The organism is Cellulosimicrobium sp. MI9406, assembly GCF_040595865.1.
Lineage (GTDB): Bacteria > Actinomycetota > Actinomycetes > Actinomycetales > Cellulomonadaceae > Cellulosimicrobium > Cellulosimicrobium funkei.
In genome coordinates, this window is sequence record NZ_JALIZI010000005.1 from 113,874 (window position 1) to 169,531 (window position 55,658).

The following is a 55,658-nucleotide window of genomic DNA, read 5'->3' on the forward strand; positions in this document are numbered from 1 at the left end:
TCGTCAGGTGCTCGCGCAGCGACGTGAACCGGCCCTGGAGGTACAGGCCGAGCGCGACGACGTGGCCGTGCGGCTCGATCTGGGACGCCGCGAACCGGTCGCGCGCCTGGTCCAGCAGCCGACGCGACCGCTCGACGGCCGCCTCCACTTCGCCCGAGCAGAGGAGCGCGAGGGACCGCCACGAGGGCGCGTCCTGACGGTCCGCCGACTGCGGCACGACGACACGGTCGAGCTCGACGCCCGCGTCGTCGACCCGCCCCCGGGCGAGCAGGACCTCGCCGCGGACCAGCCGCACCACGTTGTCGGGCCCGACGAGCAGCGCCTCTCCGGGCGGGACCGTCACGTCCGCACGCGCCGGAGGGCGGTCGAGGGGCGGCGGGAGCTCCGCGGACGGTCCCGTGCCCTCGACGTCGCCCACGGCGAGCAGGACGTGCTGGGCGACGGCCTCCCGGACGGCGTCCTCGACGTCGTCGTGCGCGGTCGTCGTCGGCTCGAGCAGGGCGAGGGCCGCGTCGCGCTCGTGGAGCACGACCGCGCGGTAGACGGCCTCCCACGCGGCGAGAAAGCTCCCGCGACCGGTCTCCGCGGGCGCGAGGTCGTGCGCCCGCGCGAGGACCTGCTCGATCGCGTCCGGCGGAGCCTCGTCGTTGGCGAGGTCGTCGAGGTAGCGCACGGTGTTCCGCGTCGTCGGGGTGCGCTCCCAGGCGTCGCGGCGCGCGAGGAGCTGGGCGGCGGTGTGCCGGCGCAGGGCGCGGCCGAGGATCGCCGCGGACTCGCGCGACGCGGCCCAGCCGGTCGGGACGGCGGTGTCGACGGTGCGCGCGAGGGGGTCCCACTCGTCCGCCCGGCCGCTGCCGAGCGCGTCGGCGACCTGCTCCGCCGCGCGCAGCGCCCGCGCGCCCCCGGTCTGGCGCAGGAGCTCCCCGACGAGCGGCGGGTAGAGCGTCACCGTCGTGCGACCTTCGGCCTCGACGAAGCGGACCAGGCCGTGGTCGTCGAGCGCGACGAGCACGGGCCAGGGCAGGAACCGGTGCACCGTCCCGAGCTCCGCGGCGCCGGTCGCCGCGAGCGCCCAGACGCCGTCCACCTCCTCGGGCGACAGCCCGCTGACCAGGCGGCCGACGTCGCCGGCGAGCGCCGAGGTCACGAGGTCCCGGCGCGCGACCCAGGTCCCGGACTCCTCGACGAGGCGGCCGGCGCGCCGGGCCTCGGTGGCGACGGACCGGACCAGGCCGGGCAGGCCGCCGGACAGGCCGTACAGGCGACCGGCGACACCGGCGTCGAGGTCGCCGCCGAGCAGCGCGCTCGCGGTGGCGTGCATCTCCTCGAAGGCGAGGGGCGGCATCGGCAGCGCGGTCGCGGGTCGGCCGCCGAGCACGGTCTCGACCGGGGCCGCGGGGTAGGGCGGGCGCTGGCTCAGCACGACGGTGGCGTCCTGGCGGGCGGAGACCGCCCCGAGGACCGCGGCGGAGGTGTCGTCGAGCGCGTCGGCGTCGTCCGCGAGGAGGACCGCCGGCCCGGTGCCGAGCGCCCGCTCGACGGCGTCGACCGCGCGCCCGAGCGACACGGGCTGGCCGGGGGCGGCGTCGAGCACCCCGGCGAGGACGAGCGACTCGAGCGGACGCGGGGCGCCGGGGCCGACGCCCACGAGGGACAGGACGTGCCGGTCGTCGTCGAGGACGGCGGCCCGGACGCGCGCGAGGAGCGTGGACCGGCCGGAGCCCGGGAGCCCGGAGACCACGACCGACGTGCCCTCGCGCACCGCGCCGAGCACGGTGTCGACGAGGGACGCGCGTGGCCCCGGGGCGCTCATGGGGCGGTCAGGCGCGTGTCCGCTGCCGTTGTGCGCGGGCCTGCGCGTCGCGGTAGACCCGCAGCCGCTCGACCTGGAGCTCGCCGAGCGTGGGGGCGTCCACCTCGTCGGCGAACGCCTCGGAGAGCTGGCGGAGGATGTCGGTCTCGAGGGCGTCGAGCTCCTCGAGCCGACGGCGGTCTCCCGGGCTCAGCAGGGGCCACGTCTCGGTGTAGGTCGGTGCGTGCTCGCTCACCTGCCCATGGTCGGCTCTCCGGCGCGGTCTCGCAGGTCGACGGCGGCCGTCAGACGGCGGGGCGGGTCACCGCGGCGAGCGCGTCGAGCGCACTCAACGGGTCGTCGGGCCGGGCCGGGTCGGCGCTGGTGGCGACGAGGACGACGCTCGACACCCCGCCCGCGCCGAGCTCGGCGAGCCGCGCGCGGAAGGCCTCGGGCGACCCGACGACGGCGAGCGCGTCGACCCACGCGTCGGGCATCGCGGCGGCGAAGTCGTCGGGGGTGGCGCTCGCGTCGCGCAGGGCGCGGAACGCGTCGGCGAAGGGCAACGGGTCGATCTGGGCGGACCAGTCGGCCTCGCCGAGGACGGCGAGGTAGGGGCGGACGATCTCGCGGGCCGTCGCGACGTCGTCGTGCACGGCGCCGACGGAGAACGCGACGACGCGGTGCGCGGGCGGGGCCGCGTCCCCGGCGCTCGCGCGCCCGGCGTCGATCGCGGCGCGCGCGACGGCGAGGTACTCGGGGGTCACGGGCATGTCGAGGATGGTCCCGTCCGCGACGCGGCCCGAGACCTCGAGCGACCGCGGGCCGCGCACCCCGGCGAGCACGGGCGGCGGCGAGGCGGGCGGGGCGTGGAGGGCGACGTCGTCGACGGACACGTAGCGGCCCGCGCCGCTGACGCGCTCGCCGTGCAGCAGGGCGCGCACGGTCGCGGTGGTCTCCTCGAGCATCGCGAGCGGGCTCGCGGGCCACACGCCGATCTGCCGCATCCACGCCGGCATGCCGTGCCCGAGGCCGAGGTGCAGGCGGCCGGGGTGCAGGGCGGCGAGCGTGCCGGCCTCCATCGCGGCGGTCGACGGCGCACGCGTGGCGGCGGGCAGGATCCCGATGCCGACGGTGAGGCGCTGGGTCGCGGCGAGGACCGTCGCGGCCTGCGCGATCCCGCCGTGGAAGGTGAGGTCCTCGACGACCCACAGCTCGTCGAGGCCGACCTCCTCCGCGCGGCGCGCGAACGGCACGATGAGGTCGGCGGGGAGCTCGCGCGGGAGGATCACGCCGAGCGCGGGGGTCGTCGTCGAGGTCGCCATGCGGCGACCGTACCGTGATAGCGCTCCCACCCGTGACGACGTGCGGCTCTCCGGGACAAAAGTCCTGGCCGGGAGCGCCCCGGCCCGCCTACGGTCGGGCCATGACCGCGCTCGACGACGCCGCTCTCGCCGCCCTCGACACGCACCTGCGCTCCGCCGCGGACGCCGACGACTTCTCCGGCGTCGTGCGGGTCGAACGCCACGGCGAGGTGCTGCTCGAACGCGCCTACGGCGTCGCGTCGCGCCGCTGGGGCGTCCCGGTCCGCACGAGCACGCGGTTCGACGTCGCGTCCGTCACCAAGCTCTTCACCGCCGTCGCGGTGCTCCAGCTCGTGGGCGACGGCCGGCTCGGGCTCGACGACCGCGTCCACGACCACGTGGACCTTGCGGGCACGACCATCCCGCGCGAGGTGACGATCCGGCACCTGCTGACCCACACGTCGGGCATCGCGGACGACGCCGACGAGGAGGCGGGGGAGTCGTACGAGGAGCTGTGGGTCGACCGGCCGAGCTACTCCGTGACGCGCACGGCAGACTTCCTGCCCGGGTTCGTCCACAAGGAGCCGAACTTCGCGCCCGGCGAGGGGTGTCGCTACTGCAACGTCGGCTACGTCCTCGCCGGCCTCGCGCTGGAGTCCGTCACCGGGACGACGTACCGCGACCACGTCCGCGAGCACGTGTTCGCGCGCGCGGGCATGGACCGCTCCGGGTTCTTCCGCATGGACGAGGCCGAGCCGGACGTCGCGGAGGGCTGGGAGCCCGTGCACGAGGGCCCGGACGACGACGGCCCCGTCACCGGGTGGCGGCAGAACGTCTACTCCTACCCGCCCGTCGGCTCGCCCGACGGCGGCGCGCACGTCACGGCGCGCGACCTCGCCCGGTTCTGGGCGGCGGTGCGCGACGGCGAGCTCCTGCCGCCCGACCTCACGCGCGCGTTCCTCACCCCGCAGGTGCTGCACCACGAGGGCGGGACGGGCGCGACGGACGGGGCCGAGCCCGCACCGAGCGTGCACTACGGCTTCGGGCTCGAGCTCGAGCTGCTCGCGGACGGGTCGGTGCGCTCGGCGTACAAGGACGGCATCAACACGGGCGCGAGCGCGATCCTGCGCCACTACCCGGACCCGGTGGGCCCTGCGGACGGCCCGGACGCGCTCCCGCCGGCCGGGGCGCCGGGCGTGACGGTCGTCGTGCTGTCGAACAGCGAGGCGGGCGCCTGGGACCCGATCCGCCGCCTCGACGAGCTCGTCCGCGGCTGAGCGGGCCGGTCCCCTGCACGTCCCGCGCCTCCGCACGAGACCTCCACACCCTTCCGGCCGCATCGGCGCTCGCGCCACCGACCGCTCGCCTAGGCTCGTGTCCCATGCCCTCCGGACTCTCCGCCGCCCTGACGGCCGCCGTGCCCGCCGCCACGACGGCGGAGCCCGCTCTCGACGGCGTCGCCGGCTGGGCGGTCAACCTCATGGAGACGCTGGGCCCGGTCGGGGCCGCGATCGCCATCGCCCTCGAGAACCTGTTCCCGCCGCTGCCGAGCGAGATCATCCTGCCGCTCGCGGGCTTCACGGCGAGCCAGGGGAGCTTCGGGCTCGTCGAGGCGATCCTGTGGACGACGGCGGGGTCCGTCGTCGGCGCCCTCGCGCTCTACACGGTCGGGGCGATCATCGGGCGCGAGCGCACGCGGTGGATCGCGGAGCGCCTGCCGCTCGTCAAGGTCGAGGACGTCGACCGCACCGAGCAGTTCTTCCTCCGGCACGGCAGCGCGACGGTCTTCTTCGGCCGCTTCATCCCCATCTTCCGCAGCCTCATCTCGATCCCCGCCGGGGTCGAGCGCATGCCCCTGTGGAAGTTCACCGCGCTCACCACCGCCGGCAGCGCCGTGTGGAACACGATCTTCGTCTACGCCGGGTACGCGCTCGGCGAGCAGTGGCACGTCGTCGAGGAGTACGCGGGCGTCCTGCAGAAGGTCGTCATCGCGGTCGTCGCGGCGGCGGTCGTGTGGTTCGTCGTGACGCGCGTCTGGCGCTGGGTGCACGACGACGAGCGGCCCGCCCACGCGCGCGGCCGTCGGGACGCGGCGCCCGCGCGCGACGAGGCCTGACCACCGCGACCACGCGCGACGGCGCCTGACCGCCTCGCCCGGACGTCCGGAGCCGTAGGCCCGCCCGCGCGGTGCGCGCCGCGGTGGCGGATGATCGGAACGTGCCCGCCCCGACCGAACGGCCCAGCGTGCCCGTGCGCGCGGCCCGCGTCGCGCCCGCCGCGGGCGACGGCCTCGGGGTCGCGTCGTGATCCTCTCGCTGCTCGCCGCCGTGGCCGCGAGCCTCCTGTACGCGGTGAGCACGATCATGCAGGCCGTCGCGACGCGCCGGGCCCACGGCCTCGCGGCCGTGGCCCAGCCGCTCGTCGTCGGCGGGCTCGTGGTCGACGGCGTCGGCTGGCTCCTCTCCCTCCTCGCCCTGGACCACCTGCCGCTCTTCGTGGTGCAGGCGGTCGTCGCGGCGTCGCTCGTCGCCGTCGTGCTGCTCGCCCGCCTCGTGCTCGGCGCGACGCTGCGTCGCACGGACGTCGTGTCGATCGGCGTCGTCGTCGCGGGGCTCGTGGTGCTGGCGCTCGCGGCGGGGGAGCAGCCCGCGACGCACCCGCCGGCCGGGTTCACGACCTGGGTCAACGTCGCCGGGGTGGCCGTGGCGGTCGGCACCGCCGCCGCGTACCGGCGCGGGCACCCCGTGCTGCTCGCCGTCCTGGGCGGCCTCGGCTACTCGGTCGCCGCCGTCGCGGCGCGCGGCGCGCACGCGTCCGGGGACCTGCTCGACACCGTGCTCCAGCCGCTCGCCCTCGCGATCGTGCTCGGCGGCGTCGCGGGCGCGCTCGCCTACCTGCGCGCCCTGGAGCGGGGCGCCGTGGGGACGGTCGCCGCGACGGTCTCCGTGATCGAGGTGCTCGCCCCGGGGATCGTCGGCCTCGCCGTGCTCGGCGACGTCGTGCGGTCGGGCTGGGCGGTGCCCGCCGTCGTGGCGACGCTGGCCGCCGTCGGGGGGTGCGTCGTGCTCGCGACGAGCCCGGCGAACGCCGCGGCCGAGGAGGGCGCGCCCGCGGCGACGGAGCCCGAGCCCGCCTAGGGTGGGCCGGGTCGGCCGACCGGGGCAGGCCCGGCGACCGGTGCCGGGCAGACGCTCGGCCCGCACCGAGGAGGGGCACGATGCGCACACCGTTGGACGTCCTCACGCTCGACGAGCTGCGCCGTCGGACGTCGGTGAAGTGGCGCACCTTCGCCCCCGACGTGCTGCCGCTGTTCGTCGCCGAGATGGACGTCGCGCCGTGCGACGCGGTCGTCGACGCCGTGACGGCCGCCCTGCGCTCGGGCGACACCGGGTACGACGTCGGCACCGCGTACGGCGAGGCGTACGCGCGCTTCGCCCGGCGCCGCTGGGGCTGGACGCTCGACGCGGCGACGTCGCGCACGCTGCCCGACGTCATGGTCGCGATCGTCGAGGTGCTGCGCGTCCTCACGTCCCCGGGCGACGCGGTCGTCGTCAACCCGCCCGTGTACCCGCCGTTCTACGGCTTCACCGCGAACGAGGGGCGCCGCGTCGTCGACGCGCCGCTGGGCACCGACGGGCGACTCGACATCGACAGCCTGGAGCGGGCGTTCGCCGACGCGACCGGTGCCGCCGCGAACGGTGACGGCCCGGGGAGCGGGCGCCGCGCGGTCTGGCTGGTGTGCAACCCGCAGAACCCGACGGGGACCGCGCACACGCGCGCGGAGCTGGCGGACGGCCTGGCGCTCGCCGCGCGGTACGGGGTGCGCGTCGTGGCGGACGAGATCCACGCGCCCCTCACGCGGCCCGGGCTCGGCGGGCGCCCCGCGACGACCCACACGCCGCTCCTCACCGTCCCCGGGGCGGACTCCGCCGTCGCGATCGTCTCCGCGTCGAAGGCGTGGAACCTGCCGGGCCTCAAGGCGGCGGCGGCCGTCGCCGGCCCGGACGCCGCCGACGACCTGCGGCGCATCCCCGAGGAGGCGAGCCACGGCGTCCAGCACGTGTCCGTGCTCGCGCACGTCGCGGCCCTCGACCACGGCGAGGGGTGGCTCGACGACGTCCTCGCGGGCGTCGAGCGCAACGCGTGGCTCCTCGCCGACCTGCTCGCGGAGCACCTGCCCGCGGTGCGCTACCGGCCCGGCGAGGCGACGTACCTCGCGTGGCTCGACGCGCGCGGGCTGCCCGGCCCGGCGGGCGCGGACCCCCGGTCGTGGTTCCTCGACCGCGCGCGCGTCGCGCTGGAGGACGGGCGCCGGTTCGGCCCCGGCGGGCACGGGCACGTGCGCCTCAACCTCGCGACGGGCGTCGACGTGCTCACCGAGGCGGTCGAGCGCATGGGCGCGTCGGTGCGGGACGCCTGAACGTCGCTCGACCACGACCGACGAGTTCTCGGTCCTCGGCCGGTCAGACCCCCCGACCACGACCGCACGACCCACCGGAGCACCCGATGCCGTTCGAGCCCGTCCTCCTCGACCACACGTTCACCGCGCCCGTCGGCGTCGACGTCAAGGGCGACACGTGGCCCTGCGTGGAAGTGCCCGGGGCGCGCGAGCTCTTCGGGTCGCTGCGCGCGGTCCGCGTGGACGCGACCGTCGACGACGTCGCGCTGCGCAACGTGGGGCTCATGCCGACCGGGTCGGGCGGGCTGATGCTGTCGCTCAACGCGGGCGTGCGCAAGCGACTCGGCAAGGACGTCGGTGACACGGTCGTGGTGCGGCTGGAGCGCCGCCTGAGCTGAGGCGCGCCGCCGCGCCCGCCCTGTCCGGGCATGGGCAGTTGTCCCCATCGCGGCGGCCGACCCGGCCGCGTACCGTCGGCGTGCGACCGTCGAGGACGAAGGCGTCGACGCGTGCGCGTGAGGGGACGCGCAGGGGCGGGAGGGGACGGCATGAGCGGGATGTGGGGCGCCGACGTCCGTGCGCTGCGCGCGCTCGCGTCCGGCCTGCGCTCCGGCGCCGACGCGCTGCGGACCCATCGCGCGCAGGTGGCGGCCGTCGTCGAGGCCGCGACCCGGTGGGACGGGCCCGACGCCGCGCAGTTCCGCAGCGAGTGGGCCAGCACGCTCGGGCCCTCGCTCACCGGCACCGCGAGCCTCCTCGACGCCGCCGCCGACCGCCTCGCCACGGACGCCGACCAGCAGGAGTCCGCGAGCGCCGACGGCGGCGCCCTCGCGGGCCCGGGCGGCGCACCCACGTCCGGCCCGGGCGGGCCCCAGCAGACCGTCCCCACGCCGACGCCGGGCGAGTACGCCGCGATGGACGCGGGCGAGCGCGCCGCGTGGCTCGAGAACGCGACGGACGCGCAGGTCGCGGCGCTCTACGACCAGATGGTGCGCCTCGGCGTCGACCCCGACTCCCCGGGGTTCGCGGAGCTCGCCGTCACGCACTGGACGCGCGTCGCGGCGGGCGAGGCGGGGTTCGACTTCGCCGACTGGGACCCGTCCGCGGGGGCGTCGGCCAACCGGGAGATCATCGAGAGCGTCTACACGTACTACGGCGAGCTCTACCTGGACAACCCGTGGATGCAGTGGGCCGGCATGGCCGCGATGATCGGGCCGTCGTTCGCTGCCGGGTTCTTCGACCTCGACATGATGCGGCAGCTCGCGCAGGGCGTCGCGAGCGGCGCCCGGGCGCTGCCGCCCGGCGTCGACCGGGCGGCGCTCGAGGCGATCGCGACGATGTCGGACGCCGAGCTCGGCTTCTACGAGAACCAGTTCCTGTCGATGCAGCGCGAGATCTTCGTGGACCAGGCCGTCATGCACGAGGCGTACCTGAACGGCGGCATGCAGGAGATGGAGCGGCTGCTCGAGGCCGGCGTCATCGACGGCGCCGCGTACCAGGCGTGGGCGGACGTCGAGGCCGGCCGGGCGGGCGACGCGCAGGCGCTCGCGGACGGCAACACCGCGCTGCTGTGGCGCGAGCAGAACCAGATCATCGCCGACGACTGGCAGACCATGCGCGACCACCCGGTCACGGGCGAGGCGTTCACGTACCTCATGACGCTCGTCGGCGAGCCGTCGATCCCCGGCGCGGGCACGTACGCGCAGCACGACCCCTTCACGGTGAGCGTCGAGACGCCCGGCCCGGAGAACCTCGGGATCCCGTTCACGGGCGTCACGTTCGACAACCCCGTGCAGGGCACGGTGACGGTCCAGACGCCGCTGCCGGGCGGCAACATCGCCGACCAGGCGACCCGCTGGGAGTACATCGCGAACGACACGCTGCCCGCCTACCAGCAGCTCGTCACGCAGCACCCGGACCAGGCGGCGCAGATCATCGGCACCGACGTGTCCGACCGGATCGCCGACTACCGGCTCACGAACCCCGCCCGCATCGGACGCATCCTTGACAGACTGACCGAGTGGGACGTGGACGTGGACCAGTGAGCCGGGGGTTCCGTCGCGCGCACGGGACGGCGCCGAGGGCCGGCGTCGCCGCGGTCCTGCTCGCGGGGGCGCTCGCCGGGTCTCTCGTGCTGACGGGGTGCACGGTGACGTTCGGCGACCCGGACGACGCGGCCACCGGACCGGGCGGGACGACCGCCCCGGGCGGCCCGACGGCGTCGGGCGGGGCGGTCGTCGAGGGCGGCGGGGGCGCGACGGGCACGACGACGATCGACGACATCGAGAGGGGCGAGACCGTGCGCTGGGACGTGAGCAGGCCGATCACCGCGGAGTCCGTCGGGCTGGGCGAGTCGATGGCCGTCGTGCAGGTGCCGGACGGCGCGGCCGAGGTCGAGCTGACGCTCCCCGACGGCACGTGGACCACGGCGGCCGAGGAGCTGACGATCCAGCCCCGGCGCGGGTACGTGAGCGCGATCAACGTGTTCCGCACGCTCTCCGGCGGGCAGGCCGTGCACGACCAGCTCGTGGCCGACGCGCAGGTGCTGGGTTTTCCGCGGTCGCAGGTCGACCGGTGGCTCGACGAGCTGCCCGCGTCGCTCGACGCGTCGCGCGCGGGCGGGACGCGCGCCCGCACGGGCATCAACGGGTCGAACGGCGACGTCGAGACGTCCGTGCAGATCAGCCACGAGCCCGGGCCGGGGGGCGACGCGTCGGTGCGCCTCTGGTACGTGATCAGCCCGGTCACGCCGGACTGACGCGCGCCACGGCGGCGCCCGTCACGGGCAGGCCGACGCGCCCCCGCCGCCCTGCTCGGCGACCTGGAAGTAGATCGGGTTCTGCCAGTCGGCGCCCTCCCCGCGCACGCGCGGCAGGTCGGCGCAGGTCCAGCCCTGCTGCGGGGTGAACTGGGCCCCGGCGACGACGTGGGCGCCGCTCCACCGCCACGAGGTCTCCTGGCCGGTCGCGACCCGGAGGTCGACGTCGAAGGACACCGACCGCGTGCCCGCGGGCACCGTGAAGGCCACGTAGTAGTTGCGGACCTGGCTCCCCGGCTCGCCCCACGTCTCGAACGAGATCGAGCGGACCGTGCAGCCAGAGAGGACGGTGCGTCCCTCGCCGCGCGCGACGCACGTGCCGGCCGCCGTCGTCTGCCACCGGCCGGCGGAGACGGGCGCGGCGGCCCGGGCCTGGTCCGTCCACGCGGCCGTCGTGGGCTCGACGGCCGCGTGCGCGACGCCCCACCACGACGCCGTCACGAGCGTCAGGACCGCCAGGAGCAGGCTCAGCGTGCGGAGCCCGGCCTTCTGACCGGCCCGCTGACCGGCCGTCCCGCCGGCCCTCCGGCCGGTCCGGGTGCCGGTCACCGGTGGACCGGCACGCGTCGCGGTGCGGGCGGGACGAGCAGGGTGAGGCCGAGCAGGCCGAGCAGGCCGACGAGGAGGGGGACCGCCACGGCGGGGGTCGTCAGACGCACGATCGCGGTGCCCCAGCCGGCGAGCTGGACCGCGGGCTTCCAGACGTCGCCCGAGGCGGTGTAGTCCAGGGCGTCCGCGTAGGCGTTGTTGTCGCCCTTCATGCTGACCGTGTACTGGTCGTCGCCCGTCTGCTCGACGGCCTCGACGCGGTGGGTCACCAGGTCGCCGGTCAGCTCGCTGGGCAGGCTCACCACGTCGCCGACGGCCAGGTCGGCCGCCGGGACCGGCCGGGCGACCAGGAGGTCGCCCGTCATGATCCCCGGCTCCATCGAGCCGGAGATCACGACGAGGGGCTTGATGAGGCCGGCCGCGGTCGCGCCCCACACCGCCCCGCACACCAGCCCGAAGGCGGCGAGGACCCACAGGACGAGGACGGCCCCGCGCCGCAGTACCTGCATCGGTGGTTCTCCTCCTCCTGCGTCCGGCGTCGGGTCAGGCCGTCGCGGTGGCGGAGACCGTGACGATGAGCGTCCCGGAGGCCCCCTGGTTCGACGGCGCCCAGTCGCTCGGTGCCGTGACGGTGAGCCGGAACTGGTCGCTGGACGTGCCGCCGGCGGCGTCGAGCGTCGTGGCGAGGCCGGAGACGGAGGCGGAGGGGTTCGTGGTGAACGTCGAGCCCGAGGCGAACCGGACGCTGGACGTCAGCGCGGCCTTCACCGAGCTCTCGTTGCGCACCCACAGGTCGATCGTGCGCGTCTGGCCGGGCAGGAGGTTCGCGAGCGCGTCCGACGGCACGACGAGCTCGATCGCGTCCGGGTCGGCCGAGTCCTTCCAGGTCGTCCCGTCCAGCGACCCCTGGAGGTCGAAGGTCGCGGCCGTCGCGGGCGCCGCGAAGAACGCGTTGTCGGTCCAGGCGGCGCTGGTGAGCGCCGCCCCGATGCCGCCGACGGCGAGTGCCGCCAGCCCGAAGGCGGCGAAGGCGCGGCGCTTGTCGCGGCGCGGGGCGGGGGTCGTCTCGGGGGTGTGGAGAGTCATGACTCGAAAAGTACGGAGTCCTCCTCAACGCTGGCGCACCTGTTCCTCAGGAAAAGCGCAGGATCGTCCGGGGATCGCGGCGCGCACCCGCGCGCACCCCAGCCCACCTGCGCGGACACCGTGCGGCCGTGCGGGAAAAGGGAAGCGCGCCGCGGCTCCGCGGGACGGGGAGGAGGAGCGGGAGGTGAAGAAGCGGCGGACGAACCGGGCCGGTCCGACCGTCGGTGCCGGCGGCGTCGGTGCCGTCGGGTAGCGTCCGTCTCGTCCTGAACGGCACGGAGCAGGGGAGCACAACGAGTGAGCAGCGTCGCGCACGGCCACGGTCGGTCCGGCACGCACGGCCGGTGGCGCGGGAGGGCCGCCCGCTGGACGACGGCCGCGGCGCTCGTCCCCGTCCTCGCCCTGCCCCTCGCGGCGTGCACGCCCGACCGCCCGGAGGCGTCCGACGCCGCGAACGCGCTCGCCGACGCCCTCCAGGCCGGCGACGTGAGCGCGCTGGAGTTCCGCAACGGCGCCGCGAAGGACGTCCAGGGCCACCTGGAGGCGGTGCTCGAGCCGCTCGCGCCGTACGAGCGCACGGTCGAGGTGGAGTCGGTGGACGTCGACGAGGAGGGCGACGACGCGGGCGACCGCGCGACGGCGACGCTCGCCTACCGCTGGGAGGTGGCGGGCGACCAGGCCTGGGAGTACACCACCACGGCGGAGCTCACGTTCGCGGAGCCGGGCGAGGGCGAGGACGGCCCGGGCGCCTGGGACGTCGTGTGGGAGCCCGACGTCCTCGTCCCCGAGCTCGGCCAGGGCGGCCGGCTCGCGGTGAGCCGCGTGCCGGCGGTCCGTGCGGGCATCCTCGGCGCCGACGGCGTCCCCATCGTCGAGGACCGTCCCGTCTACCGGATCGGCGTCGACAAGACGCGCGTGGGCTCCGCCCAGTGGGACGGCGCGGCGCGGGCGCTCGCGGGCGTCGTCGGGCTGGACCCGGAGGAGTACGCGCAGCGCGTCGCGGGCGCCGGGGAGAAGGCGTTCGTCGAGGCCATCACCGTCCGCGCGGAGGACACCGCGGGCGTCGACGTCGACGCGGCGCGCGGCATCGAGGGCGTCGCGGTCATCGACGACGCGATCCCCCTCGCCCCGACGCGCGAGTTCGCGCGTCCCCTGCTCGGGCGCGTGGGCGAGGCGACGGCGGAGATCGTCGAGGAGTCGGAGGGCGCGGTCGCCGCGGGCGACCAGGTCGGCATCTCCGGTCTCCAGCGGCAGTACGACGAGCAGCTCCGCGGCGTGCCGGGCCTGTCGATCGAGGTCGTGCCGGGCGAGGCGGACGCGGACGCGGAGCCGACGGAGGTGTTCTCGGTCGAGCCGGTGGACGGCGTGCCGCTGAGCACGACGCTGCGCCCGGACATGCAGGTCGCCGCCGAGGCGCTGCTCGCCGGGCAGGGGCCGAGCGCGATCGTCGCGATCCAGCCCTCGACGGGCTCCGTGCTCGCGGCGGCGAGCTCGACCGCGGGCGAGGGGCTCTCGACCGCCACGACGGGCCAGTACGCGCCGGGCTCGACGTTCAAGGTCGCGACGACGCTCGCGATGCTGCGCGCGGGCCTCACCCCGGACACGACCGTCTCCTGCCCGCCCACGCTGACCGTCGAGGGCCGCGAGTTCCAGAACGTGCCCGGCTACCCGACGGCGGCGCTCGGCGACGTGCCGCTGCGCACGGCGTTCGCGAACTCGTGCAACACGGCGATGATCGGGCAGCGGGAGGCCGTGTCGCAGCAGGCGCTGCACGACGCCGCCGCCTCGCTCGGGCTGGGCGTCGAGTCCGAGCTCGGCGCGCCCGCGTTCTTCGGCGACGTCCCGACCGACTCGCAGGGCACCGAGCACGCCGCGTCGATGATCGGGCAGGGCAAGGTCCAGGCGTCGCCCCTCGCGATGGCGACGGTCGCCGCGAGCGTCGCCGCCGGGCGCACGGTGGCGCCGGTCCTCGTCCACCCGGACGTGCAGACCGTCGCCGAGGAGCAGCCGGCCTCGACCCTCACCGAGCAGGAGGCGGCGACGCTGCGCGAGCTCATGCGCGGCGTCGTCACGGACGGCTCGGCGTCGATCCTCCAGGACCTCCCGGGCGAGCCCGGGGCGAAGACGGGCACGGCGCAGTACGGCGACGGCAGCCAGTCCCACGCGTGGATGATCGCGACGCAGGGCGACCTCGCGGTCGCCGTGTTCGTCGAGACGGGCGAGGGCGGCGCCGTCACGGCGGGGCCGCTCATGCACGCGTTCCTCGACGCGCCGAACGCCTGACGCCCGGCCGCTCCGCGGCGGCCGGAATAGGTCCGGCCGCCGGACGGTTGTCCACGAGCGGGTATGATCGGTTGCCGCGGGCGTCCGTATGCCCGCGTCCAGCGAGAACCCACCGTTCCGGGAGAACCTCCGTGTTCGTCAGCGTGCCTGCCTGGCAGCTCACCCAGCGCCGCGACGTCGACCTCCGTCGAGTCGCCAGCGCGCTGTGTCGCTGACCCCCCGTCGCCGCTGACGCCTCCCCGCCTCCGCACACCCGTCAGGACCCCGGGTCGCCTCGCGACCTGAGCCGCTGACGCGCGTGGCGCGCCCCCGTCAGGCCGCTGGCCACCTCCGTGCCTGCGTCCCTGCCCGGGCCGCGCTGCTGCCGGCGCCCCGCGACGACGTCCCGAGCCCCTCTCCCGAGAGCGGGCGCTCGTGCGCCCGCGTCACCCCGAAAGGTCCTCCGTGTCCTCGACCCCCTCGACGGCCTCCTCGCAGGCCGACCCGCAGGCGAAGCAGGCTCCGGCCGCTGCGCCCGCGAAGAAGAAGCGCCGGTTCCCCTCGTTCAGCGTGCAGATCCTGCTCGGCCTCGCGGTCGGCGTCGGGCTCGGTGCCCTCGCCCTCGCCATGGGCCCGCAGGACGCCGCGGGCGACGTCCCCAACGGCCTCACCACGACGCTCGACACGGTCGGCTCGTCGTTCGTGACGCTGCTCAAGGCGGTCGTGCCGCCGCTGATCTTCACCGCGATCGTCGCGTCGATCGCGAACCTGCGGACCGTCACCAACGCCGCGCGCCTCGCCGGTCAGACGCTGCTGTGGTTCGCCATCACCGCCGCGATCTCGGTAGCCGTGGGCATCGGCCTGGGCCTGCTGTTCCAGCCGGGCAACCGCGCGTCGGTCTCGCTCGACGCCGCCTCCGAGCCGGGCCGCACCGGCACGTGGCTCGACTTCCTCAACGGTCTCATCCCGGGCAACGTCCTGGGTCTCGGCGCCTCGACGAGCCTCGAGACCGGTGACGACGGCGCGCTCACCGGAGCAGCGTCGACGTCCGTCAGCTTCAACGTGCTGCAGATCCTCGTCGTCGCGCTCGTCATCGGCATCGCGGCGCTGAAGTCGGGCAAGAAGGCGGACCCGTTCCTCGCGTTCAACCGCTCCGCGCTCGCGATCGTGCAGAAGGTGCTGTGGTGGATCATTCGCCTCGCGCCGATCGGCACCGCCGGCCTCATCGGCTACGCCATCGCGGCGTACGGCTGGACGTCGCTCGCGTCGCTCGCGTGGTTCGCCGTCGCGATCTACGTCGGCCTCGCGGTCGTGCTGTTCGTCGTCTACCCGATCCTGCTGCGCACCAACGGCCTGAAGATCTCGAGCTACTTCCGCGGCGCGTGGCCCGCGATCCAGCTCGCGTTCGTCTCGCGCTCCTCGATCGGCACGCTGCCCGTGACGCAGCGCGTCACCGAGCGCAACCTCGGCGTGCCGAGCGAGTACGCGTCGTTCGCCGTGCCGCTGGCCGCGACCACCAAGATGGACGGTTGCGCCTCGATCTACCCGGCCATCTCGGCGATCTTCGTCGCGCAGATCTTCGGCATCGACCTGTCGATCACCGACTACCTGCTCATCGCGTTCGTGTCCGTCGTCGGCTCCGCCGCGACCGCGGGCCTCACCGGCGCGATCGTCATGCTGACCCTCACGCTCTCGACCGTGGGCCTGCCGCTCGCGGGCGTGGGCCTGCTGCTCGCGATCGACCCGATCCTCGACATGGGCCGCACCGCGGTGAACGTCGCGGGCCAGGCGCTCGTGCCCACGATCGTGGCGAAGCGCGAGGGCATCCTCGACCTCGAGCAGTACGAGGCCGCGACGGCCGAGGACCTCTTCGTGGACGAGGACGACGACGCGTCGTCCGAGACGACCACGGAGTCCCCGGCGCCGGCCGAGGCCGCGGAGGCCACGCCGTCGGGCACCAAGGAGCGCGTGGGCGCCTCCGCCTGAGGCCGACCAGGCGATTCCTCGCCGTCGAGCACGACGTTGCTGCCGTTGTCCGTGGGATGGCGGCAGCAACGTCGTTCTCGGCGTCAGGGCTGAGGGCGCCCCTCGCGCAGGACGGCGAGGCGCGAGCGGTACTCCTGCTCGTCGATCTCGCCGCGCGCGTAGCGCTCGCCGAGGATCGCGACCGGGTCAGGGCCCGTAGCGCGCCAGCCGCCCGGGCCCCCGCCGCGCCGGGCGCGGCGGGCGAGCAGGAAGACCACGGACGCGAAGAGCAGGAACCACAGCAGGGGGAACACGAACCACCACGGCCCGGGCCCCCAGCCGGCGTGCCCCCACGACGCGACGGCGTCCGTGGGGAGCGCGCCGGCCGCCCCGGTGAGTGCGGTGAGCATGACGACCTCCGGTGTCGGTGCGCCTCGCCGGTCCCGGCGAGGGCGGCCGTCCGCCGGCCGCACCCCCAGGCTCGCGCCCGCCCGACGCCGCGTCGTCGCCCGGGCGTGCCGACCTCGCTCGTCCCCGGGTGCCGCCCGCGATGGTCGGGGCTCAGCCCGCCCAGCCCGGACGGACGACGCCCGACTCGTACGCCGCGACGACGAGCTGCGCCCGGTCTCGCGCGCCCAGCTTCGCCATGACCCGCGAGACGTGGGTCTTCACGGTCGACTCCGACAGGAAGAGCGACCCGGCGATCTCCTCGTTCGACAGCCCGCCCGCGACCTCGACGAGCACCTCGTGCTCGCGCGGCGTGAGCTCCTCGACACCACGCACCGGCCCGACGGCGCGCGTCGCGTCCGCGACCCGCGACAGCAGCCGCCGGGTCACGGTGGGCGAGAGCAGCGCGTCGCCGCGCGCCGCGACGCGCACCGCCCGGACGAGGTCGACCGGCTCGGTGTCCTTGACGAGGAAGCCGCTCGCGCCGCCGCGGATCGCGTCGGTCACGTACTCGTCGAGCTCGAACGTCGTGACGACCACGACGTGCACGTGCGACGCCGCCCGGTCCGCGACGATCCGCCGCGTCGCCTCCAGGCCGTCGAGACCGGGCATGCGGATGTCCATGAGCACGACGTCGGGCAGGTGCTCGAGCGCGAGGCGGACGGCGTCGTCGCCGGTCGCGGCCTCCGCGACGACGCGCATGTCGTCCTCGGAGTCGATGAGCGCGCGGAAGCCACCCCGCACGAGAGCCTGGTCGTCGGCCAGCACGACGTCGATCACGGTGCCTCCTCGCGCTGCGGCGGTGCGTCGTCGGCCGCGTCGGACCGTCCGGGGGTGCCCGGTCCGGGCGGGGAGCCCGGCCAGGGAAAGACTGCCCGCACGCGGAAGCCACGTCCAGAGGGGGACGGCGCCGGGCCGGCGGCGAGCGAGCCGCCGACGCTCTCGACGCGCTCGCGCATGCCCCGCAGGCCATAGCCCGGCTCCGGCTCGGCGCCCGGGGCAGCGCCGTCGTCGGTCACGGTCACGGTCACCGCGCCGTGCGGCGCGGGACGCACCGCGACCCGCACGTCCGCCCGCGTGGCCCCGTGCGCGTGCCGGCGCACGTTGGTCAGCGACTCCTGCACCACGCGGTAGACGACGCCTGCGAGCCGGTCGGGCAGTCCCGCCGCGGCCGGGTCGACGTCGAGCGTGACCGCGAGGCCGCCGCCCTCCGCCTGCCGCACGAGCCGGGGGAGCGCCGCGAGGTCCCACGTCGGGGCGAGGGGCGCGCCGTCGTCGCCCGCGTCGCCGCGCACGACGCCCAGCACCGCGCGCACCTCGTCGAGCGCCTCCGTGCTCGCGGCGCGGATCGCGGTCAGCGCACCGCGGGCCTGCTCGGGGTCGCGGTCGAGCAGGTGCAGGCCGACGCCCGCCTGGACGGTGATCGCGGACAGCGAGTGCGCGAGCACGTCGTGGACCTCGCGGGCGATCCGCAGGCGCTCGTCGGCGACGGCGGTCCGCTCCCGCTCGGCGCGCGCCAGGCGCTCGGCCTCGCGAGCCGCGGCGAGACGCGCGGACCGGTCGCGGACCGTCCCGGCGACGAGCAGCACGACGACGGTCCACGCCGTCCCGCCGAGCAGCGTCGCCGGGGGCGGCGCGTCCGGGCGGAGCGCCGCCGCCGCGACCACCGCGCCCGCCAGCAGCACCGCCCCGCCCCACGCGACCCGGCGCGCGCGCACCGCGGGTCCGCTGAGCAGCACCCCCACGAGCACGCCGACGGGACCGGCGAGCACCGGGCCCCACGCGTACCCGGCGACGAGGAACGTGCCCGCGGCACCCACGGACACGACGACGGCGACGACCGGCCACCGCACGAGGAGCACGAGGGCGAGCGGGGGCACGAGGAGGAGCGCGAGCGCCGCGGCGTCGAGCGGCCGGGCACCGGGCTGGCCGTGCGTCGCGCCCACGGAACCGACGACCGTGACCACCGCGAGCACCACGGCGAGGAACGCCCGGGGGCGGCGGCGGTCGAGCGGGCCCATGCGTCGCACGCTACGCCGCGTGCGGCCGGGCCGCGTCCGACCGGGGTACCGGGCGACGTCGTCCCGGGGTGCCGGGTCGCGTGGCCCCGGGGTGCCGCGTGGCGGCGGGCGGAGGCGCGGGCGTCAGGCGCCGTCGTGCACCGCGTCGAGCACGACCGGGTCGGCGCACCCGCGCGCGAAGCCGGCGATGCGCCGGTCGACGTCGCGCTGGAGCACCCACGACCCGACACGCTCGGCGACCGGGGCGAGCCAGCGCGGCCGGCAGCGGAAGCTGTAGCGCCACGTCGCGCGCGTGCCGCCGCCCGGGTCGGGCGCGAAGCGCCAGCCGCCTGCGAGGTTCTCGAAGAACCACGACCCGCGGACCATGCGCATGCCGACGTTGGTCGGCGGGTTGTACGAGACGTACTCGCTCACCATGGACAGCCCGCTGCGGTGCCGGGTGAAGGTCTGCACGCCCTTCGCGGGCGCGGTCGCGCCGTCGAGGAAGTGCTGGTGGTGGATGAAGGGGTCCCAGCGCAGGCGGACGGCGCCCGTCGTCTGCGAGACGGCGAACGCCGTCGCGGGGTCGACGGGGACCACGAGCGAGGACTCGACGACGGGCATGGTCGGATGCTCCCACGCCGGGCGGCGCCTCGCCGCCCGCCTCAGGTCGCGACGAGCCCGGCACCGGCGCGCCCCCGTGCTCGAGCGGCCCGGACGCGAGGACGGCCCGCCCCTCGACGAGGGACGGGCCGTCCGGACCGCGGCGCGTGGCGTCAGGACGCGAACGCGTACCCGGCCTCGACGCACTGGGCGCGGAACGCGTCGAGCGACTCCTGGAGCTTCGACGTGCTGACCGTCTCGCCCTGGACGGCTGCCTCGAAGGGAGCCTTGATCCCGTTGAGGTTCTCCTGGAGCTCCGGGTCGGCGAAGTTCTGCACCGCGGCGATGCGCTCGCGCGTCGTGTAGATCGCGGCGGCGGCGTCCTCGTCGTCCGGCGTGGCGAGCAGCGGCGTCGTCTCGGTGACGAGGCGCTCGGCGGAGTACTCGCCGCCGTAGAAGGTGCTGCACGTCGTGGTGACGGCGACGACGGTCGGCGTGACCTCGGGGGCCGCCTCGGTCGTGGTCTCGGTCGCGGGGGTGGTCGCCGCGTCGTCGCTCGCCGGGTCGGTCGGCGAGGCGCAGGACGCCAGCAGGAGGGCACAGGAGAGCGCCGCGGTGGCGGCAAGAAGCTTACGCATGCTAACGATTCCACACTCTGGCGCACGCGGGGCGCAAGAAGATTGAGCGGGCGCCGGGGCGGGAGCCGCGGAATCTCGCGGCTCATGCGGCGAGCTTGTGCTCAGCGTCACAAAGGAGCGCGTCGCGTCACACGACGTCGAGGACGACCTTCCCGCGCACGTGCCCCTCGGCGACGAGGCGCAGCGCCTCCGCGGCCTCGGCGAGCGGGAACCGGGCCGAGATCTCCGCCCGGAGCCGCCCGTCCTCCGCGAGCGCGAGCACCTCGTCGAGGGCGCCCTTCGCGTCGACCTTGTCGGCGATCCCGGCGGCGCGCGAGGCGTCCGTCCCGACGACGGTCACGGCGCTCGGCGCGTCGTCGGCGTCGGCGGGGGAGAGGTGCTCGCCCAGCAGCGCGACGGTCGCGGCCACGGTCTCCTCCGTACCGACGAGGTCGACGACGACGCTCACCTCGTCGAGCCCGTCGGGCAGCGCGCGGACCGCGTCGACGAGCCCCGGGCCGTACGCGACGGGCGTCGCACCGAGGTCGCGCACGTAGTCGTGGTTCGCGGGCGAGGCCGTCCCGACGACGCGGGCACCGAGCGCGGTCGCGATCTGCACCGCCGCGGACCCGACGCCCCCGCTCGCGCCGTGCACGAGCACGACGTCGCCCTCGCCCGTGTCGGCCTGGACGAGCGCGGAGAACGCGGTCGCCGCCGCGACGGGCAGGACCGCGGCCTGGTCGAACGGGACGGACGACGGCTTGCGCCGCACGTGGTCGGCGCGGACGAGCGAGAGCTCGCGCTGCGCCCCCGTGCCGTGCCACACGACCTCGTCGCCCGGGGCGAGGTCCGGGACGTCGGGCCCGACGGCGTCGACCACCCCGGCCGCCTCGAACCCCAGCACGCCGGGGACGCGGCCACCGAACGCGCCGGCGAGCCGCTTGAGGTCCGCGGGGTTGACGCCGACGACGCGGTTCGCGACGCGCACCTGGCCGGGGCCGGGAGCGCCGACCTCCTCGTCGTCGACCCGCAGGCCCTCGGGCCCGCCGAACTCCTCGAAGACGACGACCGTGCTCATGCCGACCCCCGTGGTCTCGCCGTCGGTCGCCCACCGCGAGGGCGAGTCCGCGCGGTGGCCCCGGGGTGGCCGGGCGGTTCCACTCTTCCATCGCGGACCGCCGCTGTCATGCGGCGGACGTGGGCAGGAGTACCCGTCCGGGACGGTTTCACCCCGTCCCGAGCGTTGGGGAGGGTGATGACGACACCACCCGAGGACCCCGGCCACCCGCTCGACCCGCGGCCCGCGCGCGAGCGGCTGCTCGCCGTGCGCGCGGAGGCGTCGGAGCGCCTGCGGGCGCTGCGCGCCGACGTCGCGGGCATCGTCGAGGCGTCGCGCGACTCCAACGCGGACGACGAGCACGACCCCGACGGCGCGACGATCGCGTTCGAGCGCGCCCAGGTGGACGCGCTCGCGCGGGACGCGGCCGCGCGGGTCGAGGAGGTCGACGCCGCCCTCGCGCGCCTGGACGCGGGGACCTACGGCGTCTGCGCGGGGTGCGGGCAGCAGATCGCCGCCGGGCGCCTCGAGGCGCGCCCGACGGCGCGGACCTGCGTCGCGTGCGCGGCCGCGGTGCACTGAGCGACCGGGCCCGCCGCGACCGGGCCCGCCGCGGCCGGGCCCGCTGCGGCCGGGCCGACCGCGGCCGGGTCAGAGCTGGCCGTGGCCCTTCTTCGACGGGACGCCGGCGATGAGGCCGCCGTCCACGACGAACTCCGAGCCCGTCGAGTACGACGCCTCGTCGCTCGCGAGGAAGACGATCATGCGCGAGACCTCCTCGGGCGCCGCGGGGCGGCCGAGCGGGATGAGGAGGTCGTCCGGGTTGAGCGACGCGGTCATGGGCGTCGAGATGAACCCGGGGTGCACCGAGTTGACGCGCACGCCGTACGGGCCGAGGTCGAGCGCGACGGACTTCGTCAGCCCGCGGACGCCGAACTTCGACGCGACGTAGCCGTGCAGGCCCGCGCTCCCGCGCATGCCCTCGACCGACGAGATGTTGATGATCGACCCCGCGCCGGCCTTCGCCATGATCGGCGACACCGCCCGGATCCCGAGGAACGTGCCGGTGAGGTTGATGTCGATGATCCGGCGCCAGGCGGCGACGTCGAACTCCGTGATGGGACCGCCGTTGGCGATGCCCGCGTTGTTGACGAGCACGTCGACGCGCCCGAACGCGTCGAGCGTGGCCGCGACGGCGGCCGCCCACTCGTCCTCGCTCGTCACGTCGAGGTGCACGTAGCGGGCGTCGGGGCCGAGCTCGCGCGCGAGCGCCTCGCCCTTCGCGTCGTCGAGGTCCGCGACCACGACCTTCGCGCCCTCGGCGACCAGTGCGCGCGCGTTCGTGACGCCCATGCCGCCGGTGCCGCCGGTGACGATCGCGACCTTGTTCTGCACCCTTCCGGGAGTGCTGCCCATGGCGGGGCTCCTTTCCTTGCGGGGGCACGGCGGCGTCGGCCCGCCTCGTGAGCGGGGGCGTCGTCGCGCGGGTGGTGCGCACCTGCCCGCCGGGGACCGCGGTCGACCGGCGGAGGGGACGGCTCGTCAGGGCGACGGCGTGGTCCACCAGGCGGGCAGGGCGTCTCGGGCGACCCGCGGGAAGAGCCCGGGGTCACGGGGAGGGGGCGTGGCGAGCCACACCTCGAGCGCGCCGACCGTGCCGAAGCCGACGTACGTCGCGAAGGCGCGCGCCGCGACGTCGGCCGTCGCGGTGGTCGTGGCTCCGGCCGACGGCTCGGCCGGGAGTCCCGCCGGGGTGCCGGCCGGGGCCGACGGCAGGAGGCCGGGGTGGGCGTGCAGGTGCTCGACGAGCGTGCCGGTGACGTGGCTGGCGAGCAGCCGGAACAGCGGCGCGCTGAGGCCGCCCTCCAGCGCGCGCTCGTAGACGGGGAGGTGGGCCTCGACGTGCACGACGAGCGCACGGCTCCAGTGGTCGACGACCTCGCGGGAGCGGGCGGCGACGTCGTCGGCCGTCTCGGCGGCCCGGACGTCGGCGAAGAACCGGTCGCGGATCGCGTCGAGCTCGGCGCCGAGCACGCGCGCGAGGAGCTCGGACGGGCTCGACGCGTGGTCGTAGAACGTCACGCGGTTGATCCCCGCGCGGGCCGCGACGGCGGACACCGTGAGCCGGGTGACGTCCTGCTCCGCGGCGAGCGCGAGGATCGCGGTCCGCAGGGCCGCGGCGGTGCGGGCGGTGCGCTTGTCCACGGCCACCTCCTCCGCGTCGTGCCGTGCGCTGCGTCGTCCTCGACGTTACGCCGAGGCAATCACTTAAGCAACAGGTGTTGCCTATCTCACCCGCCCAGAGGCGGTCCCGGGATCACGGTCGTACCGTCGAGAGTGCGGCCGCAGGTCCGCGGCCACACCAACCCGAGGGGGCGGACATGGTCACGAACACGCGCCGGGCCGAGAGGCACACCGGAGAACCCGACGTCGTCGAGCTCAACCCGATCTTCGCCAGACCGGGGGAGGCGACGGCCCTGCCCAAGTTCCGGTTCCCGGAGGACGAGTCCCTCCAGGAGACGGCGTACCAGATCGTCCACGACGAGGCGATGCTCGACGGGAACGCGCGGCTCAACCTCGCGACGTTCGTCGGCACGTGGATGGACGAGCACGCTGCGCGGCTGTACCTCGAGGCCGCCGACAAGAACATGATCGACAAGGACGAGTACCCGCAGACGGCGGCCGTCGAGACGCGATGCTGGACGATGCTCGCCGACCTGTGGCACGCGCCAGACCCGGAGCACACCATCGGGACGTCGACCATCGGCTCGTCCGAGGCGTGCATGCTCGGCGGTCTCGCCCTCAAGCGGCGCTGGCAGCACGCGCGCCGTGCCGCCGGCAAGCCGACCGACCGCCCGAACCTCGTGCTCTCGAGCGCGGTCCAGGTGTGCTGGGAGAAGTTCTGCAACTACTTCGAGGTCGAGGCGCGCTACGTCCCGATCTCCGAGGCCCACAAGGTCCTCGACGGCCACGACCTCGAGACGTACGTGGACGAGAACACGATCGGCGTCGTCGCCATCATGGGCGTGACCTACACCGGCATGTACGAGCCGGTCGCCGAGATCGCGGCGGCCCTCGACCGGATCCAGGAGTCCACCGGCCTGGACGTGCCCATCCACGTCGACGGCGCGTCGGGCGCGATGATCGCCCCGTTCCTCCAGCCCGACCTCGAGTGGGACTTCCGCGTCCCCCGCGTCGCGTCGATCAACACCTCCGGCCACAAGTACGGCCTGGTCTACCCGGGCCTCGGGTGGGTCGTCTGGCGCGACACGGAGTCGCTGCCGGAGGACCTCGTGTTCCGCGTGAGCTACCTCGGCGGGGACATGCCGACGTTCGCCCTCAACTTCTCGCGCCCCGGCGCGCAGGTGCTCCTCCAGTACTACCTCTTCCTGCGGCTCGGGCGCACCGGTTACGAGGCCGTGCAGCGCACGTCGCGCGACGTCGCGCTCTACCTGTCGGGCGAGATCGCGAAGATGCCCGCGTTCGAGCTGTGGAACGACGGCTCGGACATCCCCGTGTTCGCGTGGCGCCTGCGCGAGGGCCACACGAAGAACTGGGACCTCTACCACCTGTCGGAGCGGCTGCGCACCAAGGGCTGGCTCGTGCCCGCGTACCCCATGCCCGACGACCTCACGGATCTCACCGTCCAGCGCGTCGTCGTGCGCAACGGCTTCAGCCACGACCTGGCGTCCGCGTTCCTCGCGGACCTGCGCGACGAGGTCGCGCTCCTCGACGCCCTCACCGGCCCCATGCCGACCGAGGGCCAGCGCTCCAACTTCCACCACTGACCCGGACGACCGCGGGAAGGACGGACCATGGCACAGGGGGCAGCACAGGATCCGCCCGGAGGCTCGGGACCGCACGTCCGGGCCGACGGCACGCACGCGCCGACGGCAGCGCACGTCAAGGCGCACCCGTACGGGTCGCCCGGCTCCCGGCAGCCGCCGGGCCACGCGGGGCCCGCCATCGGGGCGCCCGCCGCGGGCGCGACGACGTTCATGTCGGTCGTGCAGCTCGCGATGCTCACCGTGGTGGTGGTCGCGTCGCTGCGCTCGCTGCCGGCGATGGCGTCGTACGGGCTCGGCTCGGTGACGCTCTTCATCGTCCCGGCGATCCTCTTCCTCGTCCCGACGGCGCTCGTCGCGGCCGAGCTCGCGACCGGCTGGAAGGGCGGCGTCTTCACCTGGGTGCGCGAGGCGTTCGGCGAGCGGGCCGGGTTCGTCGCGATCTGGCTCCAGTGGATCCAGAACGTCGTCTGGTACCCCACGCAGATCGCGTTCATCGCGGCGAGCCTGTCGTTCGTCGTGGGCGACCCGGGCCTCACGCAGAACGGCCTCTACACGGCCGTCGTGATCCTCGTCCTGTACTGGGGGTCGACGCTCATCACGCTCGCCGGCGGCAACCTGTTCGCCAAGGTCGGCTCGTGGAGCGGCGTCTTCGGCACGATCCTGCCCGCCGTCCTGCTCATCGTGCTCGGCGCGGTCTGGCTCGGCACCGGCGAGCGCTCGGAGACGACGCTCGAGGCGTCCGCCGTCATCCCGCCGTGGACCGGGATCGCGTCGATCGTGCTCATCGTCTCGAACGTGCTCGCGTACGCGGGCATGGAGGTCAACGCGGTGCACGCGAACGACCTGCGCAACCCCGGTCGGGGCTTCCCGCGCTCGATCGCCATCGCGACCGTGCTCATCCTCGTGGTCTTCATCCTCCCGACGCTCGCGATCTCCGTGGCCGTGCCGAAGTCGACGCTCGGCGTGACCGACGGCATCAACCTCGCGTTCAAGGCGTTCTTCGACCACTGGGGCATGAGCTGGGGCACCCCGGTCATCTCGCTCCTCATCGCCCTCGGGGCGTTCGCGTCGGTCGTCACGTGGATCGCCGGGCCGTCGCGCGGCCTGCTCGCCGCGGCCCGGACCGGCCTGCTGCCGCCCGCGCTCCAGCGTCGCAACAAGGCCGGGGTCCAGGTCGGGATCCTCGCGGTGCAGGGCGGGATCGTCACGCTGCTCGCGCTGCTGTTCGTGCTCGTGCCGAACGGCAACACCGCGTTCATCGCGCTCGTGGACATGGCGGCGGCGCTGTACCTCGTCATGTACATGCTCATGTTCGCCGCGGCGATCCGGCTGCGGCGCACCAAGCCCGACGTGGTCCGGACCTACCGCACGCCCGCGATGCGGTTCGTCGCGGGGCTCGGGTTCGTCGCGTGCGCGGCCGCGTTCGTGCTCGCGTTCGTCCGGCCGTCCGGCTTCAGCGGCCTCTCCGAGACCGCCTACCCGATCGTGGTCGCCGGGGTCGTCGTCGTGCTCGGCGGCCCGCCGCTCCTCTTCTACGCGCTGCGGCGCCCCACGTGGGACCGTCGTACCGCGGCGGAGCGGCAGACCGCCGACGACGTCCTCGTCAACCCGCCGACGCAGCCCGCGCCGGCGCCCGCCCGCGCACCGCGCGACCCGGAGGAGACCACGTGACGGGTACCAGCACCGTCGGGCGCGAGACGCCCACCCCGGACGGCGGACGGCGCGCTCCAGCGCCGCCCGCCGTCGCGTCGCCCTGGGCGGAGACGGTCGCGCGCTGGGGCGGCCGGATCCTCGAGGTCTACGCGGTGTGGCTCCTCGTCGCGCTGATCCTCCGTCCCGTCGCGCACCACGCCGAGCGCCCGGTCGCCGAGGTCCTGTCGGTCACGAACGTGCCGTCGTACCCGTCGCTCTTCTCCGCGGTCGTGGTCGGGCTCGTCGCGAGCGGCTTCCTGCGCCGTCGCCGCGCCGCGCTGTGGTTCGTGGTCCTCGTCTGGCAGCTCCCGTCCGCGCTCGTCATGCTGCTCGCGATCGTGCTCGACCGGATCGACCCGGCGGCCGGCGTGCTCGACGACGTGCACTGGACGGCGTACGCGGGCGGGCTCGTCGGGCTCGTGCTCGTCGTGGTGCTCGTCGCCGCGCGCCACGCGTTCCCCGCCCGCATCGCCCGGGGTGCGTGGTGGACGGCGGCGCTCGTCCTCGTGCTCGGTCTCGCCGTCGCGACCGGCGTCGTGTGGGCGCTGCTCCAGGTCGTGCCGTCGAGCCTCGACGACCAGTCGGCGCGGCTCGGGTGGGCCCTGAGCGTCTCGGTCGGGCTGTCGCCGCACGAGGAGCCGTTCGCCATCGACGGCGGCGCGCCGGGCTGGCTCGCGCTCGTCGGCGGCCTGCTCGCGGGCGCCGCGCTGCTGCTCGCGGTGCTCGTGTTCCTGCGGACCGGCCCGCGCGACGCCGCACGCACCCCGGACGAGGAGCTCGCCGTGCGCCGTCTGCTCCTGGAGCACCCGAGCGACGACTCGCTCGAGTACTTCGCGACGCGCGACGACCGCGACGCGATCTTCTCCGGCGACGGCCGCGCCGCCGTGTCGTACCGCGTGGTGAGCGGCGTGCTGCTCGCCGCGGGCGACCCGCTCGGGGACCCGGCGTCGTGGCCCGACGCGATCGAGCGCACGCTCGCGTACGCGCGGCGCCACGGGTGGGCGCCCGGCGTGCTCTCGGCGAGCGAGAAGGGCGCGCGGGCCTACCGCGACGCCGGGCTCGCGGTCCTCACGATGGGTGACGAGGCGATCGTCGAGACGCGGTCCTTCGACCTCGCGTCGCCGTCGATGCGGCCCGTGCGGCACGCCGTCGCGCGGCCCCAGCGCGAGGGGTACACCGTGCGCCTGCGGCGGCAGCGCGAGATCCCGGCGGACGAGCTCGCGGCGCTCGCGCAGGCCGCCGACGCGTGGCGGCACGGCGAGGACGAGCGCGGCTTCTCGATGGCCCTGGAACGCCTCGGCAGCCCGCGCGACCCGCGCGTGCTCGTCGTCACCGCGCACGACCGCGACGGCGCGCCGCGCGGCCTGCTCACGTTCGTCCCGTGGGGCCGCAAGGGGGTCTCGCTCGACTACATGCGCCGGTCTCCCGACGCGGTGCCGGGCGTCACGGAGCTCATGATCTCGACGCTCGCGAGCGAGGGCGCGGGCATGGCGATCGACCGGGTCTCGCTCAACTTCGCGATGTTCCGCGGCCTGATCGAGCAGGGCGAGTCGGTCGCGGCGAGCCCCTTCCAGCGCTTCCTGCGCCGCCTCGTCCTCACGGCGTCGCGCTGGTGGCAGCTCGACCAGCTGTACCGCTCGAACCAGAAGTACGAGCCGCGCTGGCGCACGCGCTACCTCTGCTACGCCGCCCCCGCCCAGCTCACGTCCGTCTCGCTCGCGGCGGGGCAGGCCGAGGGCTTCGTGCCGCAGTGGCCCGGCGCGCGCGGCGGCACCGGGAGCCAGCAGGTCGCGACGGCCGACGCCGCCCTCGGCGCGGCCGTGCGCGAGCAGGAGGACGCGCTGCTCGCGCTCGACGTCCCGACCCGGCGGCTCACCGACCAGGAGCGCGCCCGCCGTGCCAAGCTCGACGTGCTCGCGGCGGCCGGCATGCCCGCGTACCCCGTGGCCGTGCCGCGCACGCACCGGCTCGCCGACGTCGACGACCTGCTGCTCGGGCACGAGGTGTCCGTCTCGGGGCGCGTCGTGCGGCTCCGGGACCTCGGGGGCGTCGTCTTCGCCGTCCTGCGCGAGGAGAACCACGAGCGCCAGGTGATGCTCACCGCCGACGGCGCCGCCGACCTCGCGCTCTGGCGCCGCGTCGTCGACCTCGCGGACCAGGTGAGCGTCACGGGGACCGTCGCGCGCAGCCGGACGGGGGAGCTGTCCGTGCACGCGGGGTCGTGGGTCATGGCGTCGAAGTCGCTCAAGGCGCCGCCGGACAAGTTCCGCGGGCTCGCCGACCCGGAGACGCGCATGCGCCTGCGCCACGTCGACCTCGCGCTCGACACGCGGTCGTCCGTGACGCTCCGCGGTCGCTCCGCCGCCGTGCACTCGCTGCGCTCGTCGCTCGTCGAGCGCGGCTTCATCGAGGTCGAGACGCCGATCCTGCAGCGCGTGCACGGGGGCGCGAACGCGCGGCCGTTCCGCACGCACATCAACGCGTACGACATGGACCTGTACCTGCGCATCGCCCCGGAGCTGTTCCTCAAGCAGCTCGCGATCGGTGGCATCGAGCGCGTCTTCGAGCTGGGCCGCAACTTCCGCAACGAGGGCGCCGACGCGACGCACAACCCCGAGTTCACGTCGCTCGAGGCGTACCAGGCGTTCGGCGACTACACGACGATGCGGCACCTCACGCGCGAGCTCGTCGTCGCGGCCGCGGTCGCGGTGCACGGCGACGCCGTGTCGCGCCGGCCCGACGGCAGCGAGGTCCGGCTCGACGGCGAGTGGCCCGTCGTCACCGTGCACGACGCCGTCTCGCGCGCCGTCGGCGCCGAGGTCACCCCGGACACCCCCGACGCGGAGCTGCACGCCCTGTGCGCCCGGCTCGGCATCGAGGTCGGCGAGGACGAGACGCACGGCGCGGTGGTCAACGAGATGTACGACCGCCTCGTCGAGGGCCAGACGGTCGAGCCGACGTTCTACACCGACTTCCCGGTCGAGACGTCGCCGCTCACCCGTGTGCACCGCCGCGACCCGCGCCTCGCGGAGCGCTGGGACCTCGTCGCGTTCGGCGCGGAGCTCGGCACCGCGTACTCGGAGCTCATCGACCCGATCGACCAGCGCGAGCGGTTCACGCAGCAGTCGCTCCTCGCGGCGGCGGGCGACCCGGAGGCCATGGAGATCGACGAGGACTTCCTCTCGGCGCTCGAGTTCGCGATGCCGCCCACCGGCGGGCTCGGCCTCGGTGTCGACCGCATCTACATGACGATCATCGGGGCGTCGATCCGCGAGACGCTCGCCTTCCCGTTCGTGAAGCCGCAGCGCCGGTCCTGACCGTGGCGACCGGCCTCCCCGTCCCCGACACCGACCCGGCCCTGCCCGCGGCCGTGCTGCGCGAGCTGCAGCCCGCCGAGACGTACCTGACGAGCTACCCGGTCGCCGTCGTGCTGACGGTGCTCGGGGCGGGAGCGGTGGCGTGGGCCGTGGTGCGCGCACGGCGCGGCGCCCGGGCGCGGCGCGCGCGGCGGGCCCGGGGCGAGGACCCGCGCCGACCGTGGCGTTCGCGCGTCGCGACGGCGTCCCTCGCGGCGCTCGGCGCGCTGTCCCTCGTGCTGGGCCTGGCGGTCGGCGCCAACGCCTACTCCGGCTACGTCCCGACGTGGGGGGCCGTCCGGGTGCAGCTCGTCGCGCTGGGTCTGGCCGACCTGTCGGCCGACGCGCCGGGCGGCGCGCACCGGGGCCAGGTGCGGACGCTCGCGATCCCGGGGACGGCCGCCGAGCAGATCGCGGACGAGGACGCCTGGGTGTACCTCCCGCCGGGGTTCGACCCCGAGGGCTCGACCCGCTACCCGGTCGTGTACCTGATCCACGGGTCGCCCGACGACCCGAGCAGCTGGTTCGCCGCCGGGCGGGTGCCGCGCACGATGGACGTGCTCATCCGGCGCGGGCTCGTCGACCCGATGATCGTCGTCGCCCCCACGGTGAACGGCACCGGGCCGGGCGGGCTCGACACCGAGTGCCTCGACTCGACGACGGGTGGCGAGCAGGTCGAGACGTACCTGACGACGACCGTCGTCGACACCGTCGACGCGACGTACCCGACGCTCGCGGACCGCGAGCACCGCGTCCTCGGCGGCATGTCGTCGGGCGGGTTCTGCGCGCTCAACGTGGGTCTGCGGAACCTCGACCTGTTCGGGGCGACCCTCGCGATCGAGCCCTACGGGAACCCGGGCCCCGGGCCGGAACGGACGATGCTCTCGACGCAGGCGGAGATCGACGCGAACACCCCGACGACCTACCTGCCCACGATGACGTTCACGCACCCGATGCCCGTCTTCCTCGACTCCGGGCAGGACGCGCCGCGGGAGGCGCTCACCACGGTGCGGCGGATGGCGCAGGACCTCGAGGACCAGGGGCAGGCCGTCGAGCTCCGCGAGGAGCCCGGTCAGACGCACACGTGGGCCATGGCCGCGACCGCGCTCCCGTACGGGCTCGTGTTCGCGCAGCGGCAGATGGCGGGCGGCGGCTGACGCCGCGTCACTCGTCGGTGAGGAACTGCCCGCCGATGCCCGCCTGGGTCTCGAGCAGGTCGCCGGTGTCGCCGAGCACGACCCAGTTCGGCCCGGCGAGCGCGGCCTCGCCCTCCTCGGTGGGCTGACGCGGCAGGAGCGCGAGGAACTCGTCCTCGGCGATCCCGTCGGCGAACACGGCGAGGAGCGTCGTGTCGTCGCACGCGCCCAGCTCGACGTCCTCGCTGTCCGTGCTCTCGGTCGTGAACGACAGGCACGTGAGGCCGGCGGACGTGGCGGCGCGGTGGAGCGCGTCGAGCGAGTCGTACTCGACGTCCTTGTCGCCCGGGCCGGGGCCGGAGCAGGCGGCGAGCGCCCCGACGAGGACGACGAGACCGACGACCGGGCCGGTCGCGGCGCTGCGAGGGCGGGGAGCGGGTCGGGTAGGCATGTTCCGATGGTCCGCCGCCGCGCGGGTTCGCGCCACGGGAACCTCGCCCGTCATCCCGGCGGGCCGGGATCGCCTCGGTCGGGTGCGGCGTCCGCGGACTGCCAGGTGAAGGGCGCGAACGTCGACGAGTCGTCCCGCCAGGCCGCTGTGCGGGCGCGGTACAGGAGCAGCGGGAGGGCCACGAAGACGAGGGCGAGCGCGACGAGCAGCACGACGTACGTCGTCGGGCTGCCGACCGCGACCTGGCCGGGCGGGGCGAAGCTCGTGACGAGCGCGAGCAGCGACGCGACGAACCCGAGCCCGCCGACCGCCCAGACCCCGACGCGGCCCCCCGGCACCCGGTAGGGGCGCGGCCGGTCGGGCTGCGTGCGGCGCAGCGCGACGACCGCGGCGAACATCAGGAGGTAGGCGACGAGGTAGAGGATCACGGTGAGCTGGCTGAGGAGCTGGTACGCGGACTGCACGGACGGCATGACGACGAACAGCACCGACAGCACGGTCACGACCAGCGCCTGGACCAGGAGGATGTTCGTCGCCATGCCGCGGTCGTTCGTCCGGTGGAACCACCGCGGGAGGAACCCCGCTCGCGCGACGGCGTGCAGGCCCGTGGCGGGCCCGGCGACCCACGTCGTGACGCCGGCGAGGACGCCGACGGCGAGCATCGCCGCGACGACCGGCCCGGCCCAGCCGATCCCCGCCCAGGCGAGCAGGTGGTCGAACGCCTGGAGCAGGCTCGTCGTGAGGCTGATGTCCTGCTGCGGCACGACGACCGCGATCGTCAGCGTGCCGAGGGTCAGCACGACGACGGCCACGAGCGCGGCGACGAGGATCGCGAGCGGGTAGGTGCGCTCCGGCCGCCGGATCGAGCGCACGTGGACCGCGTTGACCTCGATGCCCGCGTAGAAGAGGAAGATCCCGGCGGCGAGCACGATGTTGTCGAGACGCGTGAGGTCCGGGACGAACGCGCCCCAGGAGAGCGTGGTCCGGGACGGCTCGCCGCCGAGGAGGTAGGCGGCGCCGAGCCCGACGAGCAGCGCGGCGGGGACGAGCGTCCCGACGATCCCGCCCCAGCGCGCGGTGCGGGCGAACGCGGACGCGCCGCGCAGGGCGATGAGCGTCGCGGCCCAGAACACGACGAGCACGATCGCGAGGACGAAGAGCCGGTCGTCGGCGACCCGTTCGTCGAACCGCGCGTCGGGCCCGGTGTAGGCGAGCGTGACGGCGGCGAACGTGAGGACGGTCGGGAACCAGATGCAGCCCTCGACGAACACCATCGCGATCGCGAGGAAGCCCCACCTGCTCCCGAACGCCTCGCCGACCCAGCGGAACATGCCGCCCTCCTCGGGCCACGTGGACGCGAGCTCGGCCGCGACGACGGCGACGGGTGCGAGGAAGCAGACGGCGGCGAGCAGGTAGTAGAACGCGGAGGAGAGCCCGTACTCCGCCTCGGCGGGCAGGCCGCGCAGGCTGACCACCGCGGCGACGTTGAGCATGACCAGCGACGTGGCCGTGATGGTCGCCGCGGCGGGCCGGGCGGGGTGCTGCGAGGTGGCGGTCCGGGCCATGGCGTCCCCCTCGGCGGGCGCGACGGCCCTCGGGGGAACGCTAGCGACGCCGCGCGCGACCGGCGAGCGGGGCCGGCGTCAGGCCCGGAAGCGCTCGCCGCGCTCGACGACTCGGCCCGCGCCGCGCCCGTCGGCCGCCGTCGCGTCCCACGTGTAGACCTCGGTGCCGGTGATGAGCACGTGCTCCGCGCGCGACGTCACGTCGAGCGGGTCGCCCGACCACACGACGACGTCCCCGTCGAGGCCGGGCGCGAGCGCGCCGACGCGGTCGTCGAGACCGAGGAAGGCCGCGGGGTTCACGGTGAGGGCGCGCAGCGCGGTGTCGCGGTCGAGGCCCTCCTTGACCGCGAGCGACGCCTGGTGCACGAGGAAGTTGATCGGCACGACGGGGTGGTCGGTCGTGATGGCGACGCGCACGCCCGCGCGGGCGAGCGCCCCGAGGTTCGCGATGTCGCGGTTGCGCAGCTCGATCTTCGAGCGCGACGTGAACAGCGGGCCGAAGATCACCGGCACGTCGCGCTCGGCGAGGACGTCCGCGACGGCCGCGCCGTCGGTGCCGTGGTTGACGACGAGCCGGTAGCCGAACTCGTCCGCGAGGCGCAGCGCGGTCGCGATGTCGTCGGCGCGGTGCGTGTGCTGGTCCCAGTACAGCTCGCCCGCGAGGACGCGCGCGAGGGTCTCCTTCGCGAGGTCGCGGTCGAACGGCTCGCCCTTCGCCTCGGCCGCGTCGCGCCGCGCGGCGTAGTTCTGCGCGTCGACGAACGCGGCACGGATGACCTTCGCGACGCCGAGGCGCGTCGAGGGCGTCTTCTTCTGGTCCCCGTACACGCGCTTGGGGTTCTCGCCGAGCGCCGACTTCACGGAGACCGCCTCGCGGATCACCTGCTCGTCGACGGTGCGGCCGCCCCACGTCTTGATCGCGACGGTCTGCCCGCCGATGGGGTTGCCCGAGCCCGGCTTCACGACGGCGCTCGTCACGCCGCCGACCAGCGCGTCGCGGAAGCCCTCGTCCTCGACGTTGATCGCGTCGATCGCGCGCAGCGCCGCGCCGTTCGGGTCGGTCATCTCGTTCGTGTCGTTGCCGGCCCAGCCCTCGGCCTCCTCCATGACGCCCATGTGGGCGTGCGCCTCGACGAAGCCGGGCAGCACCCAGCGGCCGCGCGCGTCGAGGGTCGGGACGCCGTCGGGCACGACGACGTCCGCGCCGACCGCGGTGATGACCCCGTCCTCGACGAGGACGGTCCCGTTCTCGATCGGGTCGGACGCGACGGGCACGACGTAGCCGTTCACGACGGCGACGCTGCGGCGCGCGGTGCGAGGGGCGGTGCGGGAGGGGGTGGAGGAGGTCGTCATGCCCCCATCATCGCCCGGGGCGACCGTCCGCCACACGCCATGGTGTAGCGTGAGGACTGCGCCCAGGTCGCGAGCAGGGTCTCGCGACGATCTTCGGTCCTCGGCATCGAAGCACGACCGTGGGCGCCGGGCAGCAGACGCTGCCGACGACGATCTCCGCCCCAGAAGCGCGCGGAGCGAGAGCAGAGAAACACATCACTTCTTCCACCATCCTCGACCGCCCGGCGACCGCTCCTGCGGCCGCGGGCACGCCCGGACCAGACCTCGTGCTGCGCCGCGCCGACGACGACCTGTGGGTCGCGACGGCCGACGGCGAGTACGCCGGGATGGTCACCCGACGCCCGGACGGCTTCCACGTCCACGACCGCTTCACGCGGCCCGTGACCGTCGTCGCCGCCCTGGAGCACGCGCGGCGCCATCTGAGCGCCCCGCCCGGTCGCCCGGCGGGCTCCCGCCGCGACCACACCCCGAACCGCCGGCGCCCTGCAGGGCGCGGTACCCGGACCCGCGCACGTGGGCCGGTCGTCTCGACGAAGGAAAACACCATGGCTACAGGCACCGTGAAGTGGTTCAACTCGGAGAAGGGCTTCGGCTTCATCGCCCCCTCCGACGGCACCGCGGACGTGTTCGCCCACTACAGCGAGATCCAGTCGAGCGGCTACCGCTCGCTCGAGGAGAACCAGAGCGTCTCCTTCGACGTCACGCAGGGCCCCAAGGGCCCGCAGGCGACGAACATCCAGGCACTCTGATCCCGCTCCCGCCCGGCGCCTCGCGCCGGCGGGGGTGACGATCTCCACCGGAGGGCCGCGCCTCGTGCGCGGCCCTTCGGCGTGCCCGGACCTCGACGCGCGCGGCGGTGCCCGACGGCGGTCGTGCCCCGGCCGCGGGGACTAGGCTCTCGACCGGAGCCACACCGCGCGCGAAGGAGCCCGCATGCACGTCGTCGTCGGACTGTTCCGGCTGTTCCTCGTCGTCCTCGCCCTCGTCGGGACGCGCGCGATCTGGCGCGACGGGGACATCGAGGGCCTCGTCTACTTCACGAACCAGACGGGCTTCCTCATCGCGGTCGTCTTCGCCTGGGCGGGCGTCGCGTCCCTCCTGCGCCGCCCGCAGCCGCCGGGGTGGCTGAAGGGCGGGGTGACGCTGTTCGCCGCGATCACGGGCCTCGTGTCGTGGCTCGTGCTCGCGCCCGAGGACCTGGGCGCGCCCGCCGTCTTCCTCGGGCTCACCGACGGCCAGATCGAGCACGAGGTCCTCCCGCTCGCCGTGGTCGCCGACTTCCTCCTGCTCGACGCGCACCGGCGCCTGCGCGGCCTCGACGCCGCGCGCTGGCTCCTGTACCCGCTCGCGTACTTCGCGTTCACGACGATCCGCGGGTTCGTCAGCCCCGGCAGCGAGTACCCGTACGGGTTCGTCGACCTCGACGCGCTCGGCTGGACCGGGCTGCTCGTCAACGTCGTGCTCTACGGGGCGGGGTTCCTCGTGCTCGGGCTCGTGATCGTCGGGCTCGACCGGCTCCTGCCGACCGGCCCCGCGATCGGCCGGTACGCGGAGCGTCGGCCCGCCCCGGCCCCCGCGTCGCAGCGGTCCCGGGCCGAGGGCGTGGACACCTCGCGCTAGGGTGGCCGTCGTGCCCTCCCCGGTCGTCGGTCCGCTGCGCGTCGCCCGCGCCGCGCTCGTGGCGACCCTCGTGCTCGCGCTGACGGCGCTCGCGCACCGCGTCGCCGGGGGCGCTCTCCCGGACCCGCTGGTCCTCGCGGCGCTCGCCGCGTTCACGCTCGCCGGCACGACGGCGGCCGCCCGCCTGCGCTTCACGCCCGCCCGGCTCGTCGTGCTCCTCGGGGGCGCGCAGCTCGCGCTCCACCAGGCGCTCACCGTCCTGACCCCGGAGTCGTGCCACGCCGTCGGCGGGGGAGCCGGGCACGCCGCGCACCTCGTGGCGTCGTCGGGCGCGGTCGTGTGCGCGGTGCCGTCGGCCGACGGCGCGGCGTCCCCGCTGCACCCGGAGCACCTCGCGGCGTCGGGCGCGTGGATGGTCGCCGCCCACGCCGCCGCGACGGTCGTGCTCGCCCTCGTGCTGGCGCACGGCGAGCGGGCGCTCGAGCGGTTCCTCACGTGGGTGACCCCGCGCGGCGCGCTCCCGCTCCCGGCCCGTGCGGCGGTCCCCGGTCGCCGCGGCGCCGTGCCCGCGCGCCCGGTGCGCGTCGTCGACGTGTGGCGGTCGCTCCGGGCGCCGACGCGCGGACCGCCGCGGGCGCACGGTCCGTCGGGAGCACTGCTGCGCCCCCTCGCCGCGTCCTGACGCGGCCCCCGACGAGGCCGACCCGGCGACGGCCGGGCCCCCGGGCACCACCGTGCGGCCACCGGCCGCGCCTCGGACGGAAGAACCTCATGACCCTCTCCCTGCGCCGACCGCTGTCGGCCCTGCCCACCCTGCTCGCCCTCCTCGCCGCCGCGGCCCTGACGCTCGGCCTCACCGCGACCGTCACGACACTCACGGCCGGCCCGGCGTCCGCGCACGACCGGCTCCTCACCTCCGACCCGGCCGACGGCGCACAGCTCGAGGCCCCGCCCGCGGCGATCACGCTGACGTTCAACACCGAGCCGCTCCCCGTCGAGCCGCAGGTCGTCGTCTCCGACTCGGCCGGCACGGTCGTCACGCAGGGTGCGCCGACGATCGACGGCAGCACCGCGACCTTCGCGCTCGACCCGGCCGTCGCGCTCGGCGGCGACACGTACACCGTCGCGTGGCGCGTCGTCTCGTCCGACGGGCACCCGATCGAGGGCACGTTCGCGTTCGCCGTCGCGGCCCAGCCGGAGGCGCCCGCGACCGACGACCCCGCGACGGACACGGCGACGCCGGAGGAGACCGCGACCGAGGAGCCGACGACCGGCACCACGACCGAGCCCTCCGCGACCACGACGACCGACGCCGCCGAGACCGCGGACGACGGCACCTCGTCGCTGCTGCCGGTGCTCGTGGGGCTCGGCGCGCTCGTCGTCGCCGCGGCGGTCGTCGTCGTGGTCGTGCTGCGCCGTCGGGGCCCCGGCCCGGACGCCGGCACCGACGACGGCGCCCCGCACGACCCGCAGGGCTGACCGTGCCGGCGCACGCCGCCCTCTCCCGCGCGGAGAGGGCGGCGCCGGCCCCTGCCGCCGGAGCCCCTTCTCCCGCTAGGGTGCGTCCGTGACGTCGCCCGGAGCAGGGGTGCTCCGCGGCGTGCGGGTGCTGCTGCTCGCCGCCGCGGTCGTCGGGCTGTCCGTCGTCGCGCACGGCCTCGCCGGGGGCACCGACCCCGGGGCGGTCCCGCTCGGGGTCCTCGCGGTCCTCACCGCCGTCGCCGTGCGACCCCTCACCCGGCGCGAGGTCGGGCTGCCGCGGCTGCTCGGCCTGCTCGGCGCGGGCCAGCTCGTGCTGCACGTCGTCTTCGACCGCTGCGCGGCGCTGTCCCCGGCCGACGCCGCCGCGCACGCGCACTCCTCCTCGCCGCTCGCGATGCTCGGCGCGCACGCCGTCGCGACGCTCGCCGTCGCGCTCGTGCTGCGGTACGGCGACGCCGTGCTGTGGCGCCTGTGGACGTGGCTCGCGGGACGCCGGGTGCCCGGCCGCCCGCGGCCCGTCGTCGTCCTCGCGGCACCTCCCGCCGTCGGCGCGCTGCCGACGGTGCGCGACCTGCTCGTGCGCGGCGCCGCGCCCGGGCGCGGGCCGCCCCTTCCCGCCTGACCTCTCCCGGACGCCCCCGCGGACGCCGTCGCCCGACGACGTCCGCGGCGTCCCGCTCCCGCGCGCCCGCGCGACCGCTCACCCGCCGCCGGCCGGCTCCGCCGACCCGTGGCGCGGCGCGCCGTCGTGCCCGCCGGAGCAGCGTCCCCTCTCCCCGCACCTCTCCCCGAAAGGCACCACCATGCGAAAGACCCTGCGCGCCGTCGGCGCCGCCGCACTGACCACCGGGCTCGTCGTGACCGGCGCGGCCGCCGCGTCCGCCCACGTGACCGTCACGCCCGACACGACCGAGGCGGGCTCCTACGCGCTCCTGACGTTCGGCGTCCCGCACGGGTGCGGCGACTCCCCGACGACGAAGGTCTCCGTCCAGGTCCCCGAGCAGGTCGTCACCGTCACCCCCACGGTCAACCCCGGCTGGGACGTCGAGAAGGTCATGGAGGACCTCGCCGAGCCCGTCGACGACGGGCACGGCGGCCAGTACACCGAGCGCGTCGCGGAGGTCGTGTACACCGCCAAGGCGCCGCTGCCCGACGGCTACCGCGACGCGTTCGTGCTGTCGCTCAAGCTGCCCGACGCGGCGGGCGAGACGCTCGTCTTCCCGACCGTCCAGGAGTGCGCCGAGGGCGAGAGCGCCTGGGTGCAGGTCCCGGCCGACGGCGAGGACGGCGAGGAGCTCGACCTGCCCGCCCCGCTGTTCGAGCTGACGGCCGCGTCCGGCGGCGACGCGCACGGCACCCAGGACGCCGCGGCGGACGCGACCGCCGAGCCGGCCGCCGCGGACGGCCAGGCGGCGGAGGCTGCCGCGAGCACGTCGAGCGGCCCGGCCCCCGCGGTCACGTGGACGGCGCTCGTCCTCGCGGCGGCCGGCCTCGTGCTGGGGCTGCTCGGGTTCGTGCGCTCGCGCCCGCGGGCCTGACCGGTGGGCCGCCCCCTGGCGCTGCGCCGGGCGGTGGCCGTCGTCGTCGGTGCCGCGGCCGCGGTCCTGCTCGCGATCCTCGCGAGCGGCCCGGCCGCGGCCCACGCCGTCCTCGTGGGCACCGACCCGCAGGACGGCACCGTCCTCGACGCGCCGCCCGACGCGCTGACCCTCACCTTCAACGAGCCCGTCCAGGTCGTGCCCGGCGGCACGACGGTCCTCGCGGCCGACGGCACCCCCGTCGACGTGGACGTCGCCGCGGTCGACGACGCGCTCGTCGTCACCCCCGGCACGACACTCGGCGACGGCACCTACGTCGTCAGCTGGCGCGTCGTGTCGCTCGACACCCACCCCGTGGCGGGGGCGTTCACGTTCTCGGTCGGCGCGCCGAGCACGACCGCGGTCGAGGCGCGCGTGGCCGAGCCGACGGCGGCGCTCGTCGCGGTCCGGGCGATCGACCAGGCCGCCGTCTACGCCGGGACGTTCCTCGTGGCGGGGCTCGTCGTGTTCGAGCTCCTCGTGCTGCACGTCTCGCCCGGCGCGGCCCTCGTGCTGCGGCGCCGGCTCCACCGCGTCCGGCGCGGGGCGCTCGGCGTCGCGGCCCTCGGGACCGTGCTCGCGGTCCCGCTCACGCCCGCCTGGCAGGCGGGCGGCGGGCTGGGCGCGCTCGCGGACCCGGCGACGTGGTCCGCGGGCCTCGCCTCCGACACCACCGTCGCGGGCGCGCTCGGGCTCGCGGGGCTCGTCGTCGCGACGCTGCTCGCGCCCCGGGCCGCGCGCGAGACCCGGGCCGCGTGGCCCGCGGGCACGGTGCTCGGCGCCGCCGCGCTCGCGCTGGGGTCGCTCGTGCTCGTGGGCCACACGCGGACCTTCGGGCCGCCGTGGCTCGTCGTCACGGCGGACGCGCTGCACGTCGCGGCGGGGGCGGTGTGGCTCGGTGGCGTCGTCGGGCTCGCGCTCGTGCTCGCGCCGTCCGCCCACGTGGACGCCCGCCGCGCGGGCGTGACCGTGGCGCGGTTCTCCGCGCTCGGCGCGTGGGTCGTCCTCGCGCTCGCGGTCACCGGGACCGTCCTCGGGTGGCGCATCCTCGGCACCCTCGACGCGCTCGTCTCGACGACGTACGGCCGGACGCTGCTCGTCAAGGTCGGTGTCGCGCTCGTGCTCGTCGGCATCGCGGCGTGGAACCGGTACCGGCTCGTCCCCGAGGTCGCCAGGCCGGGAGGCGCCGGCGCGGCGGGCGGCACGACCGCGACGACGGCGCGCCGTCGGCTCGGCCGGACCGTCGCGGTCGAGGCCGCGCTGCTCGTGCTCGTGCTCGCCGCGACGGGCGTGCTCGTCTCGCGCAGCCCGGTCGTCCCGGCGGCGCCGTCCGCGCAGGACGCCGCGACCTCCGGCGTCGAGGTGGTCGAGGAGCTCGGGAACGGCACGCTCCGCGCGCGCGTCACACCGGGGCGCGTGGGCGTCAACGCGCTCGAGATCGAGCTGCTCGACGCCGACGGGGCGCCGTTCGAGCCCGTCGCGGTGCCGGAGCTGGCGACGACGCTCGCCGACCCGGCGCTGGGCCCGTTCTCGCGCCCGCTCACGCGCACCGGGCCGGGCGCGTACGAGGCGACGCTCGACCTGCCGATGCCCGGCTCCTGGACGCTCGAGGTGAGAGTGCGGACGTCCAAGTACGAGAACCCGATCGTCCGCATCCCCGTGGAGGTGACCTCATGACCCCCGACCGACGGCCGCTCGGGCCGCACCGCGGCGCGCGCGCCCTCCTCGCCCTGGCCGCCGCCGGGGCGCTCGCCCTGCTCACGGCCGCCCCCGCGGCCGCGCACGTGCTCATCGAGACGGTCGAGCCGCGCGGCGACGGCACGTCGCGGCTCACGTTCACGTTCGACCACGGGTGCGACGGCGAGCCCACCGACGCCCTGCGCGTCACCCTGCCTGCGGGCGTCGAGGCGCTGGAGGCGGGCCAGCCGGCCGCCTGGACCGCCGAGGTGACGGAGGACGCCGTCGCGTGGGCCGGCGAGCCCGTGCCCGACGGCGAGCGCGCGGCCTTCACGCTCGACGTCCGCGTGACGGGCGAACCCGGGCAGGCGTTCGTCTTCCCGGCGGTGCAGGAGTGCCCGTCCGGGGCGTCGTACGCGTGGACGGGCACCGACCCGGCGGGCGCCCGTCCGGCACCCACGTTCGTCGCGACGGCGGCCTCCCTCGCCCCCGCGCCCGTCGCGGCGGGCGCTTCCCCGACGCCGACCGGCCCGCTCGTCGGGGCGGTCGTGCTCGGGGCGGGCGTCGTCGGCGTCGCGGGAGGGGCGTGGTCCCGCCGGCGCGCGCGGGGGTGACGCCCGCAGCCGTCGCGTGTCCCGCGCTCAGGGGCCCGCGACGGTGAAGCCGACGCTCACGGTCGGCCCGAACCCGGCGGTGTCCGACCACGGCTCGACGAACCGGATCCCGAACGTGTGCGGCCCGGGGGCGAGGCCGCGCACCTGGCGCACCGCGGGCTCGTCGCCGAGCTCGTGGAGGTTGCCGGTCGAGCGCCCGTCGACGAACGCCTCGACGACCAGGCCCGCGGTACCCGCGAAGGTCACGAGGACGGAGAAGCGCGGGTCCTCCCACGGCGCGGTCTCGCGCGCGCCGAGGACCGTCTCGCCGGGGCCCGGCGACAGCACGCGCGGGAGGTCGAACACGTAGGGGCCGAGCGGCGCGGCGGCCGCGGAGACGACGCCGTCGACCTCCTGGACGACGTCGAGCACGTGCTCCCCGGTGGCACCGAGCCCGGTCGGGACGAGCGCCCAGCGGCCGTCGTCGGCGGCGGTCGTCGTGCCGACGACCGTTCCCGTCGCGTCGAGCGCCCGCACGCGCGCCCCGGGCTCCCCGGTGCCGCGCAGGGCGGGGTAGACGGTGAGCGTCCCGGCCGGGGGCGCCTCGTCGACGACGGGTGCCGGAGGCGCCGGTTCCTCGGGCCCGGGCTCTTCGGGCGCGGGTTGCTCCGAACCGGGCTGCTCGGGCTCCGGCGGGGCCGGCGCGGCCGGCTCGACCGACGGCGGGGCCGGCTCGGGCGCGGTCTCGCCGGCTCCGGGCGCGTCCTGCCCGTCCGGACGGGAGGCGGGTGGGGCGTCGAGGCCCGCGGCGGGCGGCTCGGGGCGGTCGCCCGCCCCGGCGGGGGCGTCCGGCTCGGTCGCGACCGGCACGTCGTCCGCGCCGTTCTCCGCGGGGTCGCCGTCCGGCAGGACGGGGAGCGGCGCGGCGAGACCGGGAGCGGACGACTGCTGCCCGGCCGCGGCGGCGGGCGGGTCGGCAGCGGACCACGGCCGCGCCACGGCCAGCACGCCGACGACGGCCGCCACGACCACCGCGGCGAGCGCGCCGACCAGGACACCGGGGACCGCGGCTCCCGCGCCGGACGTCGCCCCGGCGCCCCCGGCCCCGGTCGTGCCGGTCGCCGGGCCCGTCGTGGTGCCGGTCGCCGGGACCGTCGCCGTGGCGGGCGCGGAGGTCGTCGTCGCGAGGGCGCCGGTCGCGGCGTCGACCGCGGCCGGGACGCCGAGGACGAGCGGCAGGAGGACGATGCGCAGGCGCGAGGCGACGTCGTCGACCTCCTCCGCGAGGATCGAGCACGACAGGCACCCGGTGAGGTGCTCCTCGACGCGGTCCTGCGCCGCGCGCGACAGCGACCCGCGCGCGCGGTCGCCCAGGCGCTCGACCGTCCAACGGCACTCGGGGGCCACCGCGTCGCTGCTCACGTGGGCCTGGAGCCACTCGCGGCGCAGGCCCTCGCGGGCGCGGTAGGAGAGCGCGGCGGTCGCGGCCGCCGAGAGCCCGAGCAGCGGCGCCGCCTCGCGCGGCTCCATCCCCTCGACCTCGGTGTACCAGAGCACGGCCTGCCACCGCTCCGGCAGGCGGCGGAACGCGCGGACCGTCACCGAGCGCTCGAGGACCTCGGTCGACAGGTCGCGCGGGTCGACGACCTCGGGCACGTCCTCGACGGGCGTCGGGTCCGGCGTGCGGGCCCAGCTCGCCGCGACGCTGCGCAGCGTCGTGTAGAGGTAGGGCCGGAACGGGCCGGTCGGCCCGTGGCCGGACTGCAGCGCGCCGAGCACACGCAGGTACGCCTCCTGGACGAGGTCGTCCGGGTCGTACGTCGCCGTGAGGCGGCGGGCCGCCGAGCGCCCGGCAGCCGCGTGCCGTTCCCAGAGCACGGCGAACGCCTCCGCGCGGCCCGCGCGCACCTCGTCGGCGAGCTGCTCGTCGCCGAGCTCCGTCAGGTCCTGCGTGTGCACGCCGCTCCCGTCCCGGCCGCCTCCGTCCGGCGGCCCTCAGGGAGGAAGACGCTCCAGGGCCGCGATCATGACGCGGGTCGGGGTGTGACGTGCGCGCGCGGTCGAGCAGCCCGCGTCGTACTGTGATCCACATCACTGGCAACGCGCGTCACGAACGGGCGCCCCGGTGCTCTTGCACTGGTGGGGGACGTCGCCACGACGGGTCACGTGGCGACACACCTGGACCGGTGGCGGTCCGCGACGAGAGCTTCGCTGGGGGGAGCTCTCGCGGCGGATCGCCACCGGTTCTCCCGTCTCCGGGAGGTTCCGTCCCTCCGGCCCGCCCTCGCGTCCCGGCGGCAGCGGCCCCGACCTCAGACGGCGTCCGTGCGCGCGCCGAGCCAGGGCGCGAGGACGTCGGTGCGCCCCAGCCAGCGCAGCCCGCCGTCGGCCAGCTCGTCCGGCGTCGCGAGCACGTCGCGGAACGCGTCGAGGACCCGCTCGCGCGAGTCCTCGCCCGGCTCGACCTCCGGCGGCGTCGCGCCGACGACCACCACGCGCGTGTGCGGCTCGACGGGCCGCCCCTCGGCGGTGGTCGCGTCGTCCCACGTGCCGAGCGTGCCGATGCAGAGCTGGCCGCCCGCGCCGTCCCACGCGCACAGCGAGTCGGGGCGGTTCGCGACGTGGAACACCCCGCGTGACCGGACCCGCCCCGTGCCCAGGTCCTCGATGCGGCGCAGCAGCCGCTCGGGGTCGAAGGGGCGGGCCGAGCGCAGCTCGACCGTCCAGCTCCGGTCGCCCGCGCGGCGCGCGCGGCGGGGGAGCGGGCCTCGCACGCCGAGCGGGTGCGCCCGGCGCTCGCCGGCCACCGGGTCGTGCGTGCGTCCCGCGAGGTCGGCGGCGGCGAGCGCGTGGAGCCCGTCGACCCGGCGGGTCCCGACGCCGCGCAGCCGGTCGACGAGCCCCGCCCCGGTCGCGGCGGCGACAGGATCGCCGGTCGTCACGACGAGGTCGGCGTGCTCGAGCTGCGCGGCGAGCACCTCCCCGACGGCCCGCTGGTCGTCCTCCGTGAGCCCCACCCCGCGCTCGGTGACGAGCTCGTCGTCGAGCAGGTCGTGCTCGAGCGTGTCGACGTCCGCGACGGCGAGCACGGTCGCGAGGCGCAGCCGATCGAGCTCGGCGCCGGGGGTGGTCTGCGCGGCGAGCGCGCGGACGACGGGCAGCGACTCGGCCGCCACGGGGAGCGCGAGCACGACGTGGTCCCAGCGCCCGTCCTCCGCGAGCCGCCGCAGCGTCGGGACGGCGTCCTCCCGGACCGCGCACGACAGGCACGCGTGCTCGAGCGGCACGACCTCGTCCTCGACGACGCCGCTCGCGTCGACGACGACCCGGCGCAGCGCGCCCTCGGCGGCGCGGATGTCGTGGCGGAGCGCGACGACGCGCGGTGCCCCGACGACGAGCCCGAACACCGCGCTGTCGCGCAGCACGGGGTCGATCGTCGCGAGGACGCTGAGGGCGACGCGGGTGTCGTCGGGCGCCGGGTGCGGCGAGGGGTGCGACGAGAAGGGCATGAAGCGCTCCGATCCGTGGTCTGGGGCGTCCCGGGAGGCTCGGCGGCCGGCTCGGGAACAACCTGCTCCTGAGAACTGTTCTCGACAGCGGGTCAGCATAGCGTCTTGACGGGAATGATTCTCACTATCTAGTGTCGTCCCCGTCGCCCCGACCGACCCCGAGAGGAACCGCCATGTCCGCCGTCTGCCAGGTGCTCGGCACCGCTCCCGGGTTCGGCCACGCGATCTCGCACTCCCACGTGCGGACCAAGCGTCGCTTCGACCCGAACATCCAGAAGAAGCGCTACTGGGTGCCGTCGCTGGGTCGCCACGTGACCCTGCGCGTCAGCGCCCGGGGCATCAAGACCATCGACCGCCAGGGGATCGACGCCGTCGTGGCGCGGATCCTCGCCCGAGGGGAGAAGCTCTGATGGCTACCCGCACCGACCTCCGTCCCGTGATCAAGCTCCGGTCCACCGCGGGCACCGGGTTCACCTACGTGACCCGCAAGAACCGCCGCAACGACCCCGACCGGATGGTCCTGCGCAAGTTCGACCCCGTCGTTCGCCGCCACGTCGACTTCCGCGAGGAGCGCTGATGGCGAAGCGGTCGAAGATCGCGCGCAACGAGCAGCGGGCGGCCGTCGTCGCCCGCTACGCCGAGCGTCGCGCCGAGCTGAAGCGAGTCGTCGCGTCGCCGTCCTCGTCCTTCGAGGAGAAGGCGGACGCGGTGCGCGAGCTCCAGCGCCAGCCCCGCGACGCGAGCGCCACGCGCACGCGGAACCGCGACGTCGTCGACGGCCGCCCGCGCGGCTACCTGAGGAAGTTCGGACTCTCGCGCGTCCGCCTGCGCCAGCAGGCGCACCGCGGCGAGCTGCCCGGAGTCACGAAGTCGAGCTGGTGACCGCCGCCCCGAGCGGCGGACGGCCCCGGCTCAGCAAGGAGACCACCATGAAGAAGGACATCCACCCCGTCTACGGGCCCGTCGTCTACCGCGACAAGTCCGCCGACTTCTCGTTCCTGACCCGCTCGACCCTCGCGGGCGACCACCCGCAGGGCCCGGGCGTCCCGCGCGAGACCGTGACCTGGACGGACGGGAACACCTACCCCGTCGTCGACGTCGAGATCTCGAGCGCGAGCCACCCGTTCTACACGGGGACGCAGCGCGTCGTGGACACGGCCGGCCGCGTCGAGAAGTTCCGCCAGCGCTACGGCGCCCGCGGCGGCGCGCAGGGCGGGGGCGCGCGATGAAGGTCCGCGCCTCCCTCCGCTCGCTCAAGGACAAGCCCGGGGCGAAGGTCGTGCGCCGGCACGGCAAGACCTTCGTCCTCAACAAGGCCAACCCGCGCTGGAAGGCCCGTCAGGGCTGACCCGCGCACCACCACCACCGGAGAGGAGCGGCCGCCCGGGTGTCCGGGCGGCCGACCACGCATGCACCACACCGCACCCGACCCGACCGACGCCGCTGCCGATCCCGCCCGGGTGACGGCCCCTCCCGGCGCCCGTGCCCGACGCCGACCGCTCGCCCTCGCGCTCGGCCTCGCCCTCCCGCTCACGCTCGTCGCGGCGTGCGCGCAGGGCGCGGGCTCCGAGGGCGAGCAGGGCGACGCGGCGGAGCACGCGCCGTCGGCCACGTCCGACGTGAGCGAGGCCGCGGCGCTCACCCCGCGCCTCGCGATCACCTACGACGGCGGCGTCCAGGTCCTCGACGCGACGACGCTCGAGGTCGTCGACGACCTCGAGCTCGACGGCTTCAACCGCCTCAACCCTGCGGGCGACGGGCGGCACCTGCTCGTCTCGACGTCCGGCGGGTTCCAGGTGCTCGACGCCGGCACCTGGGCCGAGCCGCACGGCGACCACGCCCACTACTACACGGCCGACCCGGTCCTCACGGACGTGACGTACGCGGCCGAGAAGCCGGGCCACGTCGTCGTGCACGACGGCCGCACCGCGCTGTTCGACGACGGCACGGGCGACATCACCGTGCTCGACTCGGCCACCGTGGCCGACCCGCACGGCATCGACGACGCGCGCACCCTGACCACCCCCGCGGCGCACCACGGCGTCGCGGTCGAGCTGTCCGACGGCTCGCTCGTCGTCTCCGAGGGCACCGAGGACGCGCGCACCGGCGTCCGGCTCCTCGACGCCGCGGGCGACGAGGTCGCGGCGAACGACCAGTGCCCCGGCGTGCACGGGGAGGCCGTCGCCGCGGGCGAGGCCGTCGTCATCGGCTGCGAGGACGGCGTGCTCGTCGTCGCGGGCGGCGCGATCACCAAGGTCGCCGCCCCGGACGCCTACGGGCGCATCGGCAACCAGGCGGGCAGCGAGGCGTCGCCCGTCGTGCTCGGCGACTACAAGTCCGACCCCGACGCGGAGCTCGAGCGGCCCACGCGCGTCTCCCTCGTGGACACGCGCGACGCGAGCCTGCGCCTCGTCGACCTCCCCGCGAGCTACACCTTCCGCTCGCTCGGGCGGGGCGACGCGGGCGAGGCGCTCGTGCTCGGCACCGACGGGTCGCTGCACGTCATCGACCCGGAGTCGGGCACGGTCGTGCGGTCCGTCCCCGTCGTCGACGCGTGGGAGGAGCCCGAGGAGTGGCAGGAGCCGCGGCCGGCGCTGTTCGTCCAGGACGGCATCGCCTACGTCACGGACCCGGCCGGTCGCGCGATCCACGCGGTCGACTACGTGGGCGGCGAGGTGTGGAAGAGCGCGGAGCTCGACGTCGTCCCGAACGAGCTCAACGGGGTCACCGGCAAGCCGGCCACCACGGGGGGCCACGAGGCCGACGAGCACGCCCACGAGGACGGCGAGCACGGTCACGACGAGCCCGCGCACGACGAGCACGAGGGCCACGACCACGAGCACGAGGACGGCTGAGCGAGGACACGCGACGACGAGAGCCGCGAGAAGTCGCGCGAAACTCCGCGTGTTCCCTAGTGTTGTCCCCGGTGCACGGCCCCGCGGCTGGCACACTGAGACCGTGACGACGGGTGGTGACCACCGCGCGTCGTGAACCGAAGAAGGGATTCGCATGTCGCTCAACAAGTCCGAGCTCGTCTCGGCCATCGCCAGCAAGGCCGACCTGTCGAAGGCGGACGCCGAGAAGGCTCTCAACGCCTTCCAGGAGGTGCTCATCGAGTCGCTGGGCAAGGGCGAGGCCGTCAAGGTCACGGGCCTCCTGTCCGTCGAGCGCGTCGAGCGTGCCGCCCGCACGGGCCGCAACCCCCGTACGGGCGAGGAGATCTCGATCCCGGCCGGTTACGGCGTGAAGATCAGCGCCGGCAGCCTGCTCAAGAAGGCCGTCGCCAAGTGACGTCCCGCTGACCGGCCGTCGCCGGCCCGGTCAGCAGCACGAAGGCCCGGACCCCCGTGAGGGGATCCGGGCCTTCGTGCGTGCGGGGGGCGGGTCAGGCGTGCACGACGTTCGCGAGGATGCCGTGCTGCGTGAGGCGCGTGCCGATCGCCTGGTCGACCTCGCCGAACGCCTTGTTCGAGCGCGCGACGCCGACGGCGCCGGCCATCGCGCCGTGCCCGGTCGGGCGGTCGATGCGCGCGACGAGCTGGTCGCCGTGGACCATGAAGTCGACCGTGAAGACGAGGTGCTGGGCCTTGCCGGCGAACGCGCCGAGCCAGAACGTCTTCTGCTTGCTGCCGCGCTCGGCGGCCCACTGGCCCGTGGGGCGCGTGGTCACCGTGAAGCCCTGCTCCTGGAGCGCGGCGTGCAGGTGCTGCTTGGCGACCTCCGGGTCACCGGAGAGGAAGTAGTCGACCGTGGCCATGAGGGCTCCTCGTGCGTCGTGGTGGTGGGTGCGGCGGTCGCGCCGGGTCGTGGCAGGGCGCGCGGCCCCGGGGATGCTACCGCCGGGCCGGACCGACGCCCCGACCTGTCTTGAGAATCGTTCTCACGAACCGGTAGGCTGGGCGCTCGCCCACCGGAAGGACCCCTCATGGCCGTGCCCAAGCGCAAGCTCTCCCGCTCGAACACCCGCGCCCGTCGCTCGCAGTGGAAGGCGCAGGTGCCCGAGCTCGTGACCGTCGTCGTCGACGGCCGCGAGGTCACCCTCCCGCGCCGCCTCGTCGCGGGCGTGCGCCGCGGCCACGTGACGCTCCCCGAGTGAGCCGGCGGGGGCCCCGGACGGCCCGGCCCGCGCGATCGGTGCCCGACGGCGCGTGCCGCCGGGCGTCGTCGGGCCGCCGTGGCAGCATCCTCGCGTGAGCGCACCGACTCCTCCCGAGACGCCCGGGCGCGGCGAGCGCCGCACGCGGTCGCGGCGGGTGCCCGACGTCCTGGCGCGGGGCACCGCGCGCAACCCGGCGCACGCGCACGCCCACGCGCACGGCCCGGCCGCGCCCGCGACCCGGCGCGTGCGGGTCACGCTCGCCGCGCTCCTGGTGCCCGCGCTGCTCGTCACGCTCGCCGGGCTCGTCGCGCTGTGGCCCGCCGCGGCGGACGTGCCCGCACGCATCCCCGTCGCCGCGGAGGGCAGCACCGTCCTGCGCGCGACCGTCACCGGGCCGGTCGACGAGGCGACGAGCGAGGTGCCCGCCCGGCTCGACGCGGGCTCCCGCGCGGGCGGCGAGGACGTGGGCGGCGACGCGATCACCGTCAACGCGCCGCCCGAGTACGTCGCCTACGGGTTCGACGAGGGCGACCGCCTGCGCGTCCTGTACATCGCCGAGGCCGCGGGCGCGGGCGGCACGCCCTACGTCTTCATGGACTTCGAGCGCGGGCTGCCCATCGGCGTCCTCGCGGTCGCGTACGCCGTCGTGGTGCTCGCCGTCGCGCGGTGGCGCGGCCTCGCGGCGCTCGCGGGGCTCGCGGGCGCGTTCGTCGTCATCACGTCGTTCACGCTGCCCGCGCTCCTCACCGGGCAGGACGCGCTGGGCGTCGCGCTCGTGACGTCGTCGCTCGTGATGTTCGTCGTGCTGTACGTCGCGCACGGGTTCACCGCGCGGACGTCGACGGCGCTGCTCGGCACCCTCGTCGGCCTGGTGCTCACGGCCGTGCTGGGCTGGTGGGGATCCGGGGCGGCCAACATCACGGGCCTCACGTCGGAGGAGTCCCTGTGGATCCCGCAGTACGCGCCCGAGCTCTCGATCCGCGGGGTCGTGCTGTGCGGGATCGTGCTCGCCGGCATGGGCGTGCTCAACGACGTGACGATCACGCAGGCGTCCGCGGTGTGGGAGCTGCGCGCCGTCGCGCCGCTCGCGACCCGGCGCGAGCTGTACGCGCGCGCGATGCGCATCGGGCGCGACCACATCGCCTCGACCGTCTACACGATCGCGTTCGCGTACGTCGGCGCCGCGCTGCCGCTCCTCATGGCGGTCTACCTCTCCGACCAGAACCTCGCGACCAGCCTCACGTCGGGCGAGATCGCGGAGGAGGTCGTGCGCACGCTCGTCGGCTCGATCGGGCTCGTCCTCGCGATCCCCATCACCACGGGCATCGCGGCGCTCACCGTGCCCGGCGCCGGCTCGGCGCGGTCGGTCCCCGTGGGTAGGGTCGAGGTTCCCGCGACCTGACGGCGGGGCGCCCGCCCGCGTGGGCACGACGACCGGGGCGACCCGGTGGCACGACGAGAGGACGACGGTGACGGAGACGACGGACGGCCTGAGCGGCCGGGACGGCCGGGACGTGGCGGTGCTCGGGCCGGGCGGGGTCGGCGGGCTGGTCGGCGCGCTGCTCGTCCGGTCGGGCGCCCGGGTGACGTTCCTCGCGGGCGAGGCCACGGCGGCCACCCTCACGGAGCGCGGCCTGCACGTGCGCAGCCGCCAGGTGGGCGACCTCCACGTCCCGGCGCACGCGGCCACGCGCCTCGACGCCCCGGTCGACGTCGTCGTGGTGGCGGTCAAGCAGACCGCGCTCGACGACGCGCTCGACCGCGTGCCGCCGGAGGTGCTCGGCGACGGGGTGGTCGTCCCGATGCTCAACGGCCTCGACCACCTCGACGCGCTGCGCGCGCGGTACGGCACCGCGCGCGTGCTCCCCGCGACGGTCCGCGTCGAGTCCACGCGCGTCGCGCCGGGCGAGATCGAGCACACGAGCGCGTTCGTCGAGGTCGACGCCGCGCCGGGCGGGGTGGACCCGGAGCGGGTCGAGGCGGTGCGCGCGCTCCTGGAGGGTGCGGGCATCCCCACCACCGTGCACGACGACGAGACGGCGCTGATGTGGGCGAAGCTCGGCTTCCTCGCGCCGTTCGCGCTGCTCACGACGGCGCACCGCGCCCCGATCGGAGAGGTGCGGACCACGCACCGGGCCGAGCTCGAGGCGCTCGTCCGCGAGGTCGCCGCCGTCGCGGCGGCGAGCGGCGCGCCGTCGGACCCGGACCGGACCCTGACGTTCTACGACCGCTTCGGGGCCGACGCGAAGTCCTCGATGCTGCGCGACGCCGAGGCGGGCCGCCCGCTCGAGACCGACGCGATCGGCGGCGCGATCGTGCGCGCCGCCGACCGTGCGGGGGTCGACGCGCCCCTGACGCGCGCGCTCGTCGAGCGACTCCGGGGCTGAGCGCGGCCGTCGTGAGGTCTCCCGGCGCGCGGGCTCATCCCGCGGCCGGGCCGGGCGCCGCGACGGCGTGCTCGGCGGCGCGGCTCACGTCCTCCCAGGCCGCCCACGTGTCCTGACGCTGTCGCGAGATCCCCTGGGCGAGGTCGTAGACCATGCTGCCGAGCAGGAGGCGCAGCGGCGGGTCCTCGCTGTCGACGAGCGTGAGCACCGCGTCGGCGGCGAGCCGCGGGTCGCTGTCGACCGAGCCGTCCGCCCACTGCTTCTCGAGCTCCGCGCGCAGGGGCGCGTAGGCGTCGAGCGCGGTCGTCGTCGTCATGCTCGTGTACAGGTCCGTCCAGTACCCGCCCGGCTGCACGACGGTGACCGAGACCCCGAAGGGCGCCGCCTCCAGGGCGAGCGCCTCGCTCATCCCCTCGAGCGCGAACTTGCTCGCGCTGTACAGGCCCGTGCTCGGGAAGCCGGCGAGCGCGGCGATGCTCGACATCTGGAGCACGTGGCCCGAGCCCTGGCGCCGCAGGTGCGGCAGCGCCGCCTGGCTGACCCAGAGCGCCCCGAAGAAGTTCACCTCGAGCTGCGCGCGCGCCTGCGCCTCGGTGAACTCCTCGACCATGCCCATCGACATCGTCCCGGCGTTGTTCACGACGACGTCGAGCCGGCCGAGGTGCTCGACGGCGGTGTCGACCGCGGCCACCACCGCGTCGCGGTCGGTGACGTCGAGGGGGAGCGCGAGCACACGGTCGTGGTGCTCCGGGGCGAAGGCGTCCCGGGACGCGGTGCGCGCGGCGGCCACGACGCGGTCGCCGCGCTCTAGCGCCGCGACGGCGATCGCGTGCCCGATGCCGCGGCTCGCGCCGGTGACGAACCAGGTCCGGGCCGGCGGGGAGGTGTGTCGCATGACGGTTCCCTTCGAGAATGAGACGAGACGGTCCGTCTCGTTGGCTCGACCGTAGAGGGCTGCATGACCGTCGTCAAGACGAAACGGTCCGTCTCGCCGGGGTAGTCTACCGCCATGGCCGCACCCGATCCCTCGCGCCGCAGCGAGTCCTCCCGCCGCGCCGTCCTCGCCGCCGCGCTCGACCTCCTCCAGGAGATCCCGTACCCGCAGCTGAGCATCGAGGGCATCGCGGCCCGCGCCCGCGTGGGGAAGCAGACGATCTACCGGTGGTGGCCGTCGAAGGCCGCGATCGTCCTCGACGCGTTCCTCACGCTCAGCGAGGGCGAGGACGGGGGAGCGCCGGTCCTGCCCGACACCGGAGACCTCGTCGCCGACCTGCGGCACGTGCTGCACGCGACCGTCGCCGAGCTGGAGGACCCGCGTCTCGCCGCGCCCATGCGCGCGCTCGCCACGGAGGCGGCGCACGACCCGGCGCTCGCAGACCTCTACCGCGAGCGCCTCGACGAGCCGCTCCGCGAGGCCAAGCGGCAGCGGCTCCGCAGCGCGCAGGAGTCCGGGGAGCTGGCCCCCGACGTCGACCTCGACGTCGCCGTCGACCTCGTCTGGGGCCCGGTGCTCAACCGCTGGCTCCAGCGGACGGGCCCGCTCACCGTCGAGTACGTCGACCGCGTCCTCGACACGGCGATGGGCGGGCTGCGCCCGCGCTGACCGGCGCCTCTTCCTCGACCACGGTCGAGCTCTTCACCGGACCGCCACGCGACCCCCTGTGGACGCGTCCCCAGGCGCCTCACAGGTTCGCCAGGATGTCCGTCATGAGAGAGCCGTGGGTCGACGTCGCGCTGGCGCGGCTCCCCGAGACGCGTTCCTGCCCCGCGTGCGCCGCGCCGTTGCGGTCGGCGCGGTGCGACCGGTGCCTGCTCGACCTCGTCGGGCCGCTCGCGTTCGAGGTGGCGGCGGCGTCGACCGACGCGGCCGACGCGCTCCGGCGGCGCCAGACCGCCCTCGACACGCTCCGCGCCGCTCAGCCCGAGGCGGCCGCGTGGGCCGCGCGTGCCGCCGTCGCGGCCCCGCCCGGCACGTTCCCTGGCACCCTGCGCGGTGGCCGGCCCGGCGCAGCAGCGGGCGGTGGGTGGGGGACCCCGGCGGGCCCCCCGCCGATGCGCCCGCTCGACACGGCCGGGCGCGGGGCGGCGGGGCCTCGCTCGTCGACCCTGTCGCCCGTGGCCGGACCGGATGGGCCGACGCGTCCCGGAACGCCCGGCCCGGTCGTGCCGGTGCCGGTGCCGGTGCCGGTGCCTGTGCCTGTGCCGGGGCCCGCGGGCCCGCGCGCCGGTGGCGTCGGTCCGGATATGGCCACCGCGCGGTCCGTCGGCCTCCAGCCCGTGCTCGCCGGGGCGGGCGCCGGGCTGCTCGCCGTGGCCGCCGTCGTCTTCGTGTTCTTCACGTTCGCCGACGACCTGGCCCTGCGCGCCCTCGTCACCGGGGTCGTCACCGCGCTCACGGTCGGCGCCGCGGTGCTCCTGCGGTCGCGCGGCCTGCGGTCGTCCGCGGAGGCCGTCGCGGCGCTGGCCGTGGTGCTCGCGCTGGTCGACGTCGAGCTCGCGCTCAGCGCGTGGGCGCTCGACCCGGTGGGTGCCGCCGCGGCGCGCGCGACGCTGCTCGCCGTCGTGCTCGTCGGCCTCGGCGTCGTGGGCGAGCGGGCGCGCGTCCGGGCCTGGGTGACGGGCGCCGTCGTGCTCGGTCCTCTCGTGCCGCTGGTCGCGGCGCCCGCGGCGCAGGCGTCGTGGGGCTCGGCGGTCGCGCTCCTCGTGACGGCGTGCCTGACGGCGGTCGCCGGCCCCGTCGCCGCGGCGGCGGGCGCGCGCGTGGGCGGCACCCTCGGCGCGGAGCGCGGGTTCCTGGGCGTCGTGCGCACGGTCGCCGTGCTCCTCGCGGTCCTCGTCGGGCTGACCGTCCCCGCGCCGCCCGGGCTGCCCGGGGGAGCGGGTGCGGCGCTCGTCGCGCTCGGGGCGGCGCTCGTCGCGACGCTGCTCCGGGTCACCACGGGCGAGCGGCGCTGGTACGCGGTCGGCGGCGCCGCGGCGGTGCTCGCCGGCGCGCTGCTCGGCACGGGCGACGGCGTCGGCTTCGTGGGTCTCGCGCCCGGGCTCGGCGCGCTCGCGTGGGCAGTCGTGCTGGTGCTCACCGGCCGCCGCGTGTCGGCGGGGGTGCTCCGGGCACCCGTCCCCGCGGTCGGACGCTCGGACGCGCTCCTCGGGGGCGCCGTCGTCGTGCTCGTCATGGCGGGCCCGGCCCTCGCGCTCGCCGGCCTGCGGGCCGCCGAGGTGCTCGTGACCCCGACCGCGGGGACGAGCACCGCGCTCGACGACGCGCCGCTGGGCGTCGGCATCCTGTCCGCCGGGCTGGCGGGCGAGGGCACGGCGCCCGGGACCGTCGGCGCGACGCTGCTCGACGGCACGCTCGTCGGTCTCCTCTCCGTGCTGGTCGTCCTGCTCGTCGCGGCCCGGCTCCCGCTGCGCACGCCGCGGACCGCGCCGCCCCTCCTCGGCGGGGCGTCGCGGCTCGGGACGGCGCCGCTCGTCGTGACGGGGCGCGCGCTCGCGCCCTGGGCGGCGCTCGCGCTCGTCCTCACCCTGGCGCTCGACCCGCGGCTCGCGGGCGTCTCGTCGCTCGTCCTGCTCGCGCTGCTCGCCGCGGTGCTGCTCGTCGCGACGGCGCGGCCGGCCCCGGCCGCCGCGCCCGCCGGGACCGACCGCTCGGCGGCGGCCGTCGCGGGCGCCCCGTCTCCCGGGGCCGTCGTGCGCGCCGTCCGGCGCGGGCTGGGACGCGCCCTGCGCCCCGTCGGGCGCCTCGTGCCCGGCGCGCGCACCGCCGTCCGCCACGGTCTGCTGCCCGTCGGCCGGTCCGAGCGGCGGGCCGCGCACGCCGCCGCCGTCGCGGGCACCGTCCTCGCGCTCGTCCTCCTCGTCGCCGGGTCCTGGGTCGCGCGCCCGACGGCGACCGCCGGGGCCGTCGTCGTCGGCCTGCTCCTCCTCGCGGCGCGCGCCGCCGCGCCGCGGTCCCTGCACGCGCCCCTCGTCGGGGTCGCGTACGGGTACGCGCTGCTCGTGCTCGGGGTGACGCTCGCGTGGAGCGGCGCCGGGACGGTCGTCGTGCTGTGCGGGGTCTCCGGCGTCGCCTCGCTCGCGGCGCTCGCGGTGACGCTCGCCCCGCGCGTCGACCGGCACTCGTGGTGGGCGGTCCTCGGCGTGACGGCCGTGCCGTTCGGGCTCGGCGTGCTCACCGTCGTCGACGAGCGCAGCACCTGGTCCGTCGCGGCGTGCCTCGCGATGCTCGCGCTCGAGGTCGTCCTGGTCGGCTCCCGGCGCCCCGGCTCGGTGACGGCGCTGCGCGTCCTCGCCGCGGCCCTCGTGCTCCCGACGGCGGCCGTCGCCGTGGTGAGCGCGGGCGCGCTCGTGCTCCCGGGCAGCGGCTCGCCCGTCGTCCTGCCCGTCGTCGCCGTCCTCGTCGCGGCGGCCCTCGCGGGGGCCCGGCCGCTCGCGGCACGGCTCGACCTCGGTGCGGGCCGCGTCGCCGTCG

The 55,658-nt window shown here is 76.0% G+C and carries 55 protein-coding genes (2 of these 55 cut by a window edge); 34 read left to right on the forward strand and 21 right to left on the reverse strand.

What is annotated here, in order from left to right; genetic code table 11:
• The 3 genes in view from MT994_RS10780 to MT994_RS10790 are tightly spaced (at most 49 nt apart) and all read right to left on the reverse strand, a layout consistent with a single transcriptional unit that may run on beyond the window.
• Positions 1 to 1,813: the 5' portion of a LuxR C-terminal-related transcriptional regulator gene (locus MT994_RS10780; RefSeq protein ID WP_354806238.1), read on the reverse strand. It extends 806 nt beyond the left edge of the window; 1,813 of the gene's 2,619 nt are visible here — the first part of the coding sequence; it begins with the start codon at positions 1,811 to 1,813; its stop codon lies beyond the left edge, outside the window.
• Between the two features lie 7 nt (positions 1,814 to 1,820).
• Positions 1,821 to 2,048: a hypothetical protein gene (locus tag MT994_RS10785; RefSeq protein ID WP_034656217.1), complete on the reverse strand. Its 228-nt coding sequence runs from the start codon at positions 2,046 to 2,048 to the stop codon at positions 1,821 to 1,823.
• Between the two features lie 49 nt (positions 2,049 to 2,097).
• On the reverse strand, positions 2,098 to 3,117 hold the full coding sequence (locus MT994_RS10790) for an LLM class flavin-dependent oxidoreductase (protein ID WP_354806239.1): 1,020 nt from the start codon (positions 3,115 to 3,117) through the stop codon (positions 2,098 to 2,100).
• Between the two features lie 101 nt (positions 3,118 to 3,218).
• On the opposite strand from MT994_RS10790, the gene MT994_RS10795 reads away from it, so the two are divergent.
• From MT994_RS10795 to MT994_RS10825, 7 genes are all read left to right on the forward strand, one after another.
• Positions 3,219 to 4,373: a serine hydrolase domain-containing protein gene (locus MT994_RS10795; protein WP_085386834.1), complete on the forward strand. Its 1,155-nt coding sequence runs from the start codon at positions 3,219 to 3,221 to the stop codon at positions 4,371 to 4,373.
• A 203-nt stretch (positions 4,374 to 4,576) separates the two neighbouring features.
• The gene (locus tag MT994_RS10800; RefSeq protein WP_240696643.1) at positions 4,577 to 5,212 is read left to right on the forward strand and encodes a DedA family protein; all 636 of its coding nucleotides are present in this window, start codon (positions 4,577 to 4,579) and stop codon (positions 5,210 to 5,212) included.
• Positions 5,213 to 5,399: 187 nt separating this feature from the next.
• Complete coding sequence (locus MT994_RS10805) at positions 5,400 to 6,233, forward strand: hypothetical protein (protein ID WP_076403953.1); 834 nt, start codon at positions 5,400 to 5,402, stop codon at positions 6,231 to 6,233.
• 80 nt (positions 6,234 to 6,313) lie between these two features.
• A complete protein-coding gene (locus tag MT994_RS10810) occupies positions 6,314 to 7,516 on the forward strand; it encodes an aminotransferase class I/II-fold pyridoxal phosphate-dependent enzyme (RefSeq protein WP_354806240.1) in 1,203 nt (400 codons plus the stop codon).
• A gap of 86 nt (positions 7,517 to 7,602) precedes the next feature.
• Positions 7,603 to 7,893, forward strand: coding sequence for a DUF1905 domain-containing protein (locus tag MT994_RS10815; RefSeq protein WP_043652182.1), 291 nt, complete (start codon positions 7,603 to 7,605; stop codon positions 7,891 to 7,893).
• Positions 7,894 to 8,043: 150 nt separating this feature from the next.
• Positions 8,044 to 9,540: a WXG100 family type VII secretion target gene (locus MT994_RS10820; protein ID WP_354806241.1), complete on the forward strand. Its 1,497-nt coding sequence runs from the start codon at positions 8,044 to 8,046 to the stop codon at positions 9,538 to 9,540.
• On the forward strand, positions 9,537 to 10,253 hold the full coding sequence (locus MT994_RS10825; protein WP_354806242.1) for a hypothetical protein: 717 nt from the start codon (positions 9,537 to 9,539) through the stop codon (positions 10,251 to 10,253). The genes MT994_RS10820 and MT994_RS10825 overlap by 4 nt, the downstream gene beginning before the upstream one ends.
• Positions 10,254 to 10,274: 21 nt before the next feature.
• Here MT994_RS10825 and MT994_RS10830 read toward each other — a convergent pair whose 3' ends face one another.
• Genes MT994_RS10830 through MT994_RS10840 form a run of 3 tightly spaced genes read right to left on the reverse strand, consistent with a single transcriptional unit; the run spans position 10,275 to position 11,948 of the window.
• Positions 10,275 to 10,862, reverse strand: a complete 588-nt coding sequence (locus MT994_RS10830; RefSeq protein WP_354806243.1) for a hypothetical protein — start codon at positions 10,860 to 10,862, stop codon at positions 10,275 to 10,277.
• Positions 10,859 to 11,371 carry a signal peptidase I gene (locus tag MT994_RS10835; protein WP_061268364.1) on the reverse strand — a complete coding sequence of 171 codons (513 nt, stop codon included), beginning with the start codon at positions 11,369 to 11,371 and terminating at the stop codon, positions 10,859 to 10,861. The genes MT994_RS10830 and MT994_RS10835 overlap by 4 nt, the downstream gene beginning before the upstream one ends.
• A 34-nt stretch (positions 11,372 to 11,405) precedes the next feature.
• Entirely contained in the window at positions 11,406 to 11,948 is a 543-nt protein-coding gene (locus MT994_RS10840; protein ID WP_354806244.1) for a hypothetical protein, read from the reverse strand.
• A gap of 297 nt (positions 11,949 to 12,245) precedes the next feature.
• Between MT994_RS10840 and MT994_RS10845 the strand changes: the two genes are divergently transcribed.
• Both MT994_RS10845 and MT994_RS10850 read left to right on the forward strand, forming a co-directional pair.
• Positions 12,246 to 14,231 carry a penicillin-binding transpeptidase domain-containing protein gene (locus tag MT994_RS10845; RefSeq protein WP_354806246.1) on the forward strand — a complete coding sequence of 662 codons (1,986 nt, stop codon included), beginning with the start codon at positions 12,246 to 12,248 and terminating at the stop codon, positions 14,229 to 14,231.
• A gap of 549 nt (positions 14,232 to 14,780) precedes the next feature.
• Positions 14,781 to 16,196 carry a dicarboxylate/amino acid:cation symporter gene (locus MT994_RS10850; RefSeq protein WP_249355836.1) on the forward strand — a complete coding sequence of 472 codons (1,416 nt, stop codon included), beginning with the start codon at positions 14,781 to 14,783 and terminating at the stop codon, positions 16,194 to 16,196.
• An 83-nt stretch (positions 16,197 to 16,279) separates the two neighbouring features.
• On the opposite strand, the gene MT994_RS10855 is transcribed toward MT994_RS10850, so the two are convergent.
• From MT994_RS10855 to MT994_RS10880, 6 genes are all read right to left on the reverse strand, one after another.
• On the reverse strand, positions 16,280 to 16,585 hold the full coding sequence (locus tag MT994_RS10855) for an SHOCT domain-containing protein (protein WP_137279945.1): 306 nt from the start codon (positions 16,583 to 16,585) through the stop codon (positions 16,280 to 16,282).
• 151 nt (positions 16,586 to 16,736) lie between these two features.
• Positions 16,737 to 17,402, reverse strand: coding sequence for a response regulator transcription factor (locus MT994_RS10860; RefSeq protein ID WP_076403946.1), 666 nt, complete (start codon positions 17,400 to 17,402; stop codon positions 16,737 to 16,739).
• Positions 17,399 to 18,643: a sensor histidine kinase gene (locus MT994_RS10865; RefSeq protein WP_137279944.1), complete on the reverse strand. Its 1,245-nt coding sequence runs from the start codon at positions 18,641 to 18,643 to the stop codon at positions 17,399 to 17,401. Before MT994_RS10865 ends, MT994_RS10860 begins: the two co-directional genes overlap by 4 nt.
• A gap of 123 nt (positions 18,644 to 18,766) precedes the next feature.
• On the reverse strand, positions 18,767 to 19,246 hold the full coding sequence (locus tag MT994_RS10870) for an SRPBCC family protein (RefSeq protein ID WP_137279943.1): 480 nt from the start codon (positions 19,244 to 19,246) through the stop codon (positions 18,767 to 18,769).
• Between the two features lie 152 nt (positions 19,247 to 19,398).
• Entirely contained in the window at positions 19,399 to 19,863 is a 465-nt protein-coding gene (locus MT994_RS10875; RefSeq protein WP_034655328.1) for a hypothetical protein, read from the reverse strand.
• Positions 19,864 to 19,990: 127 nt separating this feature from the next.
• Entirely contained in the window at positions 19,991 to 20,920 is a 930-nt protein-coding gene (locus MT994_RS10880) for an NADP-dependent oxidoreductase (protein ID WP_114554043.1), read from the reverse strand.
• Between the two features lie 177 nt (positions 20,921 to 21,097).
• Between MT994_RS10880 and MT994_RS10885 the strand changes: the two genes are divergently transcribed.
• Complete coding sequence (locus MT994_RS10885) at positions 21,098 to 21,481, forward strand: TraR/DksA C4-type zinc finger protein (RefSeq protein WP_354806248.1); 384 nt, start codon at positions 21,098 to 21,100, stop codon at positions 21,479 to 21,481.
• Between the two features lie 69 nt (positions 21,482 to 21,550).
• Here MT994_RS10885 and MT994_RS10890 read toward each other — a convergent pair whose 3' ends face one another.
• Both MT994_RS10890 and MT994_RS10895 read right to left on the reverse strand, forming a co-directional pair.
• On the reverse strand, positions 21,551 to 22,315 hold the full coding sequence (locus tag MT994_RS10890) for a glucose 1-dehydrogenase (protein WP_061269402.1): 765 nt from the start codon (positions 22,313 to 22,315) through the stop codon (positions 21,551 to 21,553).
• 126 nt (positions 22,316 to 22,441) lie between these two features.
• Entirely contained in the window at positions 22,442 to 23,104 is a 663-nt protein-coding gene (locus tag MT994_RS10895) for a TetR family transcriptional regulator (RefSeq protein WP_171467247.1), read from the reverse strand.
• Positions 23,105 to 23,280: 176 nt separating this feature from the next.
• Here MT994_RS10895 and MT994_RS10900 point away from each other — a divergent pair, with 176 nt between their 5' ends.
• From MT994_RS10900 to MT994_RS10915, 4 genes are read left to right on the forward strand one after another with little or no spacing between them, the layout of a single operon-like run.
• Entirely contained in the window at positions 23,281 to 24,687 is a 1,407-nt protein-coding gene (locus MT994_RS10900; RefSeq protein ID WP_034655344.1) for a glutamate decarboxylase, read from the forward strand.
• 27 nt (positions 24,688 to 24,714) lie between these two features.
• The gene (locus MT994_RS10905; RefSeq protein WP_137279940.1) at positions 24,715 to 26,358 is read left to right on the forward strand and encodes an APC family permease; all 1,644 of its coding nucleotides are present in this window, start codon (positions 24,715 to 24,717) and stop codon (positions 26,356 to 26,358) included.
• Entirely contained in the window at positions 26,355 to 29,696 is a 3,342-nt protein-coding gene (gene lysX / locus MT994_RS10910; RefSeq protein WP_163186602.1) for a bifunctional lysylphosphatidylglycerol synthetase/lysine--tRNA ligase LysX, read from the forward strand. Before MT994_RS10905 ends, lysX begins: the two co-directional genes overlap by 4 nt.
• Positions 29,697 to 29,698: 2 nt before the next feature.
• Complete coding sequence (locus tag MT994_RS10915) at positions 29,699 to 30,892, forward strand: alpha/beta hydrolase-fold protein (RefSeq protein WP_354806249.1); 1,194 nt, start codon at positions 29,699 to 29,701, stop codon at positions 30,890 to 30,892.
• Positions 30,893 to 30,899: 7 nt separating this feature from the next.
• Here MT994_RS10915 and MT994_RS10920 read toward each other — a convergent pair whose 3' ends face one another.
• The 3 genes from MT994_RS10920 to MT994_RS10930 all read right to left on the reverse strand — a co-directional run bounded on the left by MT994_RS10920 (position 30,900) and on the right by MT994_RS10930 (position 34,240).
• Complete coding sequence (locus MT994_RS10920) at positions 30,900 to 31,322, reverse strand: hypothetical protein (protein ID WP_076403937.1); 423 nt, start codon at positions 31,320 to 31,322, stop codon at positions 30,900 to 30,902.
• A gap of 50 nt (positions 31,323 to 31,372) precedes the next feature.
• Positions 31,373 to 32,887, reverse strand: coding sequence for a putative glutamine/gamma-aminobutyrate antiporter GadC (gene gadC, locus MT994_RS10925; protein ID WP_354806250.1), 1,515 nt, complete (start codon positions 32,885 to 32,887; stop codon positions 31,373 to 31,375).
• A 78-nt stretch (positions 32,888 to 32,965) separates the two neighbouring features.
• Positions 32,966 to 34,240, reverse strand: a complete 1,275-nt coding sequence (locus MT994_RS10930) for an amidohydrolase (protein ID WP_354806251.1) — start codon at positions 34,238 to 34,240, stop codon at positions 32,966 to 32,968.
• Positions 34,241 to 34,785: 545 nt separating this feature from the next.
• On the opposite strand from MT994_RS10930, the gene MT994_RS10935 reads away from it, so the two are divergent.
• From MT994_RS10935 to MT994_RS10970, 8 genes are all read left to right on the forward strand, one after another.
• The gene (locus tag MT994_RS10935; RefSeq protein ID WP_076404113.1) at positions 34,786 to 34,989 is read left to right on the forward strand and encodes a cold-shock protein; all 204 of its coding nucleotides are present in this window, start codon (positions 34,786 to 34,788) and stop codon (positions 34,987 to 34,989) included.
• A 184-nt stretch (positions 34,990 to 35,173) separates the two neighbouring features.
• Positions 35,174 to 35,860: a Pr6Pr family membrane protein gene (locus MT994_RS10940; RefSeq protein WP_354806252.1), complete on the forward strand. Its 687-nt coding sequence runs from the start codon at positions 35,174 to 35,176 to the stop codon at positions 35,858 to 35,860.
• A 10-nt stretch (positions 35,861 to 35,870) separates the two neighbouring features.
• A complete protein-coding gene (locus MT994_RS10945; protein WP_354806253.1) occupies positions 35,871 to 36,542 on the forward strand; it encodes a hypothetical protein in 672 nt (223 codons plus the stop codon).
• An 89-nt stretch (positions 36,543 to 36,631) separates the two neighbouring features.
• Positions 36,632 to 37,339 carry a copper resistance CopC family protein gene (locus MT994_RS10950; RefSeq protein ID WP_354806254.1) on the forward strand — a complete coding sequence of 236 codons (708 nt, stop codon included), beginning with the start codon at positions 36,632 to 36,634 and terminating at the stop codon, positions 37,337 to 37,339.
• A gap of 88 nt (positions 37,340 to 37,427) precedes the next feature.
• Entirely contained in the window at positions 37,428 to 37,964 is a 537-nt protein-coding gene (locus MT994_RS10955; protein ID WP_137279932.1) for a hypothetical protein, read from the forward strand.
• A 181-nt stretch (positions 37,965 to 38,145) separates the two neighbouring features.
• The gene (locus MT994_RS10960; protein ID WP_354051741.1) at positions 38,146 to 38,880 is read left to right on the forward strand and encodes a YcnI family protein; all 735 of its coding nucleotides are present in this window, start codon (positions 38,146 to 38,148) and stop codon (positions 38,878 to 38,880) included.
• A 3-nt stretch (positions 38,881 to 38,883) separates the two neighbouring features.
• Positions 38,884 to 40,596 (forward strand): copper resistance protein CopC, encoded by a 1,713-nt coding sequence (locus MT994_RS10965; RefSeq protein ID WP_354806256.1) that lies wholly within the window; start codon positions 38,884 to 38,886, stop codon positions 40,594 to 40,596.
• Positions 40,593 to 41,210, forward strand: a complete 618-nt coding sequence (locus MT994_RS10970; protein ID WP_354806258.1) for a DUF1775 domain-containing protein — start codon at positions 40,593 to 40,595, stop codon at positions 41,208 to 41,210. The genes MT994_RS10965 and MT994_RS10970 overlap by 4 nt, the downstream gene beginning before the upstream one ends.
• Positions 41,211 to 41,237: 27 nt before the next feature.
• On the opposite strand, the gene MT994_RS10975 is transcribed toward MT994_RS10970, so the two are convergent.
• Together MT994_RS10975 and MT994_RS10980 are read right to left on the reverse strand one after the other, a co-directional pair.
• Positions 41,238 to 43,148, reverse strand: coding sequence for a sigma-70 family RNA polymerase sigma factor (locus MT994_RS10975; RefSeq protein ID WP_354806259.1), 1,911 nt, complete (start codon positions 43,146 to 43,148; stop codon positions 41,238 to 41,240).
• A gap of 353 nt (positions 43,149 to 43,501) precedes the next feature.
• Complete coding sequence (locus tag MT994_RS10980) at positions 43,502 to 44,698, reverse strand: GTP-binding protein (RefSeq protein ID WP_354806261.1); 1,197 nt, start codon at positions 44,696 to 44,698, stop codon at positions 43,502 to 43,504.
• A gap of 173 nt (positions 44,699 to 44,871) precedes the next feature.
• Here MT994_RS10980 and rpmB point away from each other — a divergent pair, with 173 nt between their 5' ends.
• The 7 genes from rpmB (at position 44,872) to MT994_RS11015 (ending at position 47,989) form a co-directional block, all read left to right on the forward strand.
• Complete coding sequence (gene rpmB / locus MT994_RS10985) at positions 44,872 to 45,108, forward strand: 50S ribosomal protein L28 (RefSeq protein ID WP_021483267.1); 237 nt, start codon at positions 44,872 to 44,874, stop codon at positions 45,106 to 45,108.
• Positions 45,108 to 45,275: a 50S ribosomal protein L33 gene (gene rpmG, locus MT994_RS10990; protein ID WP_021483268.1), complete on the forward strand. Its 168-nt coding sequence runs from the start codon at positions 45,108 to 45,110 to the stop codon at positions 45,273 to 45,275. Before rpmB ends, rpmG begins: the two co-directional genes overlap by 1 nt.
• Positions 45,275 to 45,580 carry a 30S ribosomal protein S14 gene (gene rpsN / locus MT994_RS10995; RefSeq protein ID WP_021483269.1) on the forward strand — a complete coding sequence of 102 codons (306 nt, stop codon included), beginning with the start codon at positions 45,275 to 45,277 and terminating at the stop codon, positions 45,578 to 45,580. The genes rpmG and rpsN overlap by 1 nt, the downstream gene beginning before the upstream one ends.
• A gap of 47 nt (positions 45,581 to 45,627) precedes the next feature.
• Positions 45,628 to 45,927, forward strand: a complete 300-nt coding sequence (locus MT994_RS11000) for a type B 50S ribosomal protein L31 (RefSeq protein ID WP_021483270.1) — start codon at positions 45,628 to 45,630, stop codon at positions 45,925 to 45,927.
• Positions 45,924 to 46,046 carry a type B 50S ribosomal protein L36 gene (gene ykgO / locus MT994_RS11005; RefSeq protein WP_021483271.1) on the forward strand — a complete coding sequence of 41 codons (123 nt, stop codon included), beginning with the start codon at positions 45,924 to 45,926 and terminating at the stop codon, positions 46,044 to 46,046. The genes MT994_RS11000 and ykgO overlap by 4 nt, the downstream gene beginning before the upstream one ends.
• 112 nt (positions 46,047 to 46,158) lie before the next feature.
• Entirely contained in the window at positions 46,159 to 47,553 is a 1,395-nt protein-coding gene (gene aztD, locus MT994_RS11010) for a zinc metallochaperone AztD (RefSeq protein ID WP_354806265.1), read from the forward strand.
• 154 nt (positions 47,554 to 47,707) lie between these two features.
• Positions 47,708 to 47,989 (forward strand): HU family DNA-binding protein, encoded by a 282-nt coding sequence (locus tag MT994_RS11015; RefSeq protein ID WP_021482680.1) that lies wholly within the window; start codon positions 47,708 to 47,710, stop codon positions 47,987 to 47,989.
• Positions 47,990 to 48,083: 94 nt separating this feature from the next.
• Here the strand turns inward: MT994_RS11015 and MT994_RS11020 are convergent, their stop codons facing one another.
• Positions 48,084 to 48,455, reverse strand: coding sequence for a hypothetical protein (locus MT994_RS11020; protein ID WP_021482679.1), 372 nt, complete (start codon positions 48,453 to 48,455; stop codon positions 48,084 to 48,086).
• A 168-nt stretch (positions 48,456 to 48,623) separates the two neighbouring features.
• On the opposite strand from MT994_RS11020, the gene rpmF reads away from it, so the two are divergent.
• The 3 genes from rpmF to MT994_RS11035 all read left to right on the forward strand — a co-directional run bounded on the left by rpmF (position 48,624) and on the right by MT994_RS11035 (position 51,184).
• Positions 48,624 to 48,794, forward strand: coding sequence for a 50S ribosomal protein L32 (gene rpmF / locus MT994_RS11025; protein WP_009864893.1), 171 nt, complete (start codon positions 48,624 to 48,626; stop codon positions 48,792 to 48,794).
• 94 nt (positions 48,795 to 48,888) lie between these two features.
• A complete protein-coding gene (locus MT994_RS11030; RefSeq protein ID WP_354806266.1) occupies positions 48,889 to 50,199 on the forward strand; it encodes a YibE/F family protein in 1,311 nt (436 codons plus the stop codon).
• Between the two features lie 67 nt (positions 50,200 to 50,266).
• Positions 50,267 to 51,184: a 2-dehydropantoate 2-reductase gene (locus MT994_RS11035; protein WP_354806268.1), complete on the forward strand. Its 918-nt coding sequence runs from the start codon at positions 50,267 to 50,269 to the stop codon at positions 51,182 to 51,184.
• Positions 51,185 to 51,218: 34 nt separating this feature from the next.
• On the opposite strand, the gene MT994_RS11040 is transcribed toward MT994_RS11035, so the two are convergent.
• Positions 51,219 to 52,079 carry an SDR family NAD(P)-dependent oxidoreductase gene (locus tag MT994_RS11040; RefSeq protein WP_144721012.1) on the reverse strand — a complete coding sequence of 287 codons (861 nt, stop codon included), beginning with the start codon at positions 52,077 to 52,079 and terminating at the stop codon, positions 51,219 to 51,221.
• A gap of 114 nt (positions 52,080 to 52,193) precedes the next feature.
• Here MT994_RS11040 and MT994_RS11045 point away from each other — a divergent pair, with 114 nt between their 5' ends.
• Both MT994_RS11045 and MT994_RS11050 read left to right on the forward strand, forming a co-directional pair.
• Complete coding sequence (locus tag MT994_RS11045) at positions 52,194 to 52,787, forward strand: TetR/AcrR family transcriptional regulator (protein WP_194521726.1); 594 nt, start codon at positions 52,194 to 52,196, stop codon at positions 52,785 to 52,787.
• Positions 52,788 to 53,428: 641 nt separating this feature from the next.
• Positions 53,429 to 55,658, forward strand: partial view of a hypothetical protein gene (locus MT994_RS11050; protein WP_354806270.1) — the 5' portion only. It continues 1,487 nt past the right edge of the window; the window shows 2,230 of its 3,717 coding nt (coding positions 1-2,230); the start codon lies at positions 53,429 to 53,431; its stop codon lies off the right edge, out of view.

Bases quoted from the DNA above. Each gene is read 5' to 3' on its own strand.
- MT994_RS10790 (WP_354806239.1), bottom strand. From the start codon at position 3,117: ATGGCGACCTCGACGACGACCCCCGCGCTCGGCGTGATCCTCCCGCGC.
- MT994_RS10940 (WP_354806252.1), top strand. From the start codon at position 35,174: ATGCACGTCGTCGTCGGACTGTTCCGGCTGTTCCTCGTCGTCCTCGCC.
- MT994_RS10980 (WP_354806261.1), bottom strand. From the start codon at position 44,698: ATGCCCTTCTCGTCGCACCCCTCGCCGCACCCGGCGCCCGACGACACC.
- rpmF (WP_009864893.1), top strand. From the start codon at position 48,624: ATGGCCGTGCCCAAGCGCAAGCTCTCCCGCTCGAACACCCGCGCCCGT.
- MT994_RS10795 (WP_085386834.1), top strand. From the start codon at position 3,219: ATGACCGCGCTCGACGACGCCGCTCTCGCCGCCCTCGACACGCACCTG.
- MT994_RS10950 (WP_354806254.1), top strand. From the start codon at position 36,632: ATGACCCTCTCCCTGCGCCGACCGCTGTCGGCCCTGCCCACCCTGCTC.
- gadC (WP_354806250.1), bottom strand. From the start codon at position 32,887: ATGGCCCGGACCGCCACCTCGCAGCACCCCGCCCGGCCCGCCGCGGCG.
- rpmG (WP_021483268.1), top strand. From the start codon at position 45,108: ATGGCTACCCGCACCGACCTCCGTCCCGTGATCAAGCTCCGGTCCACC.
- MT994_RS11015 (WP_021482680.1), top strand. From the start codon at position 47,708: ATGTCGCTCAACAAGTCCGAGCTCGTCTCGGCCATCGCCAGCAAGGCC.
- MT994_RS11045 (WP_194521726.1), top strand. From the start codon at position 52,194: ATGGCCGCACCCGATCCCTCGCGCCGCAGCGAGTCCTCCCGCCGCGCC.
- MT994_RS10800 (WP_240696643.1), top strand. From the start codon at position 4,577: ATGGAGACGCTGGGCCCGGTCGGGGCCGCGATCGCCATCGCCCTCGAG.
- MT994_RS11020 (WP_021482679.1), bottom strand. From the start codon at position 48,455: ATGGCCACGGTCGACTACTTCCTCTCCGGTGACCCGGAGGTCGCCAAG.
- MT994_RS10880 (WP_114554043.1), bottom strand. From the start codon at position 20,920: ATGAGCACGGTCGTCGTCTTCGAGGAGTTCGGCGGGCCCGAGGGCCTG.
- rpmB (WP_021483267.1), top strand. From the start codon at position 44,872: ATGTCCGCCGTCTGCCAGGTGCTCGGCACCGCTCCCGGGTTCGGCCAC.
- MT994_RS10840 (WP_354806244.1), bottom strand. From the start codon at position 11,948: ATGACTCTCCACACCCCCGAGACGACCCCCGCCCCGCGCCGCGACAAG.
- MT994_RS11040 (WP_144721012.1), bottom strand. From the start codon at position 52,079: ATGCGACACACCTCCCCGCCGGCCCGGACCTGGTTCGTCACCGGCGCG.
- MT994_RS10905 (WP_137279940.1), top strand. From the start codon at position 24,715: ATGGCACAGGGGGCAGCACAGGATCCGCCCGGAGGCTCGGGACCGCAC.
- MT994_RS10935 (WP_076404113.1), top strand. From the start codon at position 34,786: ATGGCTACAGGCACCGTGAAGTGGTTCAACTCGGAGAAGGGCTTCGGC.
- MT994_RS10920 (WP_076403937.1), bottom strand. From the start codon at position 31,322: ATGCCTACCCGACCCGCTCCCCGCCCTCGCAGCGCCGCGACCGGCCCG.
- MT994_RS10960 (WP_354051741.1), top strand. From the start codon at position 38,146: ATGCGAAAGACCCTGCGCGCCGTCGGCGCCGCCGCACTGACCACCGGG.
- MT994_RS10870 (WP_137279943.1), bottom strand. From the start codon at position 19,246: ATGCCCGTCGTCGAGTCCTCGCTCGTGGTCCCCGTCGACCCCGCGACG.
- MT994_RS10820 (WP_354806241.1), top strand. From the start codon at position 8,044: ATGAGCGGGATGTGGGGCGCCGACGTCCGTGCGCTGCGCGCGCTCGCG.
- MT994_RS10875 (WP_034655328.1), bottom strand. From the start codon at position 19,863: ATGCGTAAGCTTCTTGCCGCCACCGCGGCGCTCTCCTGTGCCCTCCTG.
- MT994_RS10865 (WP_137279944.1), bottom strand. From the start codon at position 18,643: ATGGGCCCGCTCGACCGCCGCCGCCCCCGGGCGTTCCTCGCCGTGGTG.
- MT994_RS10900 (WP_034655344.1), top strand. From the start codon at position 23,281: ATGGTCACGAACACGCGCCGGGCCGAGAGGCACACCGGAGAACCCGAC.
- MT994_RS10970 (WP_354806258.1), top strand. From the start codon at position 40,593: ATGACCCCCGACCGACGGCCGCTCGGGCCGCACCGCGGCGCGCGCGCC.
- MT994_RS10885 (WP_354806248.1), top strand. From the start codon at position 21,098: ATGACGACACCACCCGAGGACCCCGGCCACCCGCTCGACCCGCGGCCC.
- MT994_RS10810 (WP_354806240.1), top strand. From the start codon at position 6,314: ATGCGCACACCGTTGGACGTCCTCACGCTCGACGAGCTGCGCCGTCGG.
- ykgO (WP_021483271.1), top strand. From the start codon at position 45,924: ATGAAGGTCCGCGCCTCCCTCCGCTCGCTCAAGGACAAGCCCGGGGCG.
- MT994_RS10835 (WP_061268364.1), bottom strand. From the start codon at position 11,371: ATGCAGGTACTGCGGCGCGGGGCCGTCCTCGTCCTGTGGGTCCTCGCC.
- MT994_RS10890 (WP_061269402.1), bottom strand. From the start codon at position 22,315: ATGGGCAGCACTCCCGGAAGGGTGCAGAACAAGGTCGCGATCGTCACC.
- MT994_RS10930 (WP_354806251.1), bottom strand. From the start codon at position 34,240: ATGACGACCTCCTCCACCCCCTCCCGCACCGCCCCTCGCACCGCGCGC.
- rpsN (WP_021483269.1), top strand. From the start codon at position 45,275: ATGGCGAAGCGGTCGAAGATCGCGCGCAACGAGCAGCGGGCGGCCGTC.
- MT994_RS11000 (WP_021483270.1), top strand. From the start codon at position 45,628: ATGAAGAAGGACATCCACCCCGTCTACGGGCCCGTCGTCTACCGCGAC.
- MT994_RS10855 (WP_137279945.1), bottom strand. From the start codon at position 16,585: ATGCTCACCGCACTCACCGGGGCGGCCGGCGCGCTCCCCACGGACGCC.
- MT994_RS10815 (WP_043652182.1), top strand. From the start codon at position 7,603: ATGCCGTTCGAGCCCGTCCTCCTCGACCACACGTTCACCGCGCCCGTC.